At 72.9% G+C, this 41,926-nt stretch carries 40 protein-coding genes (1 of these 40 only partly in view); 23 read left to right on the top strand and 17 right to left on the bottom strand.

The genetic code is table 11. The features are described from left to right. Positions 1-400: 400 nt before the first annotated feature. Together FS793_RS13545 and FS793_RS13540 are read right to left on the bottom strand one after the other, a co-directional pair. Positions 401-1,582: an amidohydrolase gene (locus FS793_RS13545; RefSeq protein WP_144721194.1), complete on the bottom strand. Its 1,182-nt coding sequence runs from the start codon at positions 1,580-1,582 to the stop codon at positions 401-403. Beyond that, positions 1,579-2,745: an aminotransferase-like domain-containing protein gene (locus tag FS793_RS13540; RefSeq protein ID WP_144721192.1), complete on the bottom strand. Its 1,167-nt coding sequence runs from the start codon at positions 2,743-2,745 to the stop codon at positions 1,579-1,581. Before FS793_RS13540 ends, FS793_RS13545 begins: the two co-directional genes overlap by 4 nt. A 130-nt stretch (positions 2,746-2,875) precedes the next feature. Here FS793_RS13540 and FS793_RS13535 point away from each other — a divergent pair, with 130 nt between their 5' ends. Beyond that, positions 2,876-4,069 carry an MFS transporter gene (locus FS793_RS13535; protein ID WP_144721190.1) on the top strand — a complete coding sequence of 398 codons (1,194 nt, stop codon included), beginning with the start codon at positions 2,876-2,878 and terminating at the stop codon, positions 4,067-4,069. Between the two features lie 116 nt (positions 4,070-4,185). Beyond that, a complete protein-coding gene (locus tag FS793_RS13530; RefSeq protein WP_144721188.1) occupies positions 4,186-4,737 on the top strand; it encodes an Lrp/AsnC family transcriptional regulator in 552 nt (183 codons plus the stop codon). Between the two features lie 87 nt (positions 4,738-4,824). Here FS793_RS13530 and FS793_RS13525 read toward each other — a convergent pair whose 3' ends face one another. After that, positions 4,825-5,742 carry an amidohydrolase family protein gene (locus FS793_RS13525; protein ID WP_186329527.1) on the bottom strand — a complete coding sequence of 306 codons (918 nt, stop codon included), beginning with the start codon at positions 5,740-5,742 and terminating at the stop codon, positions 4,825-4,827. 172 nt (positions 5,743-5,914) lie between these two features. On the opposite strand from FS793_RS13525, the gene FS793_RS13520 reads away from it, so the two are divergent. Genes FS793_RS13520 through FS793_RS13495 form a run of 6 tightly spaced genes read left to right on the top strand, consistent with a single transcriptional unit; the run spans position 5,915 to position 11,348 of the window. Next, positions 5,915-6,841, top strand: coding sequence for a transporter substrate-binding domain-containing protein (locus tag FS793_RS13520; RefSeq protein WP_144721184.1), 927 nt, complete (start codon positions 5,915-5,917; stop codon positions 6,839-6,841). A gap of 26 nt (positions 6,842-6,867) precedes the next feature. Next, positions 6,868-7,818 carry an amino acid ABC transporter permease gene (locus FS793_RS13515; RefSeq protein ID WP_144721182.1) on the top strand — a complete coding sequence of 317 codons (951 nt, stop codon included), beginning with the start codon at positions 6,868-6,870 and terminating at the stop codon, positions 7,816-7,818. Next, positions 7,815-8,594, top strand: a complete 780-nt coding sequence (locus FS793_RS13510) for an amino acid ABC transporter ATP-binding protein (RefSeq protein ID WP_144721179.1) — start codon at positions 7,815-7,817, stop codon at positions 8,592-8,594. The genes FS793_RS13515 and FS793_RS13510 overlap by 4 nt, the downstream gene beginning before the upstream one ends. Continuing rightward, positions 8,591-9,304 carry an RraA family protein gene (locus FS793_RS13505; protein ID WP_144721177.1) on the top strand — a complete coding sequence of 238 codons (714 nt, stop codon included), beginning with the start codon at positions 8,591-8,593 and terminating at the stop codon, positions 9,302-9,304. The genes FS793_RS13510 and FS793_RS13505 overlap by 4 nt, the downstream gene beginning before the upstream one ends. Then, on the top strand, positions 9,301-10,035 hold the full coding sequence (locus FS793_RS13500) for an HpcH/HpaI aldolase family protein (protein WP_144721175.1): 735 nt from the start codon (positions 9,301-9,303) through the stop codon (positions 10,033-10,035). The genes FS793_RS13505 and FS793_RS13500 overlap by 4 nt, the downstream gene beginning before the upstream one ends. Further along, entirely contained in the window at positions 10,032-11,348 is a 1,317-nt protein-coding gene (locus tag FS793_RS13495) for a M20/M25/M40 family metallo-hydrolase (protein WP_144721173.1), read from the top strand. Before FS793_RS13500 ends, FS793_RS13495 begins: the two co-directional genes overlap by 4 nt. 126 nt (positions 11,349-11,474) lie before the next feature. On the opposite strand, the gene FS793_RS13490 is transcribed toward FS793_RS13495, so the two are convergent. After that, on the bottom strand, positions 11,475-11,765 hold the full coding sequence (locus tag FS793_RS13490; protein WP_144721171.1) for a chorismate mutase: 291 nt from the start codon (positions 11,763-11,765) through the stop codon (positions 11,475-11,477). A 154-nt stretch (positions 11,766-11,919) separates the two neighbouring features. On the opposite strand from FS793_RS13490, the gene FS793_RS13485 reads away from it, so the two are divergent. Then, positions 11,920-13,269 (top strand): hypothetical protein, encoded by a 1,350-nt coding sequence (locus FS793_RS13485; protein ID WP_186329526.1) that lies wholly within the window; start codon positions 11,920-11,922, stop codon positions 13,267-13,269. A gap of 43 nt (positions 13,270-13,312) precedes the next feature. Here FS793_RS13485 and FS793_RS13480 read toward each other — a convergent pair whose 3' ends face one another. The 5 genes from FS793_RS13480 to FS793_RS13460 form a co-directional block, all read right to left on the bottom strand. Beyond that, a complete protein-coding gene (locus FS793_RS13480) occupies positions 13,313-13,918 on the bottom strand; it encodes a GNAT family N-acetyltransferase (protein ID WP_144721167.1) in 606 nt (201 codons plus the stop codon). 61 nt (positions 13,919-13,979) lie between these two features. Next, positions 13,980-14,741, bottom strand: coding sequence for an ABC transporter permease (locus FS793_RS13475; protein ID WP_144721165.1), 762 nt, complete (start codon positions 14,739-14,741; stop codon positions 13,980-13,982). Beyond that, on the bottom strand, positions 14,738-15,541 hold the full coding sequence (locus FS793_RS13470; RefSeq protein WP_144721163.1) for an ABC transporter ATP-binding protein: 804 nt from the start codon (positions 15,539-15,541) through the stop codon (positions 14,738-14,740). The genes FS793_RS13475 and FS793_RS13470 overlap by 4 nt, the downstream gene beginning before the upstream one ends. Next, positions 15,538-15,909 (bottom strand): DUF1048 domain-containing protein, encoded by a 372-nt coding sequence (locus FS793_RS13465; RefSeq protein WP_144721161.1) that lies wholly within the window; start codon positions 15,907-15,909, stop codon positions 15,538-15,540. Before FS793_RS13465 ends, FS793_RS13470 begins: the two co-directional genes overlap by 4 nt. Then, positions 15,906-16,265, bottom strand: coding sequence for a PadR family transcriptional regulator (locus FS793_RS13460; protein WP_144721159.1), 360 nt, complete (start codon positions 16,263-16,265; stop codon positions 15,906-15,908). The genes FS793_RS13465 and FS793_RS13460 overlap by 4 nt, the downstream gene beginning before the upstream one ends. A 366-nt stretch (positions 16,266-16,631) precedes the next feature. Between FS793_RS13460 and FS793_RS13455 the strand changes: the two genes are divergently transcribed. Both FS793_RS13455 and FS793_RS13450 read left to right on the top strand, forming a co-directional pair. Then, the gene (locus tag FS793_RS13455; protein ID WP_144721157.1) at positions 16,632-17,156 is read left to right on the top strand and encodes an adenine phosphoribosyltransferase; all 525 of its coding nucleotides are present in this window, start codon (positions 16,632-16,634) and stop codon (positions 17,154-17,156) included. A gap of 78 nt (positions 17,157-17,234) precedes the next feature. After that, positions 17,235-19,250: a S9 family peptidase gene (locus FS793_RS13450; protein ID WP_144721155.1), complete on the top strand. Its 2,016-nt coding sequence runs from the start codon at positions 17,235-17,237 to the stop codon at positions 19,248-19,250. Positions 19,251-19,366: 116 nt separating this feature from the next. On the opposite strand, the gene FS793_RS13445 is transcribed toward FS793_RS13450, so the two are convergent. The 4 genes from FS793_RS13445 to FS793_RS13430 all read right to left on the bottom strand — a co-directional run bounded on the left by FS793_RS13445 (position 19,367) and on the right by FS793_RS13430 (position 24,447). Next, complete coding sequence (locus tag FS793_RS13445) at positions 19,367-20,596, bottom strand: MFS transporter (protein ID WP_144721153.1); 1,230 nt, start codon at positions 20,594-20,596, stop codon at positions 19,367-19,369. Positions 20,597-20,683: 87 nt separating this feature from the next. Then, a complete protein-coding gene (locus FS793_RS13440) occupies positions 20,684-21,973 on the bottom strand; it encodes an adenylosuccinate synthase (protein WP_144721151.1) in 1,290 nt (429 codons plus the stop codon). A 177-nt stretch (positions 21,974-22,150) separates the two neighbouring features. Continuing rightward, positions 22,151-23,557, bottom strand: a complete 1,407-nt coding sequence (locus FS793_RS13435) for a S8 family peptidase (RefSeq protein WP_222123763.1) — start codon at positions 23,555-23,557, stop codon at positions 22,151-22,153. A 347-nt stretch (positions 23,558-23,904) separates the two neighbouring features. Further along, a complete protein-coding gene (locus FS793_RS13430; protein WP_144721149.1) occupies positions 23,905-24,447 on the bottom strand; it encodes a TetR/AcrR family transcriptional regulator in 543 nt (180 codons plus the stop codon). A gap of 75 nt (positions 24,448-24,522) precedes the next feature. Between FS793_RS13430 and FS793_RS13425 the strand changes: the two genes are divergently transcribed. The 3 genes from FS793_RS13425 to FS793_RS13415 all read left to right on the top strand — a co-directional run bounded on the left by FS793_RS13425 (position 24,523) and on the right by FS793_RS13415 (position 28,816). Next, positions 24,523-25,221, top strand: coding sequence for a hypothetical protein (locus FS793_RS13425; protein WP_186329525.1), 699 nt, complete (start codon positions 24,523-24,525; stop codon positions 25,219-25,221). Then, on the top strand, positions 25,218-27,242 hold the full coding sequence (locus FS793_RS13420) for a YhgE/Pip domain-containing protein (protein ID WP_144721147.1): 2,025 nt from the start codon (positions 25,218-25,220) through the stop codon (positions 27,240-27,242). Before FS793_RS13425 ends, FS793_RS13420 begins: the two co-directional genes overlap by 4 nt. 326 nt (positions 27,243-27,568) lie before the next feature. Then, on the top strand, positions 27,569-28,816 hold the full coding sequence (locus tag FS793_RS13415; RefSeq protein ID WP_144721145.1) for an Nramp family divalent metal transporter: 1,248 nt from the start codon (positions 27,569-27,571) through the stop codon (positions 28,814-28,816). Positions 28,817-28,860: 44 nt separating this feature from the next. On the opposite strand, the gene FS793_RS13410 is transcribed toward FS793_RS13415, so the two are convergent. Then, on the bottom strand, positions 28,861-29,499 hold the full coding sequence (locus tag FS793_RS13410; protein ID WP_144721143.1) for a TrmH family RNA methyltransferase: 639 nt from the start codon (positions 29,497-29,499) through the stop codon (positions 28,861-28,863). A gap of 152 nt (positions 29,500-29,651) precedes the next feature. On the opposite strand from FS793_RS13410, the gene FS793_RS13405 reads away from it, so the two are divergent. Continuing rightward, a complete protein-coding gene (locus FS793_RS13405; RefSeq protein WP_144721141.1) occupies positions 29,652-30,476 on the top strand; it encodes an HAD-IIA family hydrolase in 825 nt (274 codons plus the stop codon). A gap of 179 nt (positions 30,477-30,655) precedes the next feature. Here the strand turns inward: FS793_RS13405 and FS793_RS13400 are convergent, their stop codons facing one another. Next, positions 30,656-31,252, bottom strand: a complete 597-nt coding sequence (locus tag FS793_RS13400; protein WP_144721139.1) for a hypothetical protein — start codon at positions 31,250-31,252, stop codon at positions 30,656-30,658. Between the two features lie 165 nt (positions 31,253-31,417). Next, complete coding sequence (locus FS793_RS13395; RefSeq protein WP_144721137.1) at positions 31,418-32,869, bottom strand: sugar porter family MFS transporter; 1,452 nt, start codon at positions 32,867-32,869, stop codon at positions 31,418-31,420. An 89-nt stretch (positions 32,870-32,958) separates the two neighbouring features. Between FS793_RS13395 and FS793_RS16305 the strand changes: the two genes are divergently transcribed. The 8 genes from FS793_RS16305 to FS793_RS16640 all read left to right on the top strand — a co-directional run bounded on the left by FS793_RS16305 (position 32,959) and on the right by FS793_RS16640 (position 41,448). Beyond that, positions 32,959-33,342 (top strand): hypothetical protein, encoded by a 384-nt coding sequence (locus FS793_RS16305; protein WP_186329524.1) that lies wholly within the window; start codon positions 32,959-32,961, stop codon positions 33,340-33,342. A gap of 14 nt (positions 33,343-33,356) precedes the next feature. Further along, a complete protein-coding gene (locus tag FS793_RS13390; RefSeq protein WP_186329523.1) occupies positions 33,357-35,225 on the top strand; it encodes a GAF domain-containing protein in 1,869 nt (622 codons plus the stop codon). 139 nt (positions 35,226-35,364) lie between these two features. After that, positions 35,365-36,960 (top strand): hypothetical protein, encoded by a 1,596-nt coding sequence (locus tag FS793_RS13385; RefSeq protein ID WP_144721133.1) that lies wholly within the window; start codon positions 35,365-35,367, stop codon positions 36,958-36,960. Positions 36,961-37,098: 138 nt separating this feature from the next. Then, the gene (locus FS793_RS13380) at positions 37,099-38,430 is read left to right on the top strand and encodes a hydroxymethylglutaryl-CoA reductase, degradative (protein WP_260980166.1); all 1,332 of its coding nucleotides are present in this window, start codon (positions 37,099-37,101) and stop codon (positions 38,428-38,430) included. After that, positions 38,427-39,377 carry a hydroxymethylglutaryl-CoA lyase gene (locus FS793_RS13375; RefSeq protein WP_144721131.1) on the top strand — a complete coding sequence of 317 codons (951 nt, stop codon included), beginning with the start codon at positions 38,427-38,429 and terminating at the stop codon, positions 39,375-39,377. The genes FS793_RS13380 and FS793_RS13375 overlap by 4 nt, the downstream gene beginning before the upstream one ends. Continuing rightward, positions 39,374-39,826, top strand: coding sequence for a hypothetical protein (locus FS793_RS13370; RefSeq protein ID WP_144721129.1), 453 nt, complete (start codon positions 39,374-39,376; stop codon positions 39,824-39,826). Before FS793_RS13375 ends, FS793_RS13370 begins: the two co-directional genes overlap by 4 nt. Next, positions 39,826-41,208 carry a tripartite tricarboxylate transporter permease gene (locus FS793_RS13365; RefSeq protein ID WP_144721126.1) on the top strand — a complete coding sequence of 461 codons (1,383 nt, stop codon included), beginning with the start codon at positions 39,826-39,828 and terminating at the stop codon, positions 41,206-41,208. The genes FS793_RS13370 and FS793_RS13365 overlap by 1 nt, the downstream gene beginning before the upstream one ends. Positions 41,209-41,319: 111 nt before the next feature. Then, positions 41,320-41,448, top strand: coding sequence for a hypothetical protein (locus FS793_RS16640; RefSeq protein WP_260980165.1), 129 nt, complete (start codon positions 41,320-41,322; stop codon positions 41,446-41,448). Between the two features lie 39 nt (positions 41,449-41,487). Here the strand turns inward: FS793_RS16640 and FS793_RS13360 are convergent, their stop codons facing one another. Next, on the bottom strand, positions 41,488-41,926 hold the 3' end of the coding sequence (locus tag FS793_RS13360) for an AEC family transporter (RefSeq protein ID WP_144721124.1). The gene runs 485 nt beyond the window's last position; only the last 439 of its 924 coding nucleotides appear in the window; its start codon lies beyond the right edge, outside the window; it ends in the stop codon at positions 41,488-41,490.

Here is a 41,926-nt window from a genome sequence, read left to right as displayed (position 1 = left end):
GTCGGCCTGCTGGTCGGCGTCGCGCAGATCACGGCCGTCCCCGCCGAGTAAGGCACGCGGAACGACCGAAGGCCCGTCGCACACCACTGGTGCGGCGGGCCTTCGCCATGCCCGGACCCGCACACGCAGCGCCGCCCGCGGGATGCGCGGGCGGCGCTGCCTGGCCGGCCCGGGCGGCGGAGGGTTCGCCGGCGCCGCTGCTCCCGGCGCGCGATGACGTCGCTGCTCCCCGCCTGCCGGGTCGGTGGCGTGCGGGGCGGGCGCTCGCGGGGCGACGCGGCTCAGTCGTAGCCGCGGATGATGATGGATGCCGTCGCCGGCCCGAGCGGCACGGCCGGTGCCGGCGGCAGGCTGCGCGGAGCCGGCTCGGTCGCGCCGATGGGTGCCGACTCCGCAGCCATCACGCGGCCTCGGACTCGACGGCTGCGACGGCCGGCGCGAACGACCGCGCGTACACGGTCTCGGCCGTGCGCCACGCGACGAGCTCGGCGATGCGGATCGCCTCGGCGACGGGCCATTCGTGCACCTCCACGTACTCCGAGAGGATGCGCGCCATCGAGTCGCGCCACAGGCGGGCGCCGATCAGGACGAGCTCGGGCAGACCCCACGCATCCGACGAGAACAGCACCTTGCCGAACGGCGCGAGGTCGAGCGTCTCGCGCACGACCACGTCGGCGTTCGCGCCGAGGTAGTTGATCGAGAGCCCCGCGTCGAGGTAGACGTGCGGGTACAGGTGGGCGAGGTAGCCGGCCTGGCGCGCGTAGGGGTAGCAGTGCAGGAAGACGATGCGGCCGCCCGTGTGCTCCGTCGCGGCGCACAGCGCCTGCATGCCGGCGGGGTCGGCACCGTCGAGGCGCAGGTTCGGGCCGCCGAAGCCCGCGTGCACCTGCACGGTGTCGCCGCGCTCGAGCGCCCACCAGATGAGGTGGCGCACGATCGTCGGATCCTCGAGGCGCGAGGGGGCGCCAGGCGCGCCGAGGGCGAACCACGCGTCGGCGGCGGCGAGCACCTCGTCGTCGGTGGGCTTGGCGCCGTCGAGGTCGAGGCCGCATCGGTAGGCGGCGACGGTCTTCCAGCCGAGGGCGCGCTCGGCCTCGCGCTCGAGGACCTCCTGCAGCGACGACAGGAAGTCGGCGCCCGACGTCGCGTCGGCCATCACCGCCTCCGCCGTGGTCTCGAGTCGCACGATCGGCGCCCAGTCGGCGGCGCCGAGCGACGCCATCCGCTCCTCGGGCAGCAGCTGCTCGGGCATGTAGCCGCCGTCGATCAGGTAGTGCGAGATGCCGGACGCGCGCAGCAGGCGCGAGGTCGCCTCGTCGAAGCCGAGCTCGCGGCGGGCAGCGAGGTACGCCTCGGTGTCGGCGAAGGGCTCGAGGCCGAGCACGGGTGCGCAGTGGCGGCGCACGGCGAAGCCGATCTGCGTGTCGAGCGCGGTCTCGCGCGACCAGTGGCGGTCGGCCTCGGTGAGCGCGTCGAGCAGGTCGGACTCGTCGAGCGGGTCGGTGAGCAGCGAGTGCACGTGGTGGTCGACGAGCGGCAGCGCCTCGATGGCGGCGACGATCTCGGGGTGGACGGTGGTCATGCGAGCTCCCTGCGAAGGTGGTGGCCGAGTCGGGTGATGCCGGCGACGATGTCATCGGCGGTGACGTTGGAGAAGTTGATGCGGGCGTGGTTCGGGTGCCCGCCGCCGGCGAAGAACGTCGTGCCGGGCACGTACGCGACCTTCGCATCGGGCAGCGCGACCTCGGCCATGAAGCGTGCGGAGTCGAACCCGTCGGGGAAGGTCAGCCACGTGAAGAGGCCACCCTCGGGGCTCGTGCGGGCGACGGACGCCGGGAACGCCTCGTCGATCGTCCCGAGCATGAGGTCGCGCTTCGCTCGGTACGCGTCGCGCAGGCGGTCGACGTGCGCGTCGAGGTCGAAGCCGGCGATGAACGAGGCGGTGGCGTGCATCGCGAGCGTGCCCGACTGGGTGTCGGCGGCGAGCTTCAGCAGGCCGAGGCGCTCGCGCAGCTCCGGGGATGCGGCGAGCCACCCCAGGCGCATGCCGGGGGCGAGGATCTTCGAGAACGACGAGAGGTGGATGACGCGGCCCTCGGTGTCGAGGCTCTTGAGCGTGGGCACGGGCTCGCCGTCGAAGCGCAGCTCGCGGTACGGGCTGTCCTCGAGCACGACGATGTCGTGCTCGTTGGCGAGCTCGACGAGGCGGCGGCGGCGCTCGAGGCTCATGGTGACGCCCGTGGGGTTGTGGAAGTCGGGCACCGTGTAGAGCATGCGCACGCCGGGGTTGGCGGCGAGCACCTCGGCGAGGTGGTCGGTGTCCATGCCGTGCTCGTCGAGGCGAACGGTCGCATACGTCGGCTCGAGCGGCGCGAAGGCGATGAGGGCGCCGAGGAACGTGGGGTCCTCGACGATCACGGTGTCGCCGGGGTCGACGAGCAGCTTGGCGACGAGGTCGAGCCCCTGCTGCCCGCCGGAGAGGATGAGCACGTCATCGGCGTCCATGGGGGTGCCCTGCGCCGTCATGCGCTCGGCGATCGCCTCGCGCAGCGCGGGCAGGCCGTCGGAGGTCGTGTACTGCAGCGAGGCGGCTCGCTCGGGCTGCAGCAGGGCGTCGAACACGCTGCGCAGGTCGTCGAGCGGGAAGAGCCGCTGGTCGGGGTAGCCGCCGCCGAAGGAGATGAGCGCGGGGTCGGCGCCGTGCTTGAGCAGCTCGCGGATGGCGGACGGGCGCACTCGATCCATGCGACGGGCGTAGGACAGGGGCATGACGGGCCTTTCGATGTACTGCTCTGCTTGGACGCTACCTTAGGATCTAAGGTGCAACTCATTCCAAAGTTACAGTTGTGAGAACTCTCACGAGATCGGCCTGACGATGACCATCACCACCGGCACGCGCACGGGCACGGCATGGCAGGCGGTGATCGTCGCCGCGTCGTTCGCGATGCTGCTGGCGGGCACGAATGCCATCAATCCGCTGCTGCCCGTCTACCGCGACCTGCTCGGGCTCGACCCGTTGCTGATCTCGCTGACCTTCGTCTGCTACGTCGGCGTGCTCGTGGTCGTGCTGCTCGTGCTCGCGCGACCCACGCTCACGCGGTTCGCCGCTCCCCTGCTCGTCGCGGCCCTCGCGGTCGCGATCGGCTCCGACGTGCTGCTCGCGATCGCGCAGGAGTGGTCGGTGCTCGCCGGCCGCGCCGTCGCGGGCATCGCAGGCGGCATGGGCACGGGTGCCGCCGCGGCCCTGGTCGTCGCCGCGATCGGCGCGCGCGGCCGCGCGATCTCGGCGACCGGCAACCTCGTCGGCGCCGTCGTGGGCGCCGGCGGCTCGCAGCTCGTCGTGTCGTTCGCCGAGGCCGGCTCGCCGCAGCTCGTGGCGCTCGGCCACGCGAGCGTCCTCGCGATCCTGCTCGTCGCCGCGTCGATCGTGCTGCGAGCGCGGCGCGACGCGAACCGCGCCGCGCTCGTCGGCATCCGCGGCGGCAGGGCGAGCATCCGGCTCGACCGGCGCGTCGTGCGGATGCTCGCGAGCGGCTCGGTCGGCTGGATCGGCGTGAGCGTGGGCATCGTGTTCGGCGCGACGATCTTCGCCGAGCTCGAGCAGCCGGTCGCTCGCGCGCTCGGACCCGTGCTCATGCTCGCGGCGAGCGCTGCGGCGCAGCTCGCGAGCCCCATGATCGCGCGGGTCGCGCCGTGGGCGTCCGGCCTCCTCGTGCAGGCGGCGGGTGCGCTCGGCGTCGCCGCGGGCGCGCTGTGGTCGGCGACGCCCGTCGTGCTCGCGGGCTACGCGCTCCTCGGCGTCGGCATCGGCATCTCGTACCGCGCGGGCCTGGTGGCGCTCACGCGCGGCGCGACGCCGGCGCAGCAGGGCGCGCTGTCGTCGCTCTACGCCGCCGTCACGTACGCCGCCGCGGCCGTCGCCGTGCTGCTCGTCGGCGGCATCGGCAACCTGTCGGGCGTCGTGCCCGCCGCCATCGGGGCGTTCGCCCTCGTGGGCGTCGCGAGCCTCGCCACCGCGCTCGTCGCGCCCCGCCTGCGCGACACCGCCGAGCCGCGCCGCGCATCCTGAACCCGCCACGCCGCCTTCGCGTGATACCTTGCACGACCGATCGACCTTCGAAACGAAGGTCGCGCCCGACCAGCACCGTCGCATGCGCAGCAGCGCGACCGAGGGGACAGAGACCCATGGCCGACGAGACCACCGACACCCCGCTGCGCAGCTTCGCCGAGCGCGTCCGCCCCGCAGCCCCCGAGGTGCCGCTCGACGCGATCGACGTGCAGCTGCTCATGGAGCTCGCGAAGGATGCACGCGTGCCGCAGCGCGCGCTCGCCGACGTGCTGGGCATGTCGTCGCCCGCCGTCGCCGACCGCATCGCCCGGCTGAAGGCCAAGGGCGTCATCCGTGGCTTCAGCGTCGACATCGACTGGGAGGCGCTCGGGCACTCGACCGTCGCGTACCTGTCGATCAAGGCTGCGGTCGGATTCGACCAGAGCCGGGTGTTCGAGACCCTCATGGGCCTGCGTGGCGTCGAGGAGATCAACGTCGTCACCGGCGCCAACGACATGGTCGTGAAGATCCGCGCCCACGGCTTCGACGACCTGCGCCAGATCCTCGCCAACGACGTGTGGTCGATCGGCGGCGTGCAGCAGACCGAGACGTCGATCGTGCTCGTGCGCGCCGAGCCCGACGACGTCGACGCCCGCATGCTGCGGGCGCTGCTGCCGAAGGACGCGTAGCCCGCGAGGCGGTCGGCCCACGCGCCGTCGAGCAGGAGGCGACGAAGACCCCGGCGTGCTGCGCCAGAGCCTTCGTCGCGTCGAGCGTCAGAGGCCGAGGCGGTAGAGCCGGTTCGCGGTGCCGAAGAGGACGGCACGCTGCTCGTCGACCGTGCGCTCGTCGAGGATGGTGCGGTAGGCCTCGAGGTAGCGGGCGTACGGCCAGCCCACGAGCGTGCCGACGGGGAAGTCGCTGCCCCACAGCACGCGGTCGGCGCCGAGCTCGGCCACGATCGGCGCCACGAAGGGACGCATGGCGTCGACGGACTTCTCCTCGGGGTACGCCGCGGCCGCCGAGAGCTTCACGAGCACGTTGGGCGCCTGCGCCATCGTGGCGATGGAGGCTCGCCAGCGAGCCACGCCCTCGGCGTCCTGCTCGATGGGGCTCCCGATGTGGTTCACGACGATCGGCAGGTCCGGCAGGTCGCGCGCGAGGGCGAGCACGTCGTCGGCCTGGTACGGGTAGAGCAGCAGCTCGAGATGCAGGTCGAGCTCGACGAGCAGCTCGACGCTGCGACGCCATGCCGCCTCGCGCAGGATGCCGTCGCGCGGCGCCATGCGACGGTCGGGGTGCGGCGTCCACGCCACGACCTGGCGGATGCCGCGCATCCGCTCGTACGACGCCTGCTCGCGCAGCACGTCCTCGGTCGCGTCGCCGCCGAAGGCCGCCGCGCCCACGTAGCGCGACGCGAACGCGCCACCGTCGAGCGTCTCGAGCCACCGCGTCTCCTCGATGGGCGAGCGACTCGCATCCCACAACGCCTCGACGTGCACGGACGCGGCGACCTGCGTGCCCTCGACGTCGGCGCGGTAGTGCTCGAGCACGTAGTCCTTGCCCTTGAGGCGGTCGAGCCTGCCCTTGGGCCCGAAGTCGCCTGCGGGCCGCAGCCAGGGGTGGCGATCCATGGACAGGTCCCACAGGTGCGTGTGGGCGTCGATGACGGGGCCGTCGTAGCGAGCGGTCACGATTCCTCCTGTGATCGGTTCCGGGTAACAATCTAAGGTTACGGTCGTCAAAAAACTCACAAGATGAGGTTGATGGCACATCGTTGTTACACGAACGAAACAACGACTCGCCTACAGTGAGCCGTGCGCGCTCCCCACGCGCACCGCATCCGCACCAGAAGGAGGTGGCCAGATGGCCACTCGCAGCACCATCGCCCGCACGGCCGTCGCCGCCGCGGCGCTGCTCTCGATCGTCGGCGTCGCCGGCTGCTCGACCGCGTCGAGCGCGCCCGAGGAGTCGGCGGCAGCATCCGAGTCCGACATCCCCATGCCCGAGTTCAGCCAGGACCTGCAGGACCTCTTCCCCGAGGACGTCGTCGAGTCGGGCGTCATCCGCGCCGCCTCGATCAACCTGCCGCCCTACTCGTACAAGGACGAGGACGGCACGACCGACATCGGCCTGAACTGGGACACGATCGCCGCCATCGAGGCCGCGACCGGCCTCGAGGTCGAGCTCGAGATCGCCCCGTCGATCGGCGACATCTTCACGGGCTTCCAGTCCGACCGCTACGACGTCAACATCTCGCCGCTCTCCGACATCCCCGCGACGCAGGCGAACTACGACTTCGCCGTGTGGATCGCCGAGTACGTCGTCTTCATCCAGCCCGAGACGGCTGAGGACGTCGTCGACTCGCTCGACGCCGCGTGCGGCCACACCATCGCCACCCTGCAGGGCGGCACGGCGCAGACGGTGCTCGAGAACCAGCAGGCGAGCTGCGACGAGCCCATCGACATCGCGCTCTTCAGCGACCAGGACTCGGCGATCCTCGCCGTCTCCTCGGGCCGCGCCGACGCCGCGTTCTCGTCGCAGATCCCGCTCACGTACTACGCGCAGCAGAACGACTCGCTCGTGATCTCGGGCGCCAACTCGACGGACAACGGCTTCCCGCCGTTCTGGGTCGGCGCATCCGCCCCCACGGGCGACCCGATCGTGCCCGCCATGCTCGCCACGTTCGAGGCGCTCCAGGAGGCCGGCACGTACGACGCGATCCTCGCCAAGTACGGCATCGAGGAGAACGCGATGGACGAGTTCGGCTTCAACCTGGCCGAAGAGTCCTGAACAGCAGGGAAGAGGAGGGACCGACCATGACCACGACGACCCCCGTCGACGTCTCGACCGCGAGGCGCCGCGCGCGCCCCGGGCAATGGATCGCCACGATCGTGGTGGGAGCGGCTGCCGCAGGCGTGCTGTGGATCTTCGCGACCAACCCCACCGTCGACTGGGCCGTGATCGGTCGGTACCTCTTCTTCCCCGCCATCCTCAAGGGCCTCTGGGTCACCATCTACCTCACGGTGGGTGCCATGGCCATCGGCATCGTGCTCGGCGTGCTGCTCGCCGCCGGCCGCCTGTCGCCGAACCCGCTCATCCGCGGCGTCTCCAACGCCTACGTGTGGTTCTTCCGCGGCACCCCCACGCTCGTGCAGCTGATCTTCTGGTACAACATCGCGATCTTCCTGCCGCGCGTCGAGCTGGGCCTCCCCGGCCTCGACCCGTTCCTCAGCGCCAACACGAACGACCTCATCAGCCCGATCATCGCCGCGCTGCTGGGCCTCGGCCTCAACGAAGCCGCCTACATGGGCGAGGTCGTGCGCGGCGGCCTGCTCGCCGTGCCGCACGGGCAGACGGAGGCTGCCCAGTCGGTCGGCCTCTCGACCCGCAAGACCTTCACGCAGATCGTCCTCCCTCAGGCGATGCGCGCGATCGTGCCACCGACGGGCAACCAGATCATCATCATGCTCAAGGGCACGTCGCTCGTGTCCGTCATGGCCGTCGCCGACGTCTTCTACACGGCGCAGGGCATCTACCAGACCAACGGCCAGGTCATCCCGCTGCTCATCGTCGCGAGCATCTGGTACCTCGCCTGCACGACCGTCCTCTACTTCGTGCAGGGCAGGCTCGAGCGCCGCTTCGGCCGAGGGTTCGAGCGCCGCTCGATCGGCAAGGGCAAGGGCTCGAAGCCCAGGACCGCGCCCGTACCCGTCGCAGCGGCACCCGCCGCCGTGACGACCGAGACCACGGAAGGAGCCGCGCGATGACCGCCACCACGCCCCTGCTCACCGCGAGCCACGTCTCGAAGCACTTCGGGCACAACCTCGTGCTCGACGACGTCTCGCTCGACGTCGCCCGCGGCGAGACCGTCGTGCTCATCGGCCCCTCGGGTGCAGGCAAGTCGACCCTCCTGCGCACGCTCAACATGCTCGAGACCATCGACTCCGGGTCGATCACCCTCGACGGCGAGCTCATGGGCTTCGAGGAGGTCGGGGGCCGACTCCTGCACCGCTCGAAGCAGGACGTGACCCGCCAGCGCGCCCGCCTCGGCATGGTCTTCCAGCAGTTCAACCTCTTCCCGCACATGACGGCGCTCGAGAACGTCGCCCACGCGCCCGTGCACGTGCGCGGGATGAAGACGAAGGCGGCGCGTGCCGCCGCGACCGCGCTGCTCGAGCGCGTCGGCCTCGCCGACCGCGCAGGGCACTACCCCTCCGAGCTCTCCGGCGGGCAGCAGCAGCGCGTCGCCATCGCACGCGCGCTCGCCATCCAGCCCGAGGTGCTGCTCTTCGACGAGCCCACGTCGGCGCTCGACCCCGAGCTCGTCGAGGACGTGCTCCACGTCATGCGCGAGCTCAGCGAGCAGGGCCAGACGATGATCATCGTCACGCACGAGATGGGCTTCGCTCGGGACGTCGCCGACCGCGTCGTGTTCATGACCGAGGGTGCCGTGCGCGAGGTCGGCACGCCCGAGCAGATCTTCCGCGACAGCGAGAACGTGCGCCTGCGCGCGTTCCTGTCGAGCGTCGGCGCCCGCGCATGAGCGTCGCCCCCGACGTGCGCATCCTGCCGGCGCCGCCGGTCGACGCCGCGCTGCTCGAGACCCTGCGCGGGCTCGACCTGCCGACGTTCGGCCACATCCTCGAGGACGGCTTCGCGCGCGGCATCCACCGGATCGCCGGCGGGGAGACGCTCACGGTGGGCCGCGTCGTCACCGTGAAGCTCGTCGTCACCGACTCGCGACTCGTGCACTACATGACCTCCCTCGTGCAGCCCGGCGACTTCGTCGTCGTCGACAACGGCCACAACACGACGCACGCCTCCGTCGGCGGCGGCGTCGCCGGTGCCCTCGCAGCACGGGGAGCCGTCGGCGTCGCCGTCGAGGGCACCGTCACCGACGTCGTCGAGCTGCGCGAGAGCGGCATGGTCGTGCTCGGCCGCGGCCTCGCCCCCTTCACCACCCGCACGCAGCCCGACCGGCCCGTGCAGGGCGGCATCAACGTGCCCGTGACGATCGGCGGCGCCAGTGTGCGCGCCGGCATGATCGCGATGGCCGACGAGAACGGCGTGCTCTTCGCAGAGCCCGACATGCTCGCCGGCCTCGTGGATCGGGTGCGCAGCATGATGGCGTGGGAGCCGCCCGCCATGGCCCGCGTGCGCGCGGGCGAGACGACCCTCGCCGAGCTCATCCTCCCGCCCGAGGACCTCGCCGCACTCGACGCGCTCGCGAGCGCAGGACGGACCGCAGCATGACCACCCCGAAGTTCGCAGCCTGGTTCTCGACCCCGAACGTCGCCGGCATCGAGATCGTCGCCCGCGCCGGGTACGACACCGTCATCTTCGACGTGGAGCACGGCAGCTTCGACCTCGCCGACCTCAACCGCACCATCCCGTTCGTCAAGGCGCTGGGCATGACGATGCTCGTGAAGGTCGGCGCCCCCGAGCGCTCCCCCATCCAGCAGGCGCTCGACTTCGGCGCCGACGGCGTGATCATCCCCCACATCCTGGGCGTCGCCCAGGCCGCCGAGGTCTGCGGGCTCGCGAAGCTGCCGCCGCTCGGCGACCGCTCGCTCGCCGGCGGCCGCACGATGGACTACATCGGCTTCGACGCCGAGTGGGCGCCGAGGCACAACCGCGAGACGCTGTGCCTGCCGATGATCGAGGACCCCGCGGCGCTCGACGACGTCGAGGCCATCCTCGCGCTCGACGTCGTCGACGGCGTCTTCGTCGGACCGGGCGACCTCTTCGCACGCCGCGGCGGTGGCGGCTACGTGTTCGACGACGTCGCGGATGCGTCGCTGCGCGCCATCGCTCGCGCCGCCCGCGCGGCCGGCAAGCCGTGGATGATGCCCGCCTGGAGCGAGACCGAGCAGCGCCTCGCGATCGAGGAGGGCGCCCACACGATCGGCGTGCTGCAGGAGTTCACGGCGCTGCGGCTCGCGTTCTCGGGGGCGCTCGCCTCTGCGAAGGCGCTCGCGTCGTGACCGCCCCCGCTCAGCCCGCCGACTCGGAGCTCAGCGACGTCGCGCGCATCCTCCGCGACCTCATCCGCATCGACACGTCGAACCACGGCGGCGCGCTGACGCGCCCCGAGGAGCCGGCCGCCGACTACGTGCAGGCGATCCTCGACGAGCTCGGCATCCCGTCGACGCGCTACGAGCGCGAGCCCGGCCGCACGAACCTCGTCGCGCGCTGGGCGGGCGTCGACCCGACGCTGCCGGCGCTCATGCTGCACGCGCACCTCGACGTCGTGCCCGCCGACCCCACGACATGGACGCATCCGCCGTTCGCGGGCGTGATCGACGACGGCATGCTGTGGGGCCGCGGCGCCATCGACATGAAGGACTTCGCGGCGATGATGCTCGCCGCCGTGCGCCGTCTCGTCGCCGAGGGCTTCCAGCCGCAGCGCGACGTCGTGCTGACGTTCTTCGCCGACGAGGAGGGCGGCACCGAGCTCGGCTCCGAGTGGATGGCCGTCGCGCATCCCGAGGCGTTCGCGGGCGTCGACACCGCCATCAGCGAGGGCGGCGGGTACTCGATCACGGTCGACGGCCAGCGCGCGTACCTCATGAACACGGGCGAGAAGGGCGCGTACTGGCTCGAGCTCACGGCCCGCGGCATCTCGGGCCACGGCTCGCTGCCCGCGATCGACAACCCGACGCTGCGCATCGCCGAGGCGGTGCGCGCCATCGGCGCCATCGAGTGGCCGCTCGTCATGACCGACACGACCGCGACGCTGCTCGAGCGGCTGCGCGAGATCGCGGGGCTGCCCGCATCCGCGACGCCCGAGCAGCTCGCGCTCGTCGCCGGCCCATCCGCCACCCGCATCCGCGCCGGGCTGCGCGACGTCTCCAACGTGACGAGGATCGCCGCCGGGTACAAGGAGAACGTCGTGCCCGAGACGGCCACCGCCATCGTCGACCTGCGGTTCATCCCCGGCCGCGAGGATGCGGCGCTCGCCCATGTGCGCGAGGTCGTCGGCCCGGAGATCGAGGTGCGCGTGCTCATGCAGCTCGACGCCTTCGAGACGCCGTTCGAGGGTCGCGTCGCCGAGCAGGTGCAGGCGATCATCGCCGACGTCGACCCCGGTGCCGTCGTGCTGCCGCATCTCATCCCCGGCGGCACCGACGCCAAGCCGCTGCGCCGCATCGGCATCCGCGGCTACGGCTTCATCCCGCTGCGCCTGCCCGCCGACTTCGCGTTCCCGCGCATGTTCCACGGCGTCGACGAGCGCGTGCCGCTCGACGCGCTCGACTTCGGCGAGGACGTCGTGCGCCGCCTGCTCGCGCAGCAGTAGGACCCGCCCCGTCCGCGTCCTGCAGGGCGATCCCGGGTCCTCGAGCGAGATGCTGGCTGCCTCGACGGCCGGGATCGCCTGCGAGACGCAGCCGGGTCGACTCGGGCGGACGGCGCCGCGGCCGCCTCAGGCCTGGCCGGCCGCGTGCTGCTCGTGGTGGTGGATGACCTCGGCGATCACGAAGTTCAGGAACTTCTCCGCGAACGCCGGGTCGAGGCCCGACTCCTCCGCGAGCCGCCGCAGGCGTGCGATCTGCCGCTGCTCGCGCGCAGGATCGGAGGCCGGCATCCCCTCGGTCGCCTTCAGCGCACCCACGGCCTGCGTGAGCTTGAAGCGCTCGGCGAGGGTGTGGATGAGGATGGCGTCGACGTTGTCGATGCTGCTGCGGTATCGGTCGAGCTCGTCGTGTGCGGACACCCTCCCAGCCTACGGCCGCCCGCCGAGCGCATCCGAGCGCGCCACCCTGTCAGCGACCCGCGCGCCCTCGACGGGTGAACGTTCGGTGACGGGTCGCCGTCGAGTCGATGCAGCGGGCCTCGATCCGCAGGTCGCGCACCTACCGTGGCGAGCGATGGCGACGATCGAGCGAACGACCACCCGCGGCGCGACCCTGGCCGAGCGGGCGCAGGCGCGCGCGCTGCGGCACACGAGGCAGATCGCCACGCTCGCCCCGCGCTGGCGCGAGGCACGCACCGTCTGGATCGCCTTCGGCATCCTGCAGGGCGCCACGATCGTCGTGCTCGCGGGCCACATGCTCGCCGGCGACACCCTCGGCGACCTGCCGCTGTACCGCGAGTGGGCGATGGACGCGTTCGAGGGCCGCGGCATCGTCGGCATCGACGAGGAGTGGGTGTACCCGCTGCTCGCGTGGCTGCCGATCGGGTTCGCGAACCTCGCGTCGGCACCCGCGTACCTCGCGATGTGGATCGCGATGATCGGTGCGCTCGACGCGCTCGCGCTGCGCTCGCTGCTCGCATCCGGATCCACACGCGCGATCATCGCCGGCTGGGCATGGCTCGGCATGCTGCTGGCGCTGGCACCCGTCGCGCTCCTGCGCCTCGAGGGCGTCACGGCGCCGCTCGTCATCGTCGCGATCGCCCTGCTCGCGAGGCGACCGTGGGTCGCGGGGGCGCTGCTCGCCGTCGCCACCTGGATCAAGGTGTGGCCCGCAGCGCTCATCGGCGGCGCGCTCGTCGTGCTGCACGAGCGGATGCGCATCCTGCAGGCAGGGCTCGTCGTGACGGCGGGCGTCGTCGTGGTGGCGATCGCGCTCGGCAACGCGGGCCTGCTCGGCTCGTTCGCGATGATGCAGGACGACCGCAACCTGCAGCTCGAGGCGCCGCTCGCGACGCCGTGGGTGTGGATGGCGATGCTCGACGTGCGCGACGCGGCCGTCTTCCAGAACGTCGCCCTCGCGACGCGCGAGGTCGTGGGCCCGCTCGACGGGCTCGCGAAGGAGGCGTCGACGCCGCTCATGCTGCTCGCGACGATCGCGGCGCTCGTGCTCGCGCAGGTCGCCGTGCGTCGCGGCGCGGACCGCCACGAGACGCTGCTGACGGCGGCGCTCGTCGTCACGGTGGCGATGTTCGCGTGCAACCGCGTCGGCTCGCCGCAGTACATGCTGTGGATCCTGCCCGTCGCCGTCGCCGCCCTCGCGACCGTCGATGGCGTCGCGCAGCGCTGGTGGCGTCGGATGACGGCGGTGCTGCTGTCGACGGGGCTGCTGACGACGATCATCTTCCCCATCGCCTACATGGCGCTCGTCGACCTGCAGGCGTGGGCGGTCGTGCTGCTCACGATCCGCAACGTGCTGCTGATCGTGGTGCTCGCCGCCGCCGCGCGCCGCATGGTCGTGCTGGCCATCGGCCGCTCGACGCTGGATGCGGTGCGCGCGTCGCGGGCGGGCGGGCTGCCGGGCTGAGGCCTCCTCTCGCCTGGTCGAGGAGCGCGACAGGGGGCGAGGGCTACGGCCGCCGCGCCGTGCGCACCCGCTCCACGAGGCCATCGCGCACCGCGGGCCACTCCTCGACGAGGATCGAGTGCACCGCGACGTCGCGCCACGTGCCCTCCGCGTCCTGCCGCATCCGTCGCAGCACCCCCTCGAACGTCGCACCGAGCCGCACGATCGCGGCACGCGAGCGCTCGTTGGCCGCATCCGCCTGGATGCGCACGCGGCCGAACCCGTGCGCGAACGCGTGGCCGAGCACGAGCAGCTTCGCCTCGGGGTTCACGGCCGTGCCCCACACGTCGGGGGCGTAGGCGGTCCAGCCGACGTGCGCCTGCTCGGTGGCCTCGTCGAGGTCCGACAGCGACGTCGTGCCGACGAGCCGACCGTCGCTGCGGAGTCGGATCGCGAACGGCCGCGCGTGCCACGGGTACGTGCGTTCGGCCCACGCGATCCAGCCCGCGTCCGACGCGTCGAGCGCCGCCGGGCCGCCGCAGTAGCCTGCCGCGAACACCTCCGGCACGCCGATGGCGTCGCGCAGCTCGAGCAGCACGTCGTGCGTGAGCGGCTCGAGGCGGATGAGGTCGCCCTCGAGCGTCGCGGGGTCGGGGATGCGTGCGGTCACGGGTCCATCCCAGCACGCGGATGCCGGGCCACGCGTCCACGCGCGGCCCGGCATCCGACGCTCAGCGCACCCGGCGTCGGTAGAGCATCGTCGCGACGGCCGTCGCGACCAGCAGGATGCCCACCATCCACGCCAGCGCGATCCACAGCGCGCCGCCGACCGCATCCCCGGCGAGCAGCGCCCGGATGGAGTCGACGATCGAGGTCACCGGCTGGTGCTCGGCGAACCAGCGCACGGGGCCGGGCATCGACTCGGTCGGCACGAACGCCGACGACACGAACGGCAGGAAGATCAGCGGGTACGAGAACGCGCTCGCCCCGTCGACCGTCTTCGCCGACAGCCCCGCGATGACCGCGACCCACGTGAGCGCGAGCGTGAACAGCACGAGGATGCCCACGACGGCGAGCCACGCTCCGAGGCCCGCCGACGATCGGAAGCCCATGAGCAGCGCGGCGCCGACGACGACCGCGAGCGACACGAGGTTCGCGACGATCGACGTGAGCACGTGCGCCCACAGCACCGACGAGCGCGCGATGGGCATCGACTGGAACCGCTCGACGATGCCGCCCTGCAGATCGAGGAACAGGCGATACGCCGTGTACGCGATGCCCGACGCGACCGTGATGAGCAGGATGCCGGGCAGCAGGTAGTCGACGTACGACGCATCGCCGACGTCGATGGCTCCGCCGAAGACGAACGTGAACAGCAGCAGGAACGCGATCGGCATGACCGCGGTCGTGACGATGGTGTCGGGGCTGCGCAGGATGTGGCGCAGCGAGCGGCCGGTGAGGGTCGCGGTGTCGGCGACGGCGTGGGTGGTCATCGGTCGACCTCCTTGGGTGCGGATGCTTCGTCCGGCGAGGCCCCGTCAGCGCCGACGACGGCGAGGAAGACCTCCTCGAGCGAGGGCTGCCGCTCGACCGTCTCGACGGTCGCCTGCGGCAGCAGCGCACGCAGCTCGTCGAGCGTGCCGTCCTGCACGATGACGCCGCGGTGCAGGATCGCGATGCGGTCGGCGAGCTGCTCGGCCTCCTCGAGGTGCTGCGTCGTGAGCAGCACGGTCGTGCCGGCGCCGGCGAGCTCACGCACGGCATCCCACACCTCGATGCGGGCCTGCGGGTCGAGCCCGGTCGTCGGCTCGTCGAGCACGACGACGCGCGGATCGCCGACGAGGCTCATCGCGATGTCGAGTCGACGACGCATGCCGCCCGAGTAGGTGGCAGCGCGTCGGCCGCCGGCGTCGGTGAGCGAGAAGCGCGCGAGCAGCCGATCGGCGATGCCGTTCGGGTCGGGCAGGTGCCGCAGGCGCGCCACGAGCGCGAGGTTCTCGCGGCCCGTGAGCACCTCGTCGACCGCCGCGAACTGGCCCGTGAGGCTCAACGACTCGCGCACGCGCTGGGCGTCGCCGCGCACGTCGTGGCCGGCGACGGATGCGGCACCCGCATCCGCCCGCAGCAACGTGGCGAGGATGCGCACGAGCGTGGTCTTGCCCGCGCCGTTCGAGCCGAGCAGCGCCACGATCGAGCCGGGCGCGACGTCGAGGTCGACGCCGCGCAGCACGGCGAGGTCCCGGAAGGACTTCTCGATGCCGCGGACGGAGATCGCGGGGGTGAGCGCGGTCATGCGCGACCTCCTGCGTCGTCGATCGCCTCGGCGATCGTGGTGGCGAGGCGCGTGCGCTCCTTCTGGATCCACGAGCCCTGCGGGTAGTTGGCGAGGTGCGCCTCGGCGAAGTCGACGGGGTCGTCGCCGACGACGTCGCGCACGGGGATGCCGTCGGCGAGACCCTGCTCGAGCAGGGTCGCGAGGTCGTCGAGCATGCGCAGCATCTGCTCGCTGTCGCTGCCGGCACCGAGGTTCAGCAGGTAGCGCTCGAGGGCGAGGCCCGTCGTTCGGTACGGCTCGGCGAGGCCCTTCACGCGGGCGCGGTACTCGCGGTACTGGCGCTTGTGGCCGAGGTCGCCGACGAGCTTCTCGAAGAGGTTGGTCATGGTCGCTCCTGGATGGTCGTGGTGGTGCCGGCGGCGTCGTCGCGGAGGCCGGCGAGGCGGGTGGCGAGGAGGTCGTAGGTGGCCCAGAACTCCTCGAGGGCGGTGCGGCCTGCCGCGTTGAGCGCGTAGACCTTGCGGGGCGGGCCCTTCTCGCTGGGCACCTTGGCGACGTCGACGAGGCCGCGCTGCTCGATGCGGGTCAGCAGGGCGTAGATCGTGCCCTCGGCGATGTCGGCGAAGCCGCGCTCGCGCAGCTCGGCGGTGATCTCGTACCCGTAGGCGGATCGTCGGCCGAGGATCGCGAGCACGATGCCCTCGAGGATGCCCTTGAGCATCTCGGTCACCTGCTTGGGCATCGGGCGTCTCCTTCGGTACTCAGTGACGTTGACTACCGGTACATAGTGACACTGGATAGTGGATGGCGCAAGAGGCGATCGGATCCGGTCGCCTTCCCGGCCCGCTCTCCCCCAGCCCGTCGACGAGGCCGCAGCCGCCTCCCTGGCCCGCTCTCCCCAGCTGGTCGAGGAGGCCGCAGCCGAAGGCTGCAGCCGTCACGAGACCACACGACGTGCCCGCCCGACGGGACCACGCGCACGGCTGAGCAGGTGCCGCGGTCGCGTGGTCTCGTGACGCGTGCTCGCTGCGCTCGCGCGCTCCTCGACCAGCAGGTGGGCGGACGCCTCGAACCTGCAGGCCACACCACCACCCATACCCTGGGAGCCGTGCCGCATCCCTCCGCCGACGCCCTCGCCCGCGCCGAGGCGCGCATCGCGCTCACGCCCGACTTCCCGAAGCCGGGCATCCTCTTCCGCGACATCGCGCCGATGCTCGCCGACGCCGACGCGCTCGCCGCCGTCACCGCCGCGCTCGCGGCGCCGTTCGACGGCGACTTCGACCTCGTCGCCGGCGTCGAGGCGCGCGGGTTCCTGCTCGCGGGCACGGTCGCCGCGATCGCGCGCACGGGCCTGCTGCCGATCCGCAAGGCGGGCAAGACGCCGCATCCCACGGCATCCGTCGACTACGCCCTCGAGTACGACGTCGCGACGATCGAGGCCTCCGGCGACCTCACGGGGCGCCGCGTGCTGCTGGTCGACGACGTGCTCGCGACCGGCGGCACGCTCGTTGCGGCGATCGAGCTCGTCGAGCGCCTCGGCGGCACCGTCGCGGGCGTCGCGGTGATCCTCGAGCTCGTCGACCTCGGCGGCCGCGCCCGCGTCCCCACCGCGCACGCCGTCTTCACCACCTGACGGAGTCGAGGGTCTCGGCCCGATGCGAGATCGCATCGAGCCGAGACCCTCGACGCGCTGGGGAGATAGCGTCGACGGATGGCTGAGACGCGCTTCGAGGACTGGACCGACATCGAGGGGCTGCTGCGCATCCCGCGCATCGCGGGGCTCGCGGCCGGACCCGACGGGCGGCTCGTGGCGCAGATCCAGCAGGCCACCGACGACCTCTCGCGCACGCCCTCGGCGCTCTGGGAGCTCGACGCGACGGGCGGCGCCTTCCCCAGGCGGCTGACGTGGTCGGCGAAGGGCGAGTCCGCTCCGCGATTCGGACCCGACGGCTCGCTGCTCTTCGCATCCGCCCGCCCCGACCCCACGGGCGAGCACGATGACGACGGCCCCGCCATCTGGCGCCTGCCCGTGCACGGCGAGGCGCACGTCGTCGCATCCGCGCCGGGCGGGCTCACCCTCGTCGCCGTCGCCGACGACGGATCGATGCTCGCGACGACGCAGGTGCTCGCGGGCGGCTCGCTCGCCGACGACGCCGAGCGCCGCGACGCTCGCGCCGCCGCCAAGCGCACCACGATCTGGCACACCGGCATGCCCATCCGGTACTGGGACCACGAGCTCGGCGACCAGTCGACGCGGCTCGTGCACGTGTCGTACGACGGCGAGCTGCGCGAGCTCACGTCCGGCGCCGACACCGTGGCGCTCACGAACGCCTCCGCCGACCTCGCCCGCGACGGCGCCACCGCCGTCACGACCTGGACGACGCGCACGACCGGCGGCGAGACCCGCACGGGCATCGCCGCGATCGACGTGCGCACGCGGCGGCGGCGGATGCTGCTGAAGCCGACGGCCGGGCACGGGTGGTCGGGGCCGCGACTCTCGCCCGACGGCAGTCGCGTCGCCGTGACGCGCGTCACGACCTCGACGCCCACCGACACGTCGTACGACTTCCTCGAGCTGCACCCGCTCGGCGGCGGCGGCCCCGTGGCGGTCGACGTCGGCGATCTCACGATCGGCTCGTACGCGTGGGTCGACGACGCGCGCCTCGTGGTGACGGGCGACCTGCACTCGCGCGGCGCCGTGCTGCTCGTGGATGCGGCGACGGGCTCGGTGCGCACCCTCGTCGACGACGCCCCGCACTCGGCGCTCGCACCGTCGCGCGACGGAAGCGCCGTGTTCGCCCTGCGCTCGGACACGACCTCGCCGCCCGCGCCCGTGCGCATCCCGCTCGCCGGTCGCGGCCGCGTCGAGGCTGCGCCCATCCCCGCACCCGGCGGCGTCGGCGCCCTGCCGGGCCGCGTCGAGTGGGTCGAGACCGACGTCGACGGCGTGACGGTCGGCGGCTGGCTGTGCACGCCGGCATCGGCGTCCACGAAGGCGCCCGCGCCGGTGATGCTATGGATCCACGGCGGCCCGCACGGCTCGTACAACGCGTGGAGCTGGCGCTGGAACCCCTGGCTCGCCGTCGCCCGAGGCTGGGCCGTGCTGCTGCCCGACCCCGCGATGTCGACCGGCTACGGGCACGCCGGCCTCAACCGCGGCTGGCCCCGCCGCCCCGACGTCGTCTGGCACGAGTGCGAGAGGCTGCTCGACCGCGTGCTGACCCGGCGCACGCTCGACGCATCCCGCACGGCGCTGCTCGGCGCATCCTTCGGCGGATTCATGACGAACTGGATCGCCGGGCACTCCGATCGCTTCGGCGCGATCGTGACGCACGCGGGCCTCTGGGCGCTCGACCAGCAGCACGCGACGACGGATGCCGCGGCGCACAAGGTGCGCGTGCACGGCCACCCCGACGACCTGCCCGAGTGGTACCGCGCGTACTCGCCGCACCACTCGGCGGCGGCGATCACGACGCCGATGCTCGTGACGCACGGCAACCGCGACTACCGCGTGCCGGTGAGCGAGGCGCTGCGGCTGTGGTGGGATCTCGTGTCGGGGTGGCGGGGCACGCCGGCCTCGATGCCGCATCGGTTCCTGCAGCTCACCGACGAGCATCACTGGGTGCTGCGCCCGTCGAACGCCATCACCTGGAACGAGACGGTGCTCGCCTTCTGCGCGCAGCACGTGCTCGGCGCGGACCCGATCCCCGACGCTCTCCCCTGGTGACCCCGAGTGCTTGCGAGGTTCTCGGCCGCTTGTGACCTCGCAAGTGGCCGAGAACCTCAAAGGTTCGCAGCATCGAGGGCTTCGGCCCGATGTGATGTCGATTCGGGCCGAAGCCCTCACCGTCGCGGGCGGAGGGCGATCGCGAGGGATGCGGTCAGGAAGAGCAGCGCCGCGACGGCGAGCATCGGCAGGATGCCCGTCGCGACCGCGACGGCGCCCGCGATCGGCGCGACGACCACGATGACGGCGCGGTTCGCGGCGCGCATCGTCATGTTGACGCGCGCCTGCGCCTCGTCGGGCGTGCGCGTCTGCCGATAGGCCATCTCGTGCGAGTTCGACGCGCCCATCGCGAGGCCGTGCAGCAGCTGCCCGGCGCCGAGCAGCACGGTCGCGAGCACGGGCGACGCCGCCACGAGCACGGCCGCGGCCATCACGAGCACCGCGAGCGTCGACAGCGCGTGACACGCGGCGACCGTCGGCAGCGCACCCAGGCGGCGCCCGACCCATCCCGTGACCGACGCGCCCACGACGGCGCCGACGCCCGCGGCGGCGAGCACGAGGCCGAACGCGCCCGCGTCGAGCCCCAGCGTCGTGAGGGCGAACGGCGCCACGAGCACGCCGAGCGTCGCATTGGCCGCGAACCACACGTGCGTCGCGACGGCGAGCCGCGTCAGCGCGGTGCCGTGGTAGACGAGACGGATGCCCTCTCCCACGTCGGCGAGGATGCCGCGCACCGAGCGCCGACCGGCTGGCTCGGGCTCGTCGACGCGGATGCGCGCGACCGCGAGCGCCGCGAAGGCGGAGGCGACCGCATCCACGAGCACCGCGAACGGCGCTCCGACGAGTCGCACGACGAGGCCGCCGAGCGCGGGCCCGCCCGACTGGGCCACGGCATCCGCCGTGTCGATGCGCGCGTGCGCCGACTGCAGCACCGGGCCCGACACGAGCCGCGGCAGGAAGGCCATCGAGGCGGCGTCGTTCACGACCGTCGCGACGCCGTAGGCGATGACGACGACGAGCAGCGTCGGCAGCGTGAGCGCGTCGAGCAGCCACAGCGCCGGGATCGCGACGAGCAGCAGCGCACGCAGGGCGTCGCTCCACACCATGACGGGCTTGCGGCGCATGCGGTCGACGAGCGCGCCCACGAGCAGCCCCACGACGAGGTATGGCAGCCAGCGCGCGGCGCTCAGCAGCCCCGTGTCGGCGGAGTCGCCGCCGAGCGTGACGACGACGATCGTCTGCAGCGCGAGCAGCGTGACGTACGTGCCGACGCTCGAGGCCGACTCGGCCGCGAGCAGCCAGCGGAACGAGCGGGGCAGCCGCGCGCGCTCATCCTCCGCTGCCATGCGCTAATCCAACCCGATGGGGGCAGTCAGCGTTGAGGGTCTCGGCCCGATGTGACCTCGCATCGGGCCGAAGACCGCAACTCGGGGTCAGCCCTCGATGAGGTCGTGTCGCACGACGATGGCCTCCCGGTCGGGGCCGACGCCGATCGCCGAGATGCGCGAGCCCGACATCGCCTCGAGCGCGAGCACGTAGTCCTGCGCGTTCTTCGGCAGGTCGTCGAACGTGCGCGCGCCGGAGATGTCCTCGGTCCAGCCGGGGAACTCCTCGTAGATGGGCGTCGCGTGGTGCACGTCGGACTGCGACACCGGCATCTCGTCATGGCGCACGCCATCCACGTCGTAGGCGACGCAGACGGGGATGCGCTCGATGCCGGTGAGCACGTCGAGCTTCGTGAGCACGAAGTCGGTGACGCCGTTGACGCGCGCGGCGTAGCGGGTGATGACGGAGTCGTACCAGCCGGTGCGGCGCGGACGGCCCGTGGTCGTGCCGAACTCGAAGCCGGTCGCGCGCAGGCGCTCGCCCCACTCGTCGAACAGCTCGGTCGGGAACGGACCCGAGCCGACGCGGGTCGTGTACGCCTTGACGATGCCGATGATGCGGTCGAGGCGCGCGGGCGCGACGCCCGAGCCGGTCGCGGCGCCACCGGCGGTCGCCGACGACGACGTGACGAACGGGTACGTGCCGTGGTCGATGTCGAGCATCGTCGCCTGGCCGGCCTCGAACACGACGATGTCGCCGCGGTCGAGCGCCTGGTCGAGCTCGAGGGCCGTGTCGCCCACCATCGGGCGGAGGCGCTCGACGTACGACTGCAGGTCGTCGACGATCTCGTCGACCGTGATCTGCCGACGGTTGTAGACCTTCGTGAGCAGGTGGTTCTTGAGATCGAGGGAGCCCTCGACCTTCTGGCGCAGGATCGACGGGTCGAAGAGGTCCTGCACGCGCACGCCGACGCGGTTGATCTTGTCGGCGTAGGCGGGGCCGATGCCGCGACCGGTCGTGCCGATCGAGCGCTTGCCGAGGAACCGCTCCGAGACCTTGTCGAGCGTGCGGTGGTAGTCGGCGATGATGTGCGCGTTCGCCGAGATGCGCAGCTTCGACACGTCGACGCCGCGCGCCGAGAGCGCCTCGAGCTCGTCGAACAGCACCTCGAGGTCGATGACGACGCCGTTGCCGATCACCGGCACGACGCCCGGGGTGAGGATGCCGGAGGGCAGCAGGTGCAGCGCGTACTTCTCGTCGCCGACGACGACGGTGTGGCCCGCGTTGTTGCCGCCGTTGAACTTCACGACGTAGTCGGTGCGGCTCGCGAGGAGGTCGGTGGCCTTGCCCTTGCCCTCGTCGCCCCACTGCGCCCCGAGGATCACGATGCCCGGCATGGGGTCCCCTTCTGCTTGGTCGGCAAGCGGGAGCCCGCTTGCACTCCACCCTATCGCGGGGGTCCTCCGGGCCCCGAGGGGTCCGGGGATGCCGGCGGAGACGGACGCGCACGAGGCCCCGGATGCGCATCCGGGGCCTCGTCGGGTCGGCCGCGAGCGGCCGACCCGTCTGCGCGGCTAGCCCGCCGCGAGCGCCGCCGCAGCGTCGACGAGCCCGGCGCCGCATCCGCCCGAGCATGCCGGGATGGATGCCGCGGTGGCTCGCAGCCGCTGCTCGATCTGCGCCGGGGTGAGGCCCGGCTCGGTCGCTGCGAGCAGCGCCACGACGCCTGCGACATGCGGCGTCGCCATCGAGGTGCCCTGGTACTCGGCGTAGCTCGGCGAACCCGGGGTGGTGGTGCCGGTGTTGAGCGTCGAGAGGATGCCCTCGCCGCGCACCGCCGACTCGCCGCCCGGCGCCGAGATGTCGACGGTGGTGCCGTAGTTCGAGTAGAACGCGCGGTTGCCGCCGATGTCGGTCGCTGCGACGGTCACGACGTTGCGGCAGTTGGCGGGGTTGAAGCCCGAGGCGTTGGCGTTGCTGTTGCCTGCGGCCACGACGACCGTGGCACCGCGTGCCACCGCCGTGTCGATGGCGCGCTGCGTGGTGGTCGAGCAGGAGCCCGCGCCGCCGAGCGAGAGGTTGATGACGTCGGCCGGGTTGGCGTTGGCGGGCACGCCCGAGACGCTGCCACCGGCCGCCCAGATGATCGCGTCGGCGATGTCGGTGGTCGAGCCGCCGCATCGCGCGAGCACGCGCACCGGCACGATGCGTGCCTCGTAGGCTGCCCCGACGACGCCCTGGCCGTTGTCGCCGACCGCCGCGATCGTGCCCGCGACGTGCGTCCCGTGCCACGACGAGTTGCGCGCCGCGCTGTTCGGCTGGCACTCGTTCGCCGCCGACCAGTCGCCCTGGTCAGCGGGGTTCGCGTCACGACCGTTGCCGTCGCGCGCCGCCGAGGCGTTGCTGACGAAGTCGTAGCCCGGCAGCACGTTGGGGTTCAGGTCGGGGTGCGAGGTGATGCCCGTGTCGAGCACGGCGACGACGGCGCCCGCGCCCCGCGACTCGGTCCAGGCTCCGGGTGCGTCGATGCCGGTCGGCCCGTCCTGCAGGCCCCACAGCTGGCCGTATCCCGGATCGTTCGTCTGGGCGATCGTCATCATGGCGTTGGGCTCGACGTAGGCGACGCCGTCGACGGCCTCGAGCTCCGCGACGAGCGCGTCGAGCTCGGCTCCTGAGACGGCCGCGTCGAGCGCGACCACCTCGGATCCGGTCGCCACGGGGGCGACGTCGGTCACGGCGACGTCGACCGACGACTCGGCGACGAGCTGCTCGGCGTCCGGCGCCGACGCGGGGGCGTCGTAGCCGATGATGAGCTCGTCGACCGGTGCGTCGACCGACACCGGGGCGGTGTCGAGCGGCTCGGCGCCAGACGGTGCCGCGGAGGCCATCGCCGTGGGCAGGGCCATGAAGGCTGCTGCGGCGATCGCGGTGGCGACGAGGGTTCGTCGCGCGAGCGGCGTGGGACGGGGGGTTCTCCTCATGGGACAGCTCCTCGCTGTGGTCGACACCGGTCCATCCGGTGCCTGCCAGGTCCTGCCGAGCGACCACGTCGTCCCCCGGCATCCGATGTCGGGGTGGACATCCTGGACCCTGTGCACGAATGTGCAAGAGTGGATGGCGCGCGTCAAGGATGTGCGCGAACTCGACGGATCGTCATTTCGCTGTGCGTCTGCGGTGAGGTTTCCTTGCGGATCCCGGACGGCGGGATGGCCCAGCAGTGCGCGGGCGATGGCGCCCGGCGGCGACGGATGAAGCGTTCGTCGCCGTCGAGGGCAGCCCACGACCTCGACTGCGACACGCCGGAGCGACGGTGCGCCCGGTGCAGCGGTCAGACGCCGGCGAGGACCGCCTCGACGGCGTCGGCGATCGACGCCTCGGGCTCGAAGACCGTGCGCTCGAACGCGACCATGACCATGGCGCCGACGACGGCGGATGCGCGCAGCGTCGACGGGCGCGGGGCGCCATCGGCCTCCATGGCGTCGGCGACGAGCGCGAAGAGCGCCGAGCGATAGGCAGCGAGCGACTGCTGCCACGGGCGGTCCGTGCGGAAGAGCTCGCCCGCGACGACCTTCGCGGCGGTCGGACGCTCCTCGACGCCCTGCAGGAACGACGTCACGATGGCCCGCAGCGCGCTCCCTGCCGGCGCGGCGGCGAGCGCCTCGCCCAGCCGCGTGCCCGTGCGCTCGACGGCATCGGCGAGCACGGCCTCGAAGACGGCGTCCTTGGAGGGGAACGAGTAGTAGACGCTGCCCTTCGCCACGCCCGCGCGCTGGGCGATGTCGTCGACCGTCGTGGCGGTGACGCCACGCTCGGCGGCCAGGGCGGCGGCCGCGTCGAGCACCTTCTCGCGGCTGCGGTTGGGGCGGGGCATCGTCGACTCCTGTCGGAATACTTGTACTGACCAGTCGGTTTAGTTTACCGTAGTGCGGTCGGAGGAGGAAGCGCGATGGACGTGCTGCTGGAGCAGGTCGGGATGGGCGATGCCCTGCCCGCGACGGATGCGGCGTTCGCATCGGGTGCGGCGACGCTCGTCGTCATCGAGACCGAGCAGCGCCCCACGGTGCTCGGCCTCATCGCCGCCGGCCGCATGAAGCCCGCATCCGGCCGCGTGCTGCTCGACGGCGTCGACGACCGCCGCGACCTGCACGCCCGCGTCGCCCTCGTCGACGCCCCGCGCGCATCCGACCCCGACCCTGCCGTCTCGCTCGCCGGCGCCATCGCCGAGGAGCTGCTGTTCGCCGGCCTGCCCGGCGACCCGCGCAGCGTGCGCGGCTGGGCCGCGCAGCTCGGCGTGCTCGACGCGCTCGCCACCGCCGTCGCCGACCTCGCACCCGCGACCCGTACGCGCGTGCTCGTGGAGCTCGCCATCCTGCGCGACGGCATCGAGGCCGTCGTGCTCGCGAGCCCCGACCGCCACGGCGGCGACCCGCACGACTGGTGGGCGCTCGCCCGCTCGATCGCCGACCGCGGCTTCGCCGTGCTCGTGCTCGCGAGCCCCGCATCCGAGCGCGTGCTGCGGGCCGCAGGCGAGCTGGATCGATTGGGCACTCGTGGTTCGCCCAGCGGCGTGTCGCGAACCACTGGCGACCACTCGGCCGCCAATCGTGACCAATCCGCATCCGCACCGCGTGAGGTGGCCGCATGACCGTGCCGCAGATCGTGCTCGCCGAGCTGCGCAGGCTCGTCGCGACGCCCATGGCGCGCCTCGCGCTGCTCGCCCTCTGCACCGTGCCGCTGCTCTACGGCGGCCTGTACCTGTGGGCGAACCAGGATCCTCAGGGCAACCTCGACGACGTGCCCGTGGCGCTCGTCGTGGCGGATGCCGGCGCGGCCGACGACGACGGCACGATGCGCGTCGTGGGCGACGAGGTCGCCGACGAGCTGCAGGACTCCGACTCGTTCGCGTGGCACCGCGTCACGGCGGCGAGCGCGCAGGCGGGCGTCGAGGACGGCACGTACGACTTCTCGGTGACCCTGCCGGCGACGTTCTCGGCAGACCTGCTGAGCGCATCCGGCGACGAGCCGCATCAGGCCGAGGTCGTGCTCGAGACGAACGACGCGAACGGCTACCTCGCAGGCACGCTCGGCGAGCGCGCGACCGACGCCATCCTCACCTCGGTGCGCGAGTCGGTGGGCGAGGAGGCCGCCGGGCGGCTGCTGCTCGCCATCAGCGACATCCGCGACGGGCTCGTCGACGCGTCGACGGGCGCCGGCGATCTCGCCGCAGGCGCGACGCAGGCGCACGACGGCTCGACGGCGCTCGCCGACGGCACGGCGCAGCTCGCGACGGGTGCGGATGCGCTCGCCGACGGCACGGGGCAGGTCGCCTCGGGCGCGCAGGCGCTCGCCGACGGCGCCGCACCGCTCGCATCCGGGCTCTCGACCCTGCAGTCGTCGACCGCGACGCTGCCCGCCGACGCCGCCGCGCTCGCCTCGGGCGCGCAGCAGGTGGCCGACGGCGACGCGCAGGTCGCCGCCGTCGGCGCGCAGGTCGCGTCGGTCACGAGCGGCCTCGCCGCCGACGTGCCGCAGACGCGCGCCGACATCGTCGCCGCGCTGCAGGCGGCCGGGCTCACCGAGGCGCAGATCGCGGACGCGCTCGTGCCGCTCGACGCCCTCGGCTCGGCCGTGGTCGATGGCGACGGTCAGGTGCAGCAGGCGTCGGGACAGCTGCAGCAGCTGTCGGCGGGCGCGCAGCAGGTCGCTGACGGCGCGGCACGCCTCTCGGCCGCCGCACCGCAGCTCGCCGGCGGCATCGCGCAGGCAACCTCGGGTGCGTCGCAGCTGTCGACGGGCGCGTCGCAGCTCGCGACCGGCGCCGCCTCGGCCGCATCCGGCGCATCCACGCTCGCGTCCGGCGCGCACGACGCCGCCTCCGGCGCGGCCACGCTCGACGACGGCCTCGCGCAGCTCGACGACGGCGCGACCGAGCTCGCAGGCGGGCTGTCGGATGCCGTCGACGAGATCCCCGCATCCACGCCCGCGCTCCGCGACGACCAGGCGTCGACGATCGCCGACCCCGTCGCACTCGACGCCGACGCCGTGACGTCGGCCGGCTCGTACGGCGAGGGCCTCGCGCCGTTCTTCCTGTCGCTCGCCGCGTGGATCGGCATCTACGCGCTGCTGCTCATCGTGCATCCCGTCTCGCGACGCGCGGTCACGGCGCTGCGCTCCCCCATCCGCGTCGGCCTCGCGTCGTGGCTCGCACCCGCGGCGCTCGGCGCCCTGCAGATGGTCGCGCTGTTCGGCATCGTCACGCTCGCGCTCGGGTTCACGCTCGCGGTGCCGCTGGGCGTGCTCGGCGTCATGCTGCTCGCCTCGGCGGTCTTCGCGGCGATCGTCGTCGCGCTCAACGTCTGGCTCGGATCCGTCGGCCAGTTCCTCGGCCTCGTGCTCATGGTCGTGCAGCTCGTGACCGCCGGCGGCACCTTCCCGTGGCAGACGCTGCCGGGGCCGCTCGCAGCGCTGCACCACGCCATGCCCATGACGTACGCCGTGGAGGCGCTGCGGCAGGTCATGTACGGAGGATCGGCGGGGATCGCGTGGCACGACGCGCTCGTGCTCGCGCTGTTCGGCGCGGCGGCGCTCGTGCTCGTCATCCTCGGCGTCGCCCGGATGATGGACCACCGCACGCTGCGCGACCTCCAGCCGAGCCTGATCGGGTAGGTCCACCCGACACCGCGTGCGCCCCACGAGCTGGTCGACGAGCGCGCGAGAACCTCACAGCGGGTCGAGGAGCGAGCGAGCGCCCCACCAGCTGGTCGAGGAGCACGCGAGCGCAGCGAGCACGCGTCACGAGACCCGAGTGATCGCGAGCACGTCTCGGTGCTCAGCCATTCGCGGGGACGGCGGGTCTCGTGACGCGTGCTCGCCCAAGGGCTCGCGCGCTCCTCGACCAGCTGCGGGGGTCCGCCCGTGCGGGTGTGGGCTCGCACGCCTCGCACCCCTGCGCGGCCTTGCGATTTCGTCGAGCCTGGTCATAAGGTTTCGGCATGCCGAAGACTGCCGAGCGCACCGCATCCCCGCTCCTGCGTCCGCGCCCGATCTGGCTGCTCGGACCCGCGCTCGTCGCCGGCGTCGCCTACCTCGACCCGGGCAACGTCGCAGCGAACATGACCGCGGGTGCCCGCTACGGCTACCTGCTGCTGTGGGTCGTCGTGGTGGGCAACCTCATGGCGTGGCTCATCCAGTACCTGTCGGCGAAGCTCGGCATCGTCACCGGCAAGAGCCTCCCCGAGGTGCTGGGCGAGCGGTTCGGCTCGCGCGCCGGGCGCATCGCGTACTGGCTGCAGGCGGAGGCCGTGGCGATGGCGACCGACGTCGCCGAGGTCATCGGCGGCGCGGTGGCGCTGTGGCTGCTGTTCGACATCCCCCTCGTCGCGGGCGGCGCGATCACGGGCGCGATCTCGATGGCGCTGCTGTGGCTGCAGACGCGCCGCGGCCCGAGGGTGTTCGAGATCGTCATCACGGCGATGCTCGTCGTCATCGCCGTCGGCTTCACCGCGGGCCTCTTCGTCGGCCCGCCCGGCGCGGAGGCGTTCGGCGGCCTCGTGCCGCGCTTCGAGGGACCCGACACGGTGCTGCTCGCCGCATCCATCCTCGGCGCCACGGTCATGCCGCACGCGATCTACGCGCACTCGAGCCTCACGCGCGACCGGTTCCGCTCGGGCGACGGCGAGCCGCTCGCGGTGCCGCGCCTGCTGCGCGCGACGCGCTGGGACGTGTCGATCGCCCTCGCGATCGCCGGCACCGTGAACGTGGCGATCATCGTGCTCGCCGCCGCGAACCTCGCGGGCGTCGAGGGCACCGACTCGCTCGAGGGCGCGCACGCCGCGATCGGCGCGGCGCTGGGCGTCGGCGTCGCGACGATGTTCGCGATCGGCCTGCTCGCCTCGGGCCTCGCCTCGACGGCCGTCGGCGCCTACGCCGGGTCGGAGATCATGCAGGGCCTCGTGCACGTGCGCGTGCCGGTCACGACCCGGCGCCTCGTGACGCTCGTGCCAGCGCTCGCCATCCTCGCGCTCGGCGTCGACCCCACGCTCGCGCTCGTGCTGAGCCAGGTCGTGCTGTCGTTCGGCATCCCGTTCGCGCTCGTGCCGCTCGTGTGGCTCACCGCACGCCGCACCGTCATGGGCGAGCATGCGAACCGGTGGTGGACGACGGCGCTGGGCGCGCTCTTCGCCGCCGCGCTCGTGACGCTCAACGTGCTGCTGCTCGTGCTGACGTTCACCGGCGCCTAGTCGAGGGCCTCGGCCCGATGCGACCTCGCATCGGGCCGAAGTCGTCAACTCCGGGCGTGGGTGCGCAGCCACTCGTGCATCACGATCGCCGCGGCCGCCGCGGCGTTCAGCGAGCGCGTCGAGCCGAGCTGACGTACGTGCACGTGGTCGGACGCGGCGGCGATCGCCGCCTCCGTGAGCCCCGGCCCCTCCTGCCCGAAGAGCAGCACGCACGCCTTCGTCAGCGGCGCCGCATCCACGGGCCGCGACGCGGGATGCGTGTCCACGGCGACGATCGGCAGGCCCGCCTCCGCAGCCCACGCCGCGAGCGCCTCGACCGACTCGTGGTGCCGCACGTGCTGGTACCGATCGGTCACCATGGCGCCGCGGCGGTTCCAGCGCCGCTTGCCGACGATGTGCACCTCGGCCGCGACGAAGGCGTTGGCCGTGCGCACGATCGACCCGATGTTCAGGTCGTGCTGCCAGTTCTCGATCGCGACGTGGAACGGATGCCGGCGCGCGTCGAGGTCGGCGACGATCGCCTCCATCGTCCAGTACCGGTACTCGTCGACGACGTTGCGGCGATCGCCGTGCTCCAGCAGCTCGGGGTCGTAGCGCGGATCGGCGGGATGCTCGCCCGGCCACGGGCCGACGCCGACGTCGGGCAGCTGCGCCTCCGGCTCCTCGTCGCTGCGCGCATCCATCCGGCCAGTCTGCCGTCTCGCGATCGACGCGCTCGGCCGGCGCGGGCGGGTGGGGTCCGCCGGCCGCCGGCGGCCATCGCTCCGGCGAACCCCGGGCGAACGCTTCGCGCCATCCCCCACCACTGCCGGGGCATCCGGACTACCGTGGGGACATGCGCGATCGTTCCGACATCGAGTGCTGGCTGACCGACATGGACGGCGTGCTCGTGCACGAGAACCATGCGCTGCCCGGCGCGCAGGCCCTCATCCAGCAGTGGACCGACGCGGGCACCGAGTTCCTCGTGCTCACGAACAACTCCATGTTCACGCCCCGCGACCTCGCCGCACGGCTGCGCGCCTCGGGCCTCGACGTGCCCGAGGACCGCATCTGGACGTCGGCCCTCGCGACGGCCGACTTCGTGAAGCAGCAGATGCCGGGCGGCTCCGCCTACGTGCTGGGGCAGGCGGGCATCATCACGGCGCTGCACGACGCGGGCTTCACGATGACCGAGACCGACCCCGACTTCGTCGTCGTGGGCGAGGTGCGCGACTACTCGTTCGAGGCGATCACGAAGGCCATTCGCCTCATCGACGGCGGCGCTCGCTTCATCACGACGAACCCGGACGCGACCGGCCCGAGCCCCGAGGGTCCGCTGCCCGCGACGGGCTCCGTCGCGGCGCTCATCACGGCCGCGACCGGCAAGGTGCCCTACGTCGTCGGCAAGCCGAACCCCATGATGTTCCGGTCGGCGCTCAACAAGATCGGCGCGCACTCCGAGAACACGGGCATGATCGGCGACCGCATGGACACCGACATCATCGCCGGCATGGAGGCGGGCCTGCACACGGTGCTCGTGCTCACGGGCATCACGACGCAGTCGTCGATGGACCAGTACCCCTTCCGCCCCGACGAGATCGTCTCGGGCGTGCACGAGCTCGTGGATGCGGCGCCGCACGAGTCCGACGTCGACGCGGAGCGTCCGCACGCCGACGTCTGATCGATCCGACCGGTCACTCGGCGTCGTGACTGGTCGCTCCGTGCGCTGACTGGTGACGACCTCCCGGTGACTGGTCGCAGTCGCACCTGACTGGTCACGGTGTCGGTGCAACTGCGACCAGTCGAGGTGCATCTCCGACCGGTCGAGGTGCATCTCTGACCAGTCAAGCCGCCCAGGGCTCAGCCGGAGGCGAGCAGGCGGGCCGTGTGCACCGCGAAGGCCGCAGCGGCAGCGCACGACGCGGCGGCCGCGGCGGGCAGCAGCACCTCGACGCCGCGCATCGGCACCTCTCGGCCCGAGAGCCCGTCGAGCCGCACCCATCCGTAGACCGCTGCCTTGCCCTGGCCGAGGCAGAGGATGCCGAGCGCGATCGCGATCGCCACGAGCACGAGCCCGGATGCGAGCAGCGGCACCGACACGGAGCCGCTGCCGAGCAACGCGCCGAGCGCGAGCCCGGCGCCGAGCGTGCCGACGGCGGCCGGCAGGATCCACCATCGCACCGGCGGGCCGAAGCCACGCGCGATCACGATCGAGAACAGCACCGACACGGCCATCGTCACGACGCCGGCGATCACGCCGCCCCACGCGGCCGCGCCGCAGACGCGGACGGACGCCTCGCACGCGAGCGACAGGTCGGCGAGCCCCGATCCCGACAGCGCCGTGAGCACCGACCCGTAGGCGAGCAGCACCCACGAGGAGATCAGCCCGAGCCAGCCCGTGCCCGCCTGCCCCAGCACGACGCGCCGCGGGGTCGGGTACAGGCGCTCGCGCAGCATCCCTCCACGCTAGCCCTGCGCCCGCCCTCCGACGGGACTGGTCGCAGACGGTTCGACGCTGGTCGGAGTTGGCAGCCAACTCCGACCAGTCGAGGGCCAGGTGCGACCAGTGTCGAGCCAACTGCGACCAGTCGTCTCGACGAGCGACCGATCGGCGCAGCCGCGCTACGACCGCCTCTTGCGCACCTCGAGCTCCTCGGGCATGTCCTCGAGCTCGACGCCCTTCGTCTCGGGCACCTGCCAGAGCACGAACACGAACGACAGCGCCGCGAACACCGCGTAGAAGCCGTACGCGAAGGTGAGGCCGATCTCGGCGAAGATGGGGAAGGTCGTCGAGATCGCGAAGTTCGCGAGCCACTGCGCCGCCGCCGCGACCGCGAGCGCCCCGGCGCGGATGCGGTTCGGGAACATCTCGCCCAGCAGCACCCACACCACGGGTCCCCACGTCGTGCCGAAGCCGACGACGAACAGGTTGGCGGCGACGAGCGCGATCGTCGACCACGGCGACTCGAGCGTCGCCTGGCCCTCGGCGTCGAGCGTCGCGAACGAGAACGCGAGTGCCATCGTGCCGAGCGACACCGCCATGAGGGCGGAGCCGGCGAGCAGCATGATGCGCCGGCCGACCTTGTCGATGATGAGGATCGCGACGATCGTGACGGCGATGTTCGTCACCGACGTGATGACGCTCGTGAGCAGCGCATCCGACTCATCGAATCCCACCGACCGCCACAGCGTCGTGGAGTAGTAGAAGATCACGTTGATGCCCACGAACTGCTGGAACACCGACAGCAGGATGCCCACCCACACGATGGGCTTCAGGCCCAGGCGCTTGCCGAGCAGGTCGCGCAGCGACTCGCGGTCCTCGCGCTCGAGCGACGTGCGGATCTGCTCGATGCGCAGGTTCACGTCGGGCTCGCCCGTGAAGTCGAGCAGCACCTGGGATGCCTTGTCGACGTCGCCGCGGGCCACGAGGAAGCGTGGCGACTCGGGCAGCCGGATGGCCATGACGCCGTAGATGATGGCGGGGATCGCCTCGGCCATGAACATCCACCGCCACGCCTGCAGGCCGGCCCACAGCTCGCCGGCGGCGCCGCCCGCGCCGGCCGCGAGCGCCGCGTTCGACAGCAGCGCGGCGAAGATGCCGAGCACGATCGCGAGCTGCTGCAGCGAGCCGAGGCGGCCGCGCACGTGCGCGGGCGACACCTCGGCGATGTAGGCGGGGGCGATGACGGAGGCGGCGCCGACGCCGAGGCCGCCGATGACGCGCCACACGATGAGGTCGACGACGCCGAACGCGAGGCCCGAGCCGATCGACGATGCGAGGAAGAGCACGGCGGCGACGAGCATCACCGGGATGCGGCCGAACCGGTTGGCGATCTGCCCGGCGAACCAGGCGCCGGCGACGCAGCCGAGCAGCGCCGACGACACGGCGAAGCCCTTGACGGCGGCCGAGAGGTCGAACTCGCCGGCGAGCGCATCCACGGCGCCGTTGATGACGGCGGTGTCGAAGCCGAAGAGGAAGCCGCCGAGCGCCGCCGCGATGGCGATGCCGACGACCCTCGCGTTGACCCTGCTGTGTCCGTCGCTCGCCATGATCGTCGCTCCCTCGCTCCGCATCCGCCATCCCGTGCCCCGGCACGCTACGCCTCTCGCGCGCGTGGCGCGCGCGGGCTGCGCGCGCGGGCACGGCGCGGTAGGGTCGCGCGGTGATCCCCGACGACTGGATGCCGCACCACCGTGCCGACGGCGAGACCGTGGGCTACGTGCACCTCGCCGAGGGCGGGCTGTTCCAGGCCCACGACCTGCTGGGCCGCGCGCTCGGCGCACCGGGCGAGTGGCTCGCGATCGAGTCGATGCTCGACGAGCACTCGATCGCGTGGCTCGACGGCACGTGGTCGTACGCGATCGAGGAGGGCCGTGCGGTGCGCGTGCGCATCGCCGAGCTCTCGGGCGAGCGGGTCGTGCTCGTCGAGGATCGCCTCGGCTCGGTCGAGGGCGCGGCGCCGCAGCGCTACGAGGTGCCGGTGCCGGTCGCGCCGGGCGTGCTCGAGCCCGCTGCACCGCTCACGGAGTGGCCGCCCGCGCCATAGGGCACGATCGACCCATGGATGCGTCGCCGCTGTCGAGGATGCTCGACGACGCCGTCGCAGGCGTGCTGGTCGACGATGCGCGCATCCGCGCGGCGCTGCCCGACGCATCCGACGCCGCGGCGATGCGGCGCCTGCTCGACGAGCGCGAGCGCCTCGTGCGCCGCGACCTGCAGCTGGGCGCCGTCATGGCGTCGACGCGCGACCTGCTCGACGTGCACGAGGTCGACGCGATGCTGCAGCGCACCGTCGACCGCGCCTTCGAGCTCATGGGCGTCGACGTCGCGTACCTGTCGGCGTACGAGGAGCGCGAGGACCAGCTGTACGTACGGGCGACGCGCGGCATCGCATCCCCGCGCTTCCTCGGCATGGTCGTGCCTGCGGGCGTCGGCGTCGCGAGCCTCGCGGTGCGCACGCGCACGCCGCAGTGGGTGGAGGAGTACGCGCAGGCGACCCTGCCGCACGACGCGATCATCGACGACGTGCTCGCCGAGGAGGGCCTGCGGTCGCTGCTGGGCGTGCCGCTCGTGGCGCACGATCGCGTGCTGGGCGTGCTGTTCGCGGCGACGCGCTCGGCGCATCGGTTCACGGCCGATGAGATCGCGCTGCTGTCGACGTTCGGCGGTCACGCGGCGATCGTGCTGCAGATCGCGTCGCTGTTCGAGGACGTCGCGTCCGCGTCGCAGCTCGCCGAGGATCGGCGCAGGCACACGGAGTGGGCGGCCGAGCTGCACGCCGAGCTCGCGCGGGCGGCGGTCGACGGCGCGGAGCCCGACGCGCTCGCGGCGACGCTGTCGACCGCGCTCGATCGGCCCGTGGCGCTGCTCGACGCCGATCGGCGCCTCGTGGCGGGCGATGCGGCCCTCGCGGATGCGGTGCCGTCGCTCGCGCGCGCGCTGGCCTCCGCCGCGCGCGAGGGTGCTGCGGTCGTCGTCGACGGCGCGGTCGAGCTCGTCGCCCCCGTGCTCGCGAGCCGCGAGCGTCCCGGCGCCCTGCTCGTGGGTCGGGGCGCGGTGCCGCTCGACGGCGTGCGACGGCGCACGGTCGAGCGCGCGGCGCTCGTGCTCGCGTTCCTCGCCGTGCAGCGGTCGGCGGTGGCGGATGCGGAGGATCGCGTGCGCGGCGAGCTCGCGATCGACCTGCTCGACGACGCGTCGCCGGCGGCCCTGCGTCGAGCGGCGGCGCGCGGGCTCGCGATCGATGCACCGTGGGTCGCGGTCGCCGTGCCTGCGGCCGCCGACGCGCGTGCCCGCGGCGTCGGGGTCGCCGGCCGGCGCGCGGCGTGGCTGACGGCGGCGACGCCCGATGGCCTCGTGGTGCTCGTGCCCGCCGCCACGCCTGCGGATGCGGCCGCCGAGGTGCTCGGCACGCTCGGCGCCGACGGCATCGCCGCGCTCGCGGTCGGCGCCGCGGCGGCGGACCTCGCGCGCGCCGCGCAGGCCGCTCGGACCGCGACCGCCAGCGCCCGGCTCGCCGCCGGCCTGGGCATGCGCGGCGCGGTCGACGCGGCCGCGCTCGCGCCGTACGCGGGGCTCTTCGGCGACGGGGCAACGGCGGCCGCGTCCATCGACGCGGTGCTCGCGCCGGTGCTCGCCTGGGATGCCGAGCGAGGCACGGCGCTCGTCGCGACCATGCGGGCGCTGCTCGACGCACGCGGCTCGGTGCGTGCGGCGGCGACGGCGCTGCAGGTGCATCCGAGCACCGTGAAGCAGCGGGCGGGCCGCATCCGAGCCTTGCTCGGCGACGCGTGGACCGATCCGGAGACGCGGTTCCGCGTCGAGGTCGCGGTGCGGCTCGAGCTCGCCAGGCGAGCGCTGCGAGCAGGCGGCGAGAGTGGCGAGCGACCGAGCGCGTCCCCCGAGCGACAGGATGGCTCGGCGCGCTGATCGGACCTGTCTGAGGATCTCTCGACCCTCAGGCTATGCTGCAACCATCCGGGCTTTCGCTGCCGGCTCACCTGCCGCAGGAGCGCTCGCACGCCTCCCTCAGCGGCCCGATGCGGCCTGGCCGCTCAGGAGCAGATCCATGCGTCGAACCCTGCATCGAACGGCCGCGGCCCTGCTCACGGCAGTCGTGGCGATCGGCGGCGCGCTCGCGCTCGGCGTCGCGCCGGCGAACGCCGCGACCTTCTCGTACTCGGGCTCGCTCGACGACGGCATCACGAGGGTCTCGGGCAGCTGCGTCGCGGGCACCGAGGCATCGGCCTTCTACGACGTGCAGCAGTTCTCGGTCACCGCCCCAGGCGAGTACGACCTCTCGACGACGCAGGCGTCGCGCGGCGGCCTCGAGCTGCAGCTCTTCGAGGGTGCGTTCGACCCGCAGTCCGCGAGCGGATGCATCGGCTCCGCGGCCGGCTCGCCGACGGCGCTCGCGTCGTTCGACGCGCAGCTCGCCGCTGGCACGCAGTACTTCCTCGTGACGACCGGGCAGACGAACCAGGGCGCCGCCTCGTTCACCAATGCCGTCTCGGGCCCCGGCGAGATCGTGCCCGTGGCGCCGACGGTGGCCGTCTCCCTCGCGCAGGGCCAGTCGTTCAACGCGGCCAGGCTCCCCGTCCGGCTCGCCGTGACGTTCTCGGAGCCGGTGACGGGCTTCGGCCTCGACGACGTGCGGATCGTCGCGGGCATGGGGGTGCCCATCGATGCCGAGATGCGACTGACCGGATCGGGAGCGTCGTACGAGCTCACCATCCTCACGCTGCCGAGCGCGTTCAACGGCACGCACGTCGTGTCGGTGGTCGCAGGAGCAGCCGTGACGGCCCGCGGCGCCGCGAACCTCGCATCGACCACCAACGGCGGCTTCGCCTTCGCGCCGACCTCGCCGACCGCGCAGGTGCGCGCGATCACGGCCCCGGTCGTGGAGCTCCCCGCGACCTTCGAGGTCGTCTGGTCGACCTGGGTGCAGGGCTTCGACCTCGCGGACATCCAGGTGAGCGGCACGGCCGGCCCGTCGCAGGTCACGCTCTCCGGCGAGGGCGACAGGTTCCTCGTCACGGTGGCCGCTGCCGAGCGGCCCGGCACGATCACCGTCGGTGCGGCGAACGACGGCGCGACGTCCGCCGGCCTCACGAGCCTCTTCGTCATCCCCGCGACGCTCGAGTACGCGCCGACGGCGCCGAGCGTCACGATGACGCCCGCCGCCGTGCAGCCCGATCCCGCAGCGGTCGCGTTCGACGTGACCTTCTCGCAGTCGGTCACGGGCGTGGAGGCCGACGACTTCACCGTCGGCGGCACCGCCGGTGCGACGACCGTCGCGGTCACGGGCTCCGGCAGCGCGTACGTCGCGACCGTCACGGGTGCGACGCAGGTCGGCACCGTCGTGCTCACGATCGCCGAGGGCGCGGGCACGACGTCGGCCGGGTTCGGCTCGCTCGCCGCGACCTCGACGGCCGGCTCGGTCACGGCGGTGCCCGAGGTGCAGCCCACGCCCGGCTCGCCGAGCCCGTCGGCACCGGCACCGTCGGCACCGACGCCCTCGGCGTCCGCGCCTGCCGCTGGCGCTGCTGCCGGTGCCGCCGGCGCGCTGCCGCAGACCGGCCTCGACGCGCCCTGGCTGCTGCTCGCCGCCGCCATGGCGCTGCTCGTCGCGGGCATCGGTGCCCGGAGGCTCGCGCGCCGCTGATCGCACCCGCACGGCGCATCGCGTCGACCATCCGGCGGCCGTCTGCTCGACGAGAGCAGGCGGCCGCCGTCGCATGCGCGGGCTCAGGGAGGACACTCCCAGCGCCTTCGATGTGTCCGGTCGAGACACGGAGCGGCGGTGCGTGCGCTGCTTCGATGGCCGAGGCAGCGCGACGACGCGCACCAGGAAGGCCGGGCAACCGTGGCACGCACCTCCCGTCTCAGCGGGCTCCGATCCCTCGCCCCGGCAGAGCGGCGCGCCGCCGTCGCCGCCGAGCTCGGCATCGCCCCCGACGACCTCGGCGCCTTCCTGGACGGCGGCATCGACCTGACCCACGCCGACCGCATGGTCGAGCACGCGATCGGCACGATCGGCATCCCGGTCGGCGTCGCGACGAACCTCATCGTCGACGGGCGCGAGGTGCTCGTGCCCATGGCGACCGAGGAGCCGAGCGTCATCGCGGCCGCGAGCAACGTCGCGCGCATGGCGCGTCCGCTCGGCGGCTTCACGACCACGACGACCGGTCCGCTCATGCAGGCGCAGGTGCAGCTGCTCGACGTCGCCGACGTGCATGCCGCGCGCGCGCGCATCCTCGAGCGCGAGACGGAGGTGCTCGAGCTCGCGAACGCGCAGGACCCGCGCCTCGTCGAGCACGGCGGCGGCGCGCGCCGCGTCGACGTGCGCATCATCCATGGGCGGCACGCGACGCACCTCGTCGTGCACCTCGTCGTCGACGTGCGCGACGCGATGGGTGCCAACGCCGTGAACACGATGGCCGAAGCGACCGCTCCCCTGCTCGCGAGCATCGCCGAGGGGCGGCACCTGCTGCGCATCCTCACGAACAAGGCCGACCTGCGCCTCGCCCGCGCCCGCGTGCGCATCCGGCCCGACGACATCGGCGGCCCCGAGGTCGTGGCGAACATGCTCGAGGCCGGCGCGCTCGCGCATGACGACCCCTACCGGGCGGCGACGCACAACAAGGGCATCATGAACGGCGTCACGGCCGTCGTGCTCGCCACCGGCAACGACACCCGTGCCGTCGAGGCGGGCGCGCACGCGCATGCCGCGCGCGACGGGCAATACCGATCGCTGTCGACCTGGGAGCGGGATGCCGACGGCAACCTCGCCGCGACGCTCGAGCTGCCGATGCCCGTCGGGCTCGTCGGCGGCGCGACGCGCAGCCACCCCGCGGCGCAGGCTGCCGTGCGGATGCTCGAGGTGACGACGGCCGACGAGCTGGCGCGCATCGTCGTGTCCGTCGGGCTCGCGCAGAACATCGGCGCCGTGCGCGCGCTGTCGGCCGAGGGCATCCAGCGCGGCCACATGGGGCTGCACGCGCGCAACGTCGCCGTGTCGGCCGGTGCGACCGCCGACGAGGTGGATGCGCTCGCCGCACGCATCGTCGCGGCGGGCGCCGTGCGCGCCGACGTCGCCGAGCGCGAGCTCGCCGAGCTGCGAGCCGGCCGATGAGCGTGCGCGACGTGGGGCTGCCCGAGCGCGCGACGCTGCCGGGTGCGCCCGACGCCGTGACGATCTGGGAGGTCGCACCGCGCGACGGCCTGCAGGCCGAGGCCGTGACGCTCGACGTCGACGACCGCATCCGCGCCATCCGCATGCTCGCCGGCGCCGGCCTGCCCGTCGTCGAGGTCGGCTCGTTCGTGCGCGCCGATCGCGTGCCGCAGATGGCCCACTCGGATGCCGTGCTCGCGGGCGTCGCCGACCTGGGCATCCGCACGCCCGTGCTCACGCCGAACCTGCACGGCTACCACGCCGCGCGCGCGGCGGGCGCACAGGACGTGGCGGTGTTCCTCAGCGTCACCGAGACGTTCAGCCACGAGAACCTCGGCGCCGCGCGGGCGCAGACCGAGGCTGCGGCACGCGAGGTCGTGGCGCATGCCCGAGCCGACGGCGTGCGCGTGCGAGGGTATCTGTCGATGGTCTTCGGCGACCCCTGGGAGGGACACGTGCCCGTCTCGGACGTGTCCCGGGTCGCGACGCTGCTGCACGGATGGGGCGTCGACGAGGTGTCGCTCGGCGACACCATCGGGGTCGCGACGCCCGGTCAGGTGCGCGCCGTCGTCGACGCGCTCGTCGCCGACGGCATCCCCCTCGACCGTCTCGCGCTGCACATGCACGACACGTACGGCACCGCGCTCGCCAACGTGCTCGCCGGCCTCGAGGCCGGCGTGCGCACGTTCGACGCATCGGCGGCAGGCGTCGGCGGCTGCCCCTTCGCGCGCAGCGCCACCGGCAACCTCGCCACCGACGACCTCGTGTGGATGCTCGACGGCATGGGCGTGCGCACCGGCGTCGACCTCGATGCCCTCACGGAGGCGAGCGCGTGGCTGTCCACCGCGCTCGGCCGACCCACCCCATCGCGCGTCGCTCGCGCACTCTCGGCGAAGGAGCCCGCATGACCCAGCCACCGCCCGCTGCGACGACGACGGAGTCGAGGCTGCTGGAGGTGTGGGGAGACACCGTCGACCAGCGCCACCTCGTGCTGTCGATCGTGCTGGGCGTCGGCCTCGGCGCCCCCGTGTTCCTCGGCACCAGCTGGCTCCTCGGCATGACCGACGTGGCCGAGGGCCTGCAGCGCTCCTACGCCCTGTTGGCCGGCATCGCCGCGTGCCTCATCGCCGCCGTCATCGCCGCACGGCTGTTCGGCCCGAAGCGCACGGTCGAGATCGGCGCCGAGACCGCGGGCTCGCGCCAGGAGGCCATGGACGCCATCGAGGCCGAGATCGGCCCGCTCGGCGACCCCGACGAGCTGCCGGCGCGCCTCCTCGCCGAGGTGCGTGCGCTGGGTCTCTACGACGACCTTGCCGCGCAGCACCGTCGTCGCACCGAGGCGGAGGGTGCCGCCTGATGGACATCCTCGAGCTCTTCGCATGGGCCGCGGGCATGGCCCTCGTCGGCGCGATCGTCTTCGGCCTGCTCGGCCTCGTCTCCGGCACCGACGAGACGGCGACGATCGCCCCGATCACCCTGCTCGTCATCCTGCTGGGCGTGGCGCCCGTGGGCGTCTTCGCCTTCTTCATGGCGGCGATCTCGGCGAAGCACATCACCCACGCGATCCCGACGACGCTGCTCGGCATCCCCGGCGACACGCTCGCGGCGCCGCTGCTGCGCGACGCGCAGCTGCTGCGCGAGCTGGGCGTGCCGCACATCGCGCTGCGCAAGGCGATCTCCGGCGGCGTCATCGCTGCGATCATCGCCGTCCCGGTCGCCGTGCTGTTCGCATGGATCCTCACGCCGTTCTCCGACGCGATCGGCGCGGTGGCGCCGTGGCTGTTCCTCGCCGCTGCCGCGCTCATCGCGGTCGTGTCGAAGGGACGCTGGCGCGCGCTGGTTGCGCTCGTGCCGTTCGTCCTGCTCATCGTGGCGCTGCGCGACGGCTCGACCGCGATCCTCGGCACGCCGCTGTCGATCTCGTTCTTCCTCGGCATCGCCACGGGCCCGCTCATCCTCGATCTCTTCCTGGCGTCGACGCCCCGCGGCCGCGCGCGCATGCGTCGGGATGCGCCGCGCGTGTTCGAGCTCGCCGCCGACTCGCGCACGTGGTCGGGACGCATGCCGAACCCGCTGCAGGTGCTCGACGGGCGGCAGGCGGCATCGACCGCCGGCGCGGCCGTGGTGTCGAGCGCGACCTTCGTGTTCTCGCCCGTCGCGATGACGGTGCTCATGGGAGAGGCGTTCGCGGGGCGGATCAAGAACGGCTACCGCCGACTCACGTCGATGATGGCGATCAAGAACGGCACGACCGAGTCGACCTACATCGCCGAGACCCTCATCCCGCTCATCGCGATCGGCCTCCCCCTGTCGCCCACGGCGGCCGGCCCGGCGAACCCGCTGTTCAACGCGCCGCCGGTCTACACGATCGACGCCGAGGCGGGCACGACGAACAACCTGCACGACATGCTCGAGCCGTGGCAGTTCCTCGTGTTCGGCCTCCTCGCGGTGATCGTCGCGGTGCTGCTGACCTACCCGTTCGCGATGACGCAGGCGCATCGCGCGGCGTCGTGGATCATGCGGAAGGTGAGCCACGAGGCGGTCATCGGCGCGTTCGCGGGCCTCATCGCCGTGATCTGCCTCTACGAGGGCGGTCTCGTCGCCCTGGGCGTGGCGATCGTCGTCGGCCTCGCCGGCGGAGCGCTCAACCGCCTCGTGAAGATGCACACCGGCGTGCAGTTCATGGGCTTCTACGTCGCGGTGCTGACGGTGCCCGCCGTCCTGGCGCTGCTCGGCTGACGGCATACGGAGCGCCGCTCGGCAAGGGGTCGAGGGTGGAGGTGCCGATCGCGTTGACTCGGACCTCCACCCGCCGTCAGCGGCGCTGACCGAACGATCGGATCCACCTCCATGCGCAAGCGTCTCCTCACGATGGTCGTGACCGCCCTCGTCCCCGTCGTGATCAACTTCATCGTCGACAAGGTCCAGTCGCGCCAGCAGCAGCAGGGCGGCTCGTCGAAGCGGCGCGGCAAGCGCTGATCCCCGCCCGCCGCATCGCGCGGCGGGCCGGCGCATCCGCTACGGATGCAGCAGCCACGCCACGAGCAGCATGACCGGCAGCGACAGGATCGTCGTGAGCAGGATGACGTCGCGGGCGACGACCTGCGCCGTCTGGTAGCGCAGGGCGTACTGGTACATGTTCTGCGCCGTCGGCAGCGCGCCCATGACCGTGCAGGCGTAGACGAGGTCGTCGGGCAGCTGGAACGCGAAGCGCGCGAGCACGAACGCGATCGCCGGCGCCGCGAACGACTTCAGCGCCGTCGCCAGCAGCACCTCCTTGCGTCCCGAGCCGCGCTGCAGCGGCTTGTCGCCACCGAGCGAGATGCCGAACGCGAGCAGCATGAGCGGCACCGCGGCGCCGCCGAGGATCTCGAGCGGCGCGAGCACCGGATCCGGGATCTGCAGGCCGGTGAGCGACACGAGCGCGCCGAGCACGGAGGCGATGAGGATGGGGTTG

Origin of the sequence: Agrococcus jejuensis (assembly GCF_007679035.1) — a bacterium.
In the GTDB taxonomy this organism is placed as follows: domain Bacteria; phylum Actinomycetota; class Actinomycetes; order Actinomycetales; family Microbacteriaceae; genus Agrococcus; species Agrococcus jejuensis_A.
This window is presented reverse-complemented; position numbering and strand designations above follow the sequence as displayed.

Bases quoted from the DNA above. Each gene is read 5' to 3' on its own strand.
- FS793_RS13545 (WP_144721194.1), bottom strand. From the start codon at position 1,582: ATGACCACCGTCCACCCCGAGATCGTCGCCGCCATCGAGGCGCTGCCG.
- FS793_RS13540 (WP_144721192.1), bottom strand. From the start codon at position 2,745: ATGGATCGAGTGCGCCCGTCCGCCATCCGCGAGCTGCTCAAGCACGGC.
- FS793_RS13535 (WP_144721190.1), top strand. From the start codon at position 2,876: ATGACCATCACCACCGGCACGCGCACGGGCACGGCATGGCAGGCGGTG.
- FS793_RS13530 (WP_144721188.1), top strand. From the start codon at position 4,186: ATGGCCGACGAGACCACCGACACCCCGCTGCGCAGCTTCGCCGAGCGC.
- FS793_RS13520 (WP_144721184.1), top strand. From the start codon at position 5,915: ATGGCCACTCGCAGCACCATCGCCCGCACGGCCGTCGCCGCCGCGGCG.
- FS793_RS13515 (WP_144721182.1), top strand. From the start codon at position 6,868: ATGACCACGACGACCCCCGTCGACGTCTCGACCGCGAGGCGCCGCGCG.
- FS793_RS13510 (WP_144721179.1), top strand. From the start codon at position 7,815: ATGACCGCCACCACGCCCCTGCTCACCGCGAGCCACGTCTCGAAGCAC.
- FS793_RS13505 (WP_144721177.1), top strand. From the start codon at position 8,591: ATGAGCGTCGCCCCCGACGTGCGCATCCTGCCGGCGCCGCCGGTCGAC.
- FS793_RS13500 (WP_144721175.1), top strand. From the start codon at position 9,301: ATGACCACCCCGAAGTTCGCAGCCTGGTTCTCGACCCCGAACGTCGCC.
- FS793_RS13485 (WP_186329526.1), top strand. From the start codon at position 11,920: ATGGCGACGATCGAGCGAACGACCACCCGCGGCGCGACCCTGGCCGAG.
- FS793_RS13475 (WP_144721165.1), bottom strand. From the start codon at position 14,741: ATGACCACCCACGCCGTCGCCGACACCGCGACCCTCACCGGCCGCTCG.
- FS793_RS13470 (WP_144721163.1), bottom strand. From the start codon at position 15,541: ATGACCGCGCTCACCCCCGCGATCTCCGTCCGCGGCATCGAGAAGTCC.
- FS793_RS13465 (WP_144721161.1), bottom strand. From the start codon at position 15,909: ATGACCAACCTCTTCGAGAAGCTCGTCGGCGACCTCGGCCACAAGCGC.
- FS793_RS13460 (WP_144721159.1), bottom strand. From the start codon at position 16,265: ATGCCCAAGCAGGTGACCGAGATGCTCAAGGGCATCCTCGAGGGCATC.
- FS793_RS13450 (WP_144721155.1), top strand. From the start codon at position 17,235: ATGGCTGAGACGCGCTTCGAGGACTGGACCGACATCGAGGGGCTGCTG.
- FS793_RS13445 (WP_144721153.1), bottom strand. From the start codon at position 20,596: ATGGCAGCGGAGGATGAGCGCGCGCGGCTGCCCCGCTCGTTCCGCTGG.
- FS793_RS13440 (WP_144721151.1), bottom strand. From the start codon at position 21,973: ATGCCGGGCATCGTGATCCTCGGGGCGCAGTGGGGCGACGAGGGCAAG.
- FS793_RS13435 (WP_222123763.1), bottom strand. From the start codon at position 23,557: ATGAGGAGAACCCCCCGTCCCACGCCGCTCGCGCGACGAACCCTCGTC.
- FS793_RS13430 (WP_144721149.1), bottom strand. From the start codon at position 24,447: ATGCCCCGCCCCAACCGCAGCCGCGAGAAGGTGCTCGACGCGGCCGCC.
- FS793_RS13425 (WP_186329525.1), top strand. From the start codon at position 24,523: ATGGACGTGCTGCTGGAGCAGGTCGGGATGGGCGATGCCCTGCCCGCG.
- FS793_RS13420 (WP_144721147.1), top strand. From the start codon at position 25,218: ATGACCGTGCCGCAGATCGTGCTCGCCGAGCTGCGCAGGCTCGTCGCG.
- FS793_RS13415 (WP_144721145.1), top strand. From the start codon at position 27,569: ATGCCGAAGACTGCCGAGCGCACCGCATCCCCGCTCCTGCGTCCGCGC.
- FS793_RS13410 (WP_144721143.1), bottom strand. From the start codon at position 29,499: ATGGATGCGCGCAGCGACGAGGAGCCGGAGGCGCAGCTGCCCGACGTC.
- FS793_RS13405 (WP_144721141.1), top strand. From the start codon at position 29,652: ATGCGCGATCGTTCCGACATCGAGTGCTGGCTGACCGACATGGACGGC.
- FS793_RS13400 (WP_144721139.1), bottom strand. From the start codon at position 31,252: ATGCTGCGCGAGCGCCTGTACCCGACCCCGCGGCGCGTCGTGCTGGGG.
- FS793_RS13395 (WP_144721137.1), bottom strand. From the start codon at position 32,869: ATGCGGAGCGAGGGAGCGACGATCATGGCGAGCGACGGACACAGCAGG.
- FS793_RS13390 (WP_186329523.1), top strand. From the start codon at position 33,357: ATGGATGCGTCGCCGCTGTCGAGGATGCTCGACGACGCCGTCGCAGGC.
- FS793_RS13385 (WP_144721133.1), top strand. From the start codon at position 35,365: ATGCGTCGAACCCTGCATCGAACGGCCGCGGCCCTGCTCACGGCAGTC.
- FS793_RS13375 (WP_144721131.1), top strand. From the start codon at position 38,427: ATGAGCGTGCGCGACGTGGGGCTGCCCGAGCGCGCGACGCTGCCGGGT.
- FS793_RS13370 (WP_144721129.1), top strand. From the start codon at position 39,374: ATGACCCAGCCACCGCCCGCTGCGACGACGACGGAGTCGAGGCTGCTG.
- FS793_RS13365 (WP_144721126.1), top strand. From the start codon at position 39,826: ATGGACATCCTCGAGCTCTTCGCATGGGCCGCGGGCATGGCCCTCGTC.
- FS793_RS16640 (WP_260980165.1), top strand. From the start codon at position 41,320: ATGCGCAAGCGTCTCCTCACGATGGTCGTGACCGCCCTCGTCCCCGTC.